The sequence below is a fragment of the Hymenobacter sp. BT491 genome, from assembly GCF_014349165.1.
GTDB classification, from domain to species: domain Bacteria; phylum Bacteroidota; class Bacteroidia; order Cytophagales; family Hymenobacteraceae; genus Hymenobacter; species Hymenobacter jejuensis.
In genome coordinates this window covers 1-57,146 of record NZ_JACSJJ010000008.1, presented here as the reverse complement: position 1 = coordinate 57,146, position 57,146 = coordinate 1, and the positions used below count along the sequence as shown (strand labels likewise).

General features: G+C 50.5%; 55 protein-coding genes, 1 tRNA gene and 1 pseudogene (1 of these 57 running past the window's edge). 30 read left to right on the top strand and 27 right to left on the bottom strand.

The window, feature by feature from the left end:
• From H9I52_RS21670 to H9I52_RS21655, 4 genes are all read left to right on the top strand, one after another.
• Positions 1-2,458, top strand: the final stretch of a protein-coding gene (locus H9I52_RS21670; RefSeq protein WP_187455599.1) for a hypothetical protein. The gene continues 2,717 nt to the left of window position 1, outside the view; the window shows 2,458 of its 5,175 coding nt (coding positions 2,718-5,175); its start codon lies beyond the left edge, outside the window; it ends in the stop codon at positions 2,456-2,458.
• A gap of 139 nt (positions 2,459-2,597) precedes the next feature.
• Entirely contained in the window at positions 2,598-3,236 is a 639-nt protein-coding gene (gene plsY / locus H9I52_RS21665) for a glycerol-3-phosphate 1-O-acyltransferase PlsY (protein WP_187455598.1), read from the top strand.
• A gap of 37 nt (positions 3,237-3,273) precedes the next feature.
• The gene (locus H9I52_RS21660) at positions 3,274-3,786 is read left to right on the top strand and encodes a DUF2199 domain-containing protein (RefSeq protein ID WP_262386181.1); all 513 of its coding nucleotides are present in this window, start codon (positions 3,274-3,276) and stop codon (positions 3,784-3,786) included.
• A gap of 59 nt (positions 3,787-3,845) precedes the next feature.
• Entirely contained in the window at positions 3,846-5,213 is a 1,368-nt protein-coding gene (locus H9I52_RS21655) for a dipeptidase (RefSeq protein WP_187455596.1), read from the top strand.
• A 43-nt stretch (positions 5,214-5,256) separates the two neighbouring features.
• Here H9I52_RS21655 and H9I52_RS21650 read toward each other — a convergent pair whose 3' ends face one another.
• The 5 genes from H9I52_RS21650 to H9I52_RS21630 form a co-directional block, all read right to left on the bottom strand.
• Positions 5,257-5,901, bottom strand: a complete 645-nt coding sequence (locus tag H9I52_RS21650; protein ID WP_139514842.1) for a porin family protein — start codon at positions 5,899-5,901, stop codon at positions 5,257-5,259.
• Between the two features lie 190 nt (positions 5,902-6,091).
• Positions 6,092-6,793 (bottom strand): porin family protein, encoded by a 702-nt coding sequence (locus tag H9I52_RS21645; protein WP_139514841.1) that lies wholly within the window; start codon positions 6,791-6,793, stop codon positions 6,092-6,094.
• 144 nt (positions 6,794-6,937) lie between these two features.
• Positions 6,938-7,609, bottom strand: a complete 672-nt coding sequence (locus H9I52_RS21640; RefSeq protein WP_187455595.1) for a porin family protein — start codon at positions 7,607-7,609, stop codon at positions 6,938-6,940.
• A 160-nt stretch (positions 7,610-7,769) separates the two neighbouring features.
• Positions 7,770-8,552, bottom strand: a complete 783-nt coding sequence (locus tag H9I52_RS21635) for a porin family protein (RefSeq protein WP_165699314.1) — start codon at positions 8,550-8,552, stop codon at positions 7,770-7,772.
• A 141-nt stretch (positions 8,553-8,693) separates the two neighbouring features.
• The gene (locus tag H9I52_RS21630; protein WP_139514838.1) at positions 8,694-9,440 is read right to left on the bottom strand and encodes a porin family protein; all 747 of its coding nucleotides are present in this window, start codon (positions 9,438-9,440) and stop codon (positions 8,694-8,696) included.
• A gap of 268 nt (positions 9,441-9,708) precedes the next feature.
• On the opposite strand from H9I52_RS21630, the gene H9I52_RS21625 reads away from it, so the two are divergent.
• A complete protein-coding gene (locus H9I52_RS21625; protein WP_187455594.1) occupies positions 9,709-10,842 on the top strand; it encodes an acyloxyacyl hydrolase in 1,134 nt (377 codons plus the stop codon).
• 132 nt (positions 10,843-10,974) lie between these two features.
• Positions 10,975-11,670 carry a hypothetical protein gene (locus H9I52_RS21620; protein ID WP_187455593.1) on the top strand — a complete coding sequence of 232 codons (696 nt, stop codon included), beginning with the start codon at positions 10,975-10,977 and terminating at the stop codon, positions 11,668-11,670.
• Between the two features lie 40 nt (positions 11,671-11,710).
• On the opposite strand, the gene H9I52_RS21615 is transcribed toward H9I52_RS21620, so the two are convergent.
• The 4 genes from H9I52_RS21615 to H9I52_RS21600 form a co-directional block, all read right to left on the bottom strand.
• Positions 11,711-11,845: a 30S ribosomal protein THX gene (locus H9I52_RS21615; protein WP_139514835.1), complete on the bottom strand. Its 135-nt coding sequence runs from the start codon at positions 11,843-11,845 to the stop codon at positions 11,711-11,713.
• A 62-nt stretch (positions 11,846-11,907) separates the two neighbouring features.
• The gene (locus H9I52_RS21610) at positions 11,908-12,957 is read right to left on the bottom strand and encodes a quinone-dependent dihydroorotate dehydrogenase (protein WP_187455592.1); all 1,050 of its coding nucleotides are present in this window, start codon (positions 12,955-12,957) and stop codon (positions 11,908-11,910) included.
• A gap of 102 nt (positions 12,958-13,059) precedes the next feature.
• Positions 13,060-13,998 carry a YifB family Mg chelatase-like AAA ATPase gene (locus H9I52_RS21605; RefSeq protein WP_316248065.1) on the bottom strand — a complete coding sequence of 313 codons (939 nt, stop codon included), beginning with the start codon at positions 13,996-13,998 and terminating at the stop codon, positions 13,060-13,062.
• Positions 13,999-14,189: 191 nt separating this feature from the next.
• Positions 14,190-15,797, bottom strand: a complete 1,608-nt coding sequence (locus H9I52_RS21600; protein ID WP_187455591.1) for a hypothetical protein — start codon at positions 15,795-15,797, stop codon at positions 14,190-14,192.
• A gap of 350 nt (positions 15,798-16,147) precedes the next feature.
• Here H9I52_RS21600 and H9I52_RS21595 point away from each other — a divergent pair, with 350 nt between their 5' ends.
• On the top strand, positions 16,148-17,740 hold the full coding sequence (locus tag H9I52_RS21595) for an RNA-directed DNA polymerase (RefSeq protein ID WP_187455590.1): 1,593 nt from the start codon (positions 16,148-16,150) through the stop codon (positions 17,738-17,740).
• 145 nt (positions 17,741-17,885) lie between these two features.
• Here the strand turns inward: H9I52_RS21595 and H9I52_RS21590 are convergent, their stop codons facing one another.
• Positions 17,886-18,266: an HIT family protein gene (locus H9I52_RS21590; RefSeq protein WP_187455589.1), complete on the bottom strand. Its 381-nt coding sequence runs from the start codon at positions 18,264-18,266 to the stop codon at positions 17,886-17,888.
• Positions 18,259-19,272, bottom strand: a complete 1,014-nt coding sequence (locus tag H9I52_RS21585) for an HNH endonuclease (protein ID WP_187455588.1) — start codon at positions 19,270-19,272, stop codon at positions 18,259-18,261. The genes H9I52_RS21590 and H9I52_RS21585 overlap by 8 nt, the downstream gene beginning before the upstream one ends.
• 201 nt (positions 19,273-19,473) lie before the next feature.
• Here H9I52_RS21585 and H9I52_RS21580 point away from each other — a divergent pair, with 201 nt between their 5' ends.
• The 4 genes from H9I52_RS21580 to H9I52_RS21565 all read left to right on the top strand — a co-directional run bounded on the left by H9I52_RS21580 (position 19,474) and on the right by H9I52_RS21565 (position 22,811).
• Positions 19,474-19,953 (top strand): hypothetical protein, encoded by a 480-nt coding sequence (locus H9I52_RS21580; protein WP_187455587.1) that lies wholly within the window; start codon positions 19,474-19,476, stop codon positions 19,951-19,953.
• A gap of 30 nt (positions 19,954-19,983) precedes the next feature.
• Positions 19,984-20,487 carry a hypothetical protein gene (locus H9I52_RS21575; RefSeq protein WP_187455586.1) on the top strand — a complete coding sequence of 168 codons (504 nt, stop codon included), beginning with the start codon at positions 19,984-19,986 and terminating at the stop codon, positions 20,485-20,487.
• A gap of 293 nt (positions 20,488-20,780) precedes the next feature.
• Positions 20,781-21,872 carry a hypothetical protein gene (locus H9I52_RS21570; protein ID WP_187455585.1) on the top strand — a complete coding sequence of 364 codons (1,092 nt, stop codon included), beginning with the start codon at positions 20,781-20,783 and terminating at the stop codon, positions 21,870-21,872.
• Positions 21,873-22,112: 240 nt separating this feature from the next.
• Positions 22,113-22,811, top strand: a complete 699-nt coding sequence (locus H9I52_RS21565) for a hypothetical protein (protein ID WP_187455584.1) — start codon at positions 22,113-22,115, stop codon at positions 22,809-22,811.
• Between the two features lie 185 nt (positions 22,812-22,996).
• Here the strand turns inward: H9I52_RS21565 and H9I52_RS21560 are convergent, their stop codons facing one another.
• Positions 22,997-23,377 (bottom strand): hypothetical protein, encoded by a 381-nt coding sequence (locus tag H9I52_RS21560; RefSeq protein ID WP_187455583.1) that lies wholly within the window; start codon positions 23,375-23,377, stop codon positions 22,997-22,999.
• Between the two features lie 92 nt (positions 23,378-23,469).
• Positions 23,470-23,628 carry a hypothetical protein gene (locus H9I52_RS21555; protein ID WP_187455582.1) on the bottom strand — a complete coding sequence of 53 codons (159 nt, stop codon included), beginning with the start codon at positions 23,626-23,628 and terminating at the stop codon, positions 23,470-23,472.
• Positions 23,629-23,952: 324 nt separating this feature from the next.
• Between H9I52_RS21555 and H9I52_RS21550 the strand changes: the two genes are divergently transcribed.
• From H9I52_RS21550 to H9I52_RS21540, 3 genes are all read left to right on the top strand, one after another.
• Entirely contained in the window at positions 23,953-24,210 is a 258-nt protein-coding gene (locus tag H9I52_RS21550; RefSeq protein WP_187455581.1) for a helix-turn-helix domain-containing protein, read from the top strand.
• Positions 24,211-24,818: 608 nt separating this feature from the next.
• Positions 24,819-25,121, top strand: a complete 303-nt coding sequence (locus H9I52_RS21545; protein WP_187455580.1) for a transposase — start codon at positions 24,819-24,821, stop codon at positions 25,119-25,121.
• The gene (locus H9I52_RS21540) at positions 25,118-26,005 is read left to right on the top strand and encodes an IS3 family transposase (RefSeq protein WP_187455608.1); all 888 of its coding nucleotides are present in this window, start codon (positions 25,118-25,120) and stop codon (positions 26,003-26,005) included. The genes H9I52_RS21545 and H9I52_RS21540 overlap by 4 nt, the downstream gene beginning before the upstream one ends.
• A gap of 19 nt (positions 26,006-26,024) precedes the next feature.
• Here H9I52_RS21540 and H9I52_RS21535 read toward each other — a convergent pair whose 3' ends face one another.
• On the bottom strand, positions 26,025-26,882 hold the full coding sequence (locus H9I52_RS21535; protein ID WP_187455579.1) for a DNA/RNA non-specific endonuclease: 858 nt from the start codon (positions 26,880-26,882) through the stop codon (positions 26,025-26,027).
• A 154-nt stretch (positions 26,883-27,036) separates the two neighbouring features.
• On the opposite strand from H9I52_RS21535, the gene H9I52_RS21530 reads away from it, so the two are divergent.
• Both H9I52_RS21530 and H9I52_RS21525 read left to right on the top strand, forming a co-directional pair.
• Entirely contained in the window at positions 27,037-27,510 is a 474-nt protein-coding gene (locus tag H9I52_RS21530) for a LexA family protein (RefSeq protein ID WP_187455578.1), read from the top strand.
• Complete coding sequence (locus H9I52_RS21525) at positions 27,485-28,783, top strand: Y-family DNA polymerase (protein WP_187455577.1); 1,299 nt, start codon at positions 27,485-27,487, stop codon at positions 28,781-28,783. Before H9I52_RS21530 ends, H9I52_RS21525 begins: the two co-directional genes overlap by 26 nt.
• A gap of 218 nt (positions 28,784-29,001) precedes the next feature.
• Here H9I52_RS21525 and H9I52_RS21520 read toward each other — a convergent pair whose 3' ends face one another.
• The 11 genes and pseudogenes from H9I52_RS21520 to H9I52_RS21470 all read right to left on the bottom strand — a co-directional run bounded on the left by H9I52_RS21520 (position 29,002) and on the right by H9I52_RS21470 (position 41,192).
• Positions 29,002-31,167, bottom strand: coding sequence for a DUF3987 domain-containing protein (locus H9I52_RS21520; protein ID WP_187455576.1), 2,166 nt, complete (start codon positions 31,165-31,167; stop codon positions 29,002-29,004).
• A 434-nt stretch (positions 31,168-31,601) separates the two neighbouring features.
• A complete protein-coding gene (locus tag H9I52_RS21515; RefSeq protein ID WP_187455575.1) occupies positions 31,602-31,868 on the bottom strand; it encodes a helix-turn-helix domain-containing protein in 267 nt (88 codons plus the stop codon).
• 356 nt (positions 31,869-32,224) lie between these two features.
• The gene (locus H9I52_RS21510) at positions 32,225-32,866 is read right to left on the bottom strand and encodes a hypothetical protein (RefSeq protein ID WP_187455574.1); all 642 of its coding nucleotides are present in this window, start codon (positions 32,864-32,866) and stop codon (positions 32,225-32,227) included.
• 94 nt (positions 32,867-32,960) lie between these two features.
• Positions 32,961-33,329: a hypothetical protein gene (locus H9I52_RS21505; protein WP_187455573.1), complete on the bottom strand. Its 369-nt coding sequence runs from the start codon at positions 33,327-33,329 to the stop codon at positions 32,961-32,963.
• Positions 33,330-33,538: 209 nt separating this feature from the next.
• A complete protein-coding gene (locus H9I52_RS21500) occupies positions 33,539-34,645 on the bottom strand; it encodes a site-specific integrase (RefSeq protein ID WP_187455572.1) in 1,107 nt (368 codons plus the stop codon).
• A 238-nt stretch (positions 34,646-34,883) separates the two neighbouring features.
• Positions 34,884-35,549 (bottom strand): annotated as a pseudogene (locus H9I52_RS21495) (magnesium chelatase domain-containing protein); the annotation flags it as partial.
• A 138-nt stretch (positions 35,550-35,687) separates the two neighbouring features.
• Positions 35,688-36,278 carry a D-sedoheptulose 7-phosphate isomerase gene (lpcA, locus tag H9I52_RS21490; RefSeq protein WP_139517702.1) on the bottom strand — a complete coding sequence of 197 codons (591 nt, stop codon included), beginning with the start codon at positions 36,276-36,278 and terminating at the stop codon, positions 35,688-35,690.
• A 12-nt stretch (positions 36,279-36,290) separates the two neighbouring features.
• Positions 36,291-36,893: a hypothetical protein gene (locus tag H9I52_RS21485; protein WP_187455571.1), complete on the bottom strand. Its 603-nt coding sequence runs from the start codon at positions 36,891-36,893 to the stop codon at positions 36,291-36,293.
• Between the two features lie 197 nt (positions 36,894-37,090).
• The gene (locus H9I52_RS21480) at positions 37,091-38,935 is read right to left on the bottom strand and encodes an ABC transporter ATP-binding protein (protein WP_187455570.1); all 1,845 of its coding nucleotides are present in this window, start codon (positions 38,933-38,935) and stop codon (positions 37,091-37,093) included.
• 59 nt (positions 38,936-38,994) lie between these two features.
• Positions 38,995-39,351, bottom strand: coding sequence for a hypothetical protein (locus H9I52_RS21475; protein WP_187455569.1), 357 nt, complete (start codon positions 39,349-39,351; stop codon positions 38,995-38,997).
• Between the two features lie 29 nt (positions 39,352-39,380).
• Positions 39,381-41,192, bottom strand: a complete 1,812-nt coding sequence (locus H9I52_RS21470; RefSeq protein WP_187455568.1) for a hypothetical protein — start codon at positions 41,190-41,192, stop codon at positions 39,381-39,383.
• 204 nt (positions 41,193-41,396) lie between these two features.
• On the opposite strand from H9I52_RS21470, the gene H9I52_RS21465 reads away from it, so the two are divergent.
• From H9I52_RS21465 to H9I52_RS21455, 3 genes are all read left to right on the top strand, one after another.
• Entirely contained in the window at positions 41,397-42,344 is a 948-nt protein-coding gene (locus H9I52_RS21465) for a GNAT family N-acetyltransferase (RefSeq protein ID WP_187455567.1), read from the top strand.
• Complete coding sequence (upp, locus tag H9I52_RS21460; protein WP_139514827.1) at positions 42,332-43,006, top strand: uracil phosphoribosyltransferase; 675 nt, start codon at positions 42,332-42,334, stop codon at positions 43,004-43,006. The genes H9I52_RS21465 and upp overlap by 13 nt, the downstream gene beginning before the upstream one ends.
• 307 nt (positions 43,007-43,313) lie before the next feature.
• Entirely contained in the window at positions 43,314-43,721 is a 408-nt protein-coding gene (locus H9I52_RS21455; RefSeq protein WP_262386176.1) for a hypothetical protein, read from the top strand.
• Between the two features lie 114 nt (positions 43,722-43,835).
• On the opposite strand, the gene H9I52_RS21450 is transcribed toward H9I52_RS21455, so the two are convergent.
• A complete protein-coding gene (locus tag H9I52_RS21450; RefSeq protein WP_187455565.1) occupies positions 43,836-45,251 on the bottom strand; it encodes a DEAD/DEAH box helicase in 1,416 nt (471 codons plus the stop codon).
• Positions 45,252-45,510: 259 nt separating this feature from the next.
• Between H9I52_RS21450 and H9I52_RS21445 the strand changes: the two genes are divergently transcribed.
• The 3 genes from H9I52_RS21445 (at position 45,511) to H9I52_RS21435 (ending at position 46,932) form a co-directional block, all read left to right on the top strand.
• Positions 45,511-45,584, top strand: a tRNA-His gene (locus tag H9I52_RS21445).
• Between the two features lie 103 nt (positions 45,585-45,687).
• Positions 45,688-46,623: a PfkB family carbohydrate kinase gene (locus H9I52_RS21440; RefSeq protein WP_139514824.1), complete on the top strand. Its 936-nt coding sequence runs from the start codon at positions 45,688-45,690 to the stop codon at positions 46,621-46,623.
• 90 nt (positions 46,624-46,713) lie between these two features.
• Positions 46,714-46,932, top strand: coding sequence for a hypothetical protein (locus H9I52_RS21435; protein WP_187455564.1), 219 nt, complete (start codon positions 46,714-46,716; stop codon positions 46,930-46,932).
• 80 nt (positions 46,933-47,012) lie between these two features.
• Here the strand turns inward: H9I52_RS21435 and H9I52_RS21430 are convergent, their stop codons facing one another.
• Positions 47,013-48,746 carry a M61 family metallopeptidase gene (locus H9I52_RS21430; protein WP_187455563.1) on the bottom strand — a complete coding sequence of 578 codons (1,734 nt, stop codon included), beginning with the start codon at positions 48,744-48,746 and terminating at the stop codon, positions 47,013-47,015.
• 192 nt (positions 48,747-48,938) lie between these two features.
• Between H9I52_RS21430 and rpmH the strand changes: the two genes are divergently transcribed.
• The 8 genes from rpmH (at position 48,939) to H9I52_RS21390 (ending at position 56,890) form a co-directional block, all read left to right on the top strand.
• On the top strand, positions 48,939-49,097 hold the full coding sequence (gene rpmH / locus H9I52_RS21425; protein ID WP_084444044.1) for a 50S ribosomal protein L34: 159 nt from the start codon (positions 48,939-48,941) through the stop codon (positions 49,095-49,097).
• Positions 49,098-49,119: 22 nt separating this feature from the next.
• Complete coding sequence (locus tag H9I52_RS21420; protein WP_187455562.1) at positions 49,120-49,554, top strand: ribonuclease P protein component; 435 nt, start codon at positions 49,120-49,122, stop codon at positions 49,552-49,554.
• A gap of 27 nt (positions 49,555-49,581) precedes the next feature.
• Entirely contained in the window at positions 49,582-51,282 is a 1,701-nt protein-coding gene (locus H9I52_RS21415; RefSeq protein ID WP_139514820.1) for a S41 family peptidase, read from the top strand.
• A 159-nt stretch (positions 51,283-51,441) separates the two neighbouring features.
• Positions 51,442-52,131, top strand: a complete 690-nt coding sequence (gene tsaB, locus H9I52_RS21410; protein WP_187455561.1) for a tRNA (adenosine(37)-N6)-threonylcarbamoyltransferase complex dimerization subunit type 1 TsaB — start codon at positions 51,442-51,444, stop codon at positions 52,129-52,131.
• Positions 52,132-52,239: 108 nt separating this feature from the next.
• Entirely contained in the window at positions 52,240-52,749 is a 510-nt protein-coding gene (locus tag H9I52_RS21405; protein ID WP_139514818.1) for a DUF2480 family protein, read from the top strand.
• 118 nt (positions 52,750-52,867) lie between these two features.
• The gene (locus H9I52_RS21400; RefSeq protein WP_187455560.1) at positions 52,868-54,184 is read left to right on the top strand and encodes an APC family permease; all 1,317 of its coding nucleotides are present in this window, start codon (positions 52,868-52,870) and stop codon (positions 54,182-54,184) included.
• Positions 54,185-54,278: 94 nt separating this feature from the next.
• On the top strand, positions 54,279-55,493 hold the full coding sequence (locus H9I52_RS21395) for a hypothetical protein (RefSeq protein ID WP_187455559.1): 1,215 nt from the start codon (positions 54,279-54,281) through the stop codon (positions 55,491-55,493).
• A gap of 98 nt (positions 55,494-55,591) precedes the next feature.
• On the top strand, positions 55,592-56,890 hold the full coding sequence (locus H9I52_RS21390) for a serine hydrolase (protein ID WP_187455558.1): 1,299 nt from the start codon (positions 55,592-55,594) through the stop codon (positions 56,888-56,890).
• Positions 56,891-57,146 lie beyond the last annotated feature (256 nt).

The following is a 57,146-nucleotide window of genomic DNA, read 5'->3' as shown; positions in this document are numbered from 1 at the left end:
TGGGGTTGAGTTTGCGAAGGTGTCGTTGCTGCCGGGCTACGGCATGAAGTGGGTGGTGAAAGCCGACTCGATGTATTTGACCACACCGCGCGACGCGGCAGCGATGAAGTTCTATACTGGCGACTACGGCTTTAAAGGCACGGCTATTCTGACCCCTGGTGGCCTGTATGGCGATGGCCGGATGGAGGGCCCGCAGTCGTTTATTCGCTCGCCACAGTTCACCTTTAAACCCACGAATTACCAAGGCAAAAAATCGACGCTGAACATCAAATCGGCAGAGCCAAACAAGCCCGCACTTACGGCTAATGAGGTGGCGTTCAACTACGATTTGAAGCAAGGATACGCCGATTTTACCCGCGAGGAAGGCAGCAAAGCCAGCATCGACCTGCCGTATTCGGATTACAAAACCACGCTGAGTGGCGGCAAATGGGACTTCAAAAAGAAGACGGTGCAGATGCGCGTGGCGCCCGGCGCCGACTCTACGCGATCGTATTTCTACTCTACTAAGCCTGAGCAGCACGGCCTGAAATTCCGTGCCCTTACCGGCCAGTACGACCTAAGCCGCTACCGTTTGGTGGCCGGTGGCGTGCCGCACATTGCCGCTGCCGATGCCTGGATCGAGCCGGACAGCAACAAGGTGTACGTGTTGGCAAATGCCCAGATGCGGTCTTTTCAGAACGCCAATGTAGTGCTGGATACGCTGACCAAGTACCACAGCCTCTACAAGGGTGATATCAAAGTGCTTTCACGTAATGCCTTCACGGGCAATGCGTTATACAAGTACAAAAATGCTTCGGCCGATTCGTTTGCCATTAAGTTTGCCAACTTTATCGTGGACTCGGCCGCGACGAAAGGCGCAGTGGCGCGCAGTGGCAAGGGGCTGGCCAAGAGCCTCTTGCGCGGCAACAAAGACGAGGGGCAGCCGTTTGCGCCACCCACCATTGCCGTGGCTAATATTCAGCCCGCCGATAAATTCCATTTGGCACCGCGTATCGCGTATCGAGGCAACGTAACGCTGAATTCGCAACGCAAAGGCTTTGCGTTTGATGGCCAGTCGCGGTTGGAGTTCAGCAAAAATCCGGCGGCGGCGCAGTGGTTTGCCGTGCAGGACAGCATAGATCCGAAAGGGGTGCGCATCAAGCTCATGGAGTCCAAATCCGATGACGGTGTGCCGATGATGACGGGCCTTTTTGTATCGGATGCGACGCAGAAAGTGTACCCGCTGTTTGTGGCCAACAAGCCCGGCGTAACCGATATGAACCTGTTTCAGGTGGACGGCATGTTGAGCTACGATGCCAAAAAGCGCAATTTCACGATCACGCGCAACGATCTGTCTAACAGTAACTCGTACGAGGGTAGCGTGCTCAATTTTCAGGATTCGACAGCGGCCATGACCTTCCGTGGCAAGCTGAACCTGATCAATTTCAACAAGGATTACGCGCTCACGGCCTCTGGCCTCGGCTATGCCAAGCCCGACAGCAACATTTACCAGCTGGATACTTTCATGGCCTTCGACATCAACATGCCGGAGAAAGCCATCCTGGCGATGGGCGAAGATTTAGCCAAGAACGCGAAAGGCGCCCCCGAAGCCCTCGATAACTCAGAGGCGCAGCTGTATAAAATGGGCGAGTTTGCCGGCAGCAAAGCAGTGCAGGAGTACGCCAACCGCAAAGGAGGCTACATGGCATTGCAAAAAGTGTCGAACAAGTTCCTGCACACCATCGTCCTGAACAAAGTGGACTTAGTGTGGTCGGAAAAGCAACGCTCGTGGCACTCGGTGGGCAAAATTGGCCTTGTCAGCATATTGAAGAAGGACATCAACGCGCTGATCGACGGCTACGTTGAGATCAAGAAAGAATCGACGGGCGACGTGGTGGAACTGTACTTGGAGGCCGAGCCGCAGACGTGGTATTACCTCAAATACACCAACAACGTGCTCCTGACGAAAGCCCAGCACGGCTCTTTCGACGAGATCATCGGGTACAAAGCCAAAGGCGACTACAACACGGCTACCACTTACGGCTTCTACCTCGGCGACGACCAGGAGGTGCAGCTCTTCCTCAACCACTTCCGCAAAGACTACCTAGGCGAAGCCAAACAGCGTAAGATTGCCACGGCCCCACCAAGCACCGGCAACTTCGACAACATGGAAGAAGGCGGTAAAAAGAAGAAAAAGAAGGGTAAAGACGAAATCGTAGACGATGGCAGTCAGCCCACTGCCGATGCGCCGGTAGAGGAAACTAGCAAGAAAAAGAAGAAGTCGAAGGACGAACCTACGGATGCGTTTGGAGCCGCTGCCACGCCGCCGGCTACGGAAGAAACCAGCAAAAAGCAGAAGTCGAAGGAAAAAGCCGTAGAGCCCAAAACCGAAACTACTGCGCCCGCGGAAGAACCGAAGAAGGAAAAAGAGAAGAAGAAAAAGAAAAAAGCGGAAGAGGATCCTTTCGGCGATTCCTAAACTTTGGAAACGAATGCAAAAAGCCCGGCCTACGTGTAGGCCGGGCTTTTTGCTTCCTGCAAGGCAGCCTCAACAATTCATGGCCGCTCGCTGCGGAAGCCTCGTATATTTGACCGTATTGCTCAATCGCTATTTTCCCATGAATTTGCCCCTCGTACTTTGCCTGCTCGCGGCCGCTTACCTCATTGGTTCCATCCCAACGGCGTTGTGGGTGGGCCGCCGGTTTTTCGGCATCGACATTCGCGAACACGGCAGCGGTAATTCGGGGGCGACCAATACGTTTCGGGTGCTAGGCAAAAAGCCCGGTTCGGCCGTAATGGCTTTCGATGTGTTTAAGGGTTGGGCCGCTACCTCGCTGGCATCGGTGATGGTGAGTCAAGGAGCCATTCGGCCCGATCAGTTGCTGTATTTTCAGTTAGCCTGCGGGGTGCTGGCGGTACTAGGCCATATTTTCCCGATTTATGCGGGCTTCCGAGGCGGCAAAGGCGTGGCTACCTTATTGGGCATGATGCTGGCGATTGCGCCCGGCACAGTCGGGATTTGTTTGCTGATATTCTTGCTGGTGCTTTTTATATCGCGCTATGTATCACTGAGTTCTATGACGGCCGGTGTGGCGTTTGCGCTGCTGCAATTGCTGCCTCCTTTTCGGCCTGATAACTCCCTGCTGCTGGTATTTGGCTTTGTGCTGGCTGGCTTGCTGATTTATACTCACCGGGCTAATATCGGTCGCCTGCGTGCCGGGACAGAGAGCCGCGTGCCGTTGTTTGGGCGGAAGTAAGAAGCTTAATTCTTCTATTTAGTTGGGTACATTTTTTATGAGCTTCCACTGCGCTTGTTGCGGACAAATACATGAAGGTTTACCTGACATTGGCTCATCAGCTCCTTGGGCCATGTACACTATTCCGGAGGAAGAACGTGCAACGCGCGTCTGGTTGAAGCAAGATACTTGCGTCATTGATGACCAAGAGTTCTTTATTCGTGGCGTACTGGAAATCCCTGTACATGAGCAGGAGCAAACATTTGGTTTTGGAGTTTGGGTTAGTCAATCACAAGAACATTTCCTCAGTTATCAAGAATACCATAACACTGATGCAATCGGACCATATTTTGGATGGCTTTGCACCGAGATAAGCATGTTTTCTCCTACGCTCAGTCTTAAGACCATGGCTCATTTTCAGGGGAATGGCCAACGGCCCACTATTGAGCTAGAGCCTACAGATCATCCATTGGCAGTAGCACAGCGAGATGGAATAAGCTTAGAACGAGCGTGGGAGATTGTTCACGAATATGTTAAGCCTTCTAACCTTGGGGTTGAAAGCTCAGAATAGATTCCACTTTATTCTACTCTTACCTTTACCCCGCATTTCAACCTAACCCCACCGCCCGCATGGCTTCCTACCTCGAAGAAAACAAAGACCGTTTCCTAAGCGAATTGCTGGACTGGCTGCGTATCCCGTCCGTATCAGCCGACCCTAAGTTTCATGGCGACGTGCTGCGCGCCGCTGATTATTTGAAAGCTCGGCTGGAAGAGCTCGGCGTCGAAAACGTAGAGCTTTGCGAAACTGCCGGCAACCCCATCGTCTACGGCGACAAAATTGTGGACCCGGCGTTACCTACGGTGCTCGTCTACGGCCACTACGACGTACAGCCCGCCGATCCTTATGAGCTGTGGACTTCGCCGCCCTTCGAGCCGGTAATCAAAGACGGTAACATCTACGCGCGCGGTGCCTGCGACGACAAAGGCCAGGTGTACATGCACGTAAAGGCTTTCGAGGTGATGATGAAGGAAGGCGGCGTGCCGTGCAACGTCAAGTTCATGATTGAAGGCGAAGAGGAAATCGGCTCTAACAACCTCAACGTTTTCGTGCGCGAAAACAAGGAAAAGCTCAAGGCCGATGTCATTCTGATTTCTGATACCGGTATCCTGGCCAACGACACCCCCAGCATCGAAGTGGGCTTGCGCGGCCTGAGCTACCACGAGGTAGAAGTTACCGGCCCCAACCGCGACTTGCACTCGGGCCTGTACGGCGGTGCGGTGGCGAATCCTATTAATATTCTGTGCAAGATGATCGCGTCGTTGCACGACGAGAATAACCACATCACCATCCCCGGCTTCTACGACAACGTGCAGGAGCTTTCGGCCGAGGAGCGCGCCGAGATGGCCAAAGCGCCGCACTCCGACGAGGAATTCAAGCAAAGCATTGGCCTGCCTGATGTGTACGGCGAAAAGGGCTACAGCACCATCGAGCGCACCAGCATTCGGCCCACGCTCGACGTGAACGGCATTTGGGGCGGTTACACCGGCGAAGGCGCCAAAACCGTCATTGCCTCAAAGGCTTACGCCAAAATCTCGATGCGCCTAGTGCCCAACCAGACTTCGGAAGAGATCACGGAGAAATTCCAGAAGCACTTCGCAAGCTTGGTTCCTTCGGGGGCAACAGTGGTAGTGCGGCCCCACCACGGCGGTGAGCCTGTCGTAACCCCCACGGATTCAGTGGCTTACCAAGCGGCCTCCAAGGCCCTTGAAACTACCTTTGGCAAGAAGCCCATTCCGACGCGCGGCGGCGGCTCTATTCCGATTGTGGCCATGTTCAAGTCGGAGCTGGGTCTGGACTCGGTGCTGCTCGGCTTTGGCCTCGATTCGGATGCAATTCACTCGCCCAACGAGCACTACGGCGTGTTCAATTTCCTGAAAGGCATCGAGACCATCCCGCATTTTTACCGCAACTACGCGGCGCTAGAGGCTTCTAAGTAACTAATTGACTATCAATTATTTGTAAATAATAAAAAACCGGCGCTTACTTAGGCGCCGGTTTTTTTGTGTCTTCTTCAACCGCCGCCTTTTTACCGCCGAACAAGGCCGGAAAGCGGTAAGCGATGTAGAGTTGAATGGCGTTGTTGCGGCCTTTCGTCGTGACGACGCCATCGCCAAAATCAACGTCGCGGTAGACGTTGGTGAGCCCGCCGTTGTAGCGCCAGCCTACGCTAAAGCCGCCTGGGTCCTGGTAGCCAAAGCCCAGCACGTAGCCATAGTCCAAGGTGCGGAAGGGCGTGGGTGTCTTGGTCGTAAAGCCCGTATTATCTTGATAAGAAAGCAGATAGCCACCCTGCGGGCCCGCCTCAAAAAACACATCGTCTCGGGTGTATTTGAGCACGACGGGCACATCAATGTAGTACAGCCGCGCCCGAATAGACGGTCCGTAGCTGGTGGCTTGGTCGCCTTTCATCGAAAATAAGGCTTCCGGTTGCAGCGAAAAATTCTTGGTAATGCCCACGTTTGCGGTAATGCCGCCGTGGCCACCCACTTGCAGACTGCTCCCGACAATATCGCTACCGACGGCGTTGGTGAGGCTGCCGCCCAGTTTTAACCCCAATCGTACTCCTTGCCCGTACCCCACCGAGGCGAGGGTGGCCAGCAACAGGGTCAGCGTAACTTTCTTCACGTGCGGTTAAAGGTTAAAATGCCCAGGGAGCTATTTGCACAAAGTAACAGACGAGTAACTCTCGATGGGCGATATTATTTTTTTCTGGGCAAGTCCCACTATTAATGTGTTGATTATCAACAACAAACAAAAAGTCCTGACTTCTGCGGACAGAAGCCAGGACTTTGAATTTATGCGTTTCGCTTCGCGACTACTTGCTCGGAATCAGGTAGCCGAGCGAAAGTTGGAACGCCGAGTGCCGGGCGTTTTTCAGGTCGCCGTCGAAATAGGTACCGTTGTCGCTTTTTACGAAATCGCTGAAGGCACCCGTGTAGCGTAGGTTGAGGCTCAGGCCGTTATCGGCTTGGTAACCGATGCCCGCTGCGTAACCCAACTCGCTGCGCTTCAGGCCGCTAACGTCATTTTTGTTCTCTGCTTCCGACACCGAAGGCGTGCCGTTGGGCAAGCGTGTGGTGGTCGTTTTGGTTTCGTTGTTGGAGCTGAGCAAATACGAATACTGCGGGCCCGCTTCAAAAATCAGTCCGCCCGCGTTGATCTTCAGCAACACCGGTACATCGAGGTAGTTGTAGTTGACTTTGCCTTCGCGCTTTTGGGTGTAGCCTACGCCCAGAAGGGTGTTGGTGTACTCGGTAGGCTTATTTTCGAAGCCTTTCTGCGAATACAAGACTTCGGGCTGAATCGAGAGGAAGCCGTCGCCGGAAAGGTCGGCGTTTAGGATCACGCCGCCCATGAAGCCTACTTTGTTGTTGTAAGTATTTTCGTTTTGGATGTTACCGGTGAGGTTGGAGTAGTTAGCGCCGGCTCGCAGGCCCAAACGGACGCCCTGGGCGTGAGCCGAGGAGAAGGCAGCGGCTGAAAATAAGGTGGCTAAAACAACGGTGGTCTTTTTCATGAGTGCAGAAATAGTGTGGGTGAAAAAGGAATGCACAACGCGGCCAAAACGAAAAGTGTGCCAGTGCTGAGCTTACATGCCCCACACAAACGCAAAAAAGCCCTCAATCGATGTGGTTGAGGGCTTTTTTACTATGTAACGGGCTTATTTACTTGGAATTAAAAATCCGACGTAAGCCTGAAACACCTGGTTGCGTGCGTTGCGCAGGTCGTTGTTTTGGTAGCCGTCTTTGCTGAAATCGGTGAAGGCGCCGTTGTAGCGAATGCCGATCATGGGGCCGCTGTCAGCCTGGAAGCCCAAGCCCGCGGCGTAGCCCACTTCGAAGCGGTTTACGTTGTTGAGGTCGCGCTCGGAGGAGGTGTAAGACGTTTGTTGCCCGTTGACGTAGCGCTTCGAATCGTCTTTGACGTTGAGCAGGTAGCTAAATTGCGGCCCTGCCTCGAAGAAAAGCCCGCCCGCATTGATTTTGAGTAAAATGGGTAAATCGAGGTAGTTGTAGTTGGTTTTGCCCGTGAATTTTAGCGTGTTGCCTAGCAGGCTATATTCCTTGTCCTTGTTTTTAAAGCCTTTCTGTGAGTACAGCAGCTCCGGCTGAATTGAGAGGAAGCCATCGCCTACTAAGCCTGCATTGAGCAATAAGCCTCCGTGAAAACCGATTTTGTTTTGGAACCGATCTTCGTTGGTCAGATTGCCGGATAGATTGGAAAGATTAGCTCCCGCTTTAATGCCCAAGCGCAGGCCCTGTGCGTGTGCCGACAGCGAACAGAAGGAAGTGAGAGCCAAAAAAGCAGCTACGATAACAGAGAGTTTTTTCATGGTTTAACTAAGATTTTAATAAAAGAAGGACTTAACTCGTACCACATTGCACACCAGGCTGGTACTACTGCTTAAACGTATAATAGGCTGATAGTGATGTATTTGTATATCAAAAAAGCGGCGGCCAGTTACGGCCGCCGCTTTTTTGATATGCGATTGACTAGTTGCCTAACGGCAGCAGATAGCCTATTTGTAACATAAAGGCTCGGTTAAAGGCTTTGGGCTCGTTGCGGGCACTTACGTCCTTGGTATCGAGCAGCGATTTGAAGCCCTGGTTGTACCGAATGCCTAGGCTCAGCCCATTCGCGGACTGGTAACCAAGCCCAGCAATACCGCCGATGTCGAAGCTGGCCAAGTCCTCCTTCTGGTCACCGGAAGCTTTGTTGACGACTTCGTTGTCCTGCCCGGCGTATTTGTACGTCTGCTTGAAGTCCTGACTTGAGCGCGCCATGTAGCCGATCTGCGGCCCCAGCTCGAAATACAAGCCTGAGCCTCCGGGTGCCGTATTGATGCGCACCGGCAGTGGCAGATCGATATAGGTCAGCACCCGCCGCCGCTCGTACTTATACTTTTCAACGGTATAGCCCGAATCATCGGCCCGCGGGTCGTTTGCGGTTACCTGGGGGTTGGTTGCCAAAGCATTGGCATCGGTAATCACAAACTTGCGCTCGAAGCCTTTGCGGTTGACCAAAATTTCGGGAGCAAATGACCAGAAGCCGTCGCTGCTGATGGGCAGTTGGAGGGCGATGCCAGCGTTGAAGCTGAGCTTGTAATTGACATCGCCCCCGACGTCCACGCCGCCCACCTGCTTGATGTCCTTGCCACCAATGGTAGCATAGGTTGCACCGCCCCGAATGCCGATGCGGGCGCCGCCCGTGTCAGTCTGTGCCAGCGAAGCCTGAGCCGAAACCAGCGCGAGAGAGAGCAGAGCAAGTTTTTTCATAACTAGGTTGTTGTTTATTGCTTGCGTTATAATCGATTCCATAATCCTTTTCTAGCCACCCTTATGCAGGTATACTAGTACGGTTTATGCAAGCAAAAGGTGCCTAGTTGACTGGCAATCAAACAACTACCTTGGTTTTGCTTACTTGCCTAGTGGCAGGAGGTAGCCTAGCTGAAGCGTAAAAGCATTGTTGAAGGCTTTGGGCTCGTTGTCCTGGTTCTTGGTGTCTATCAGTGAGTTAAAGCCTCGGGCATAGCGCAAGCCTAGGCTCAGGCCGCCTTCAGTCTGATAGCCCAAACCAGCTACGCCAGCAATGTCGAACTGCGCGAGGTCGGATTTGTACGACTCGCCTTGCGCGATGCCGCTGTAGTCCTGGAAGCCCGAGCGCGATTCCACTTTGTCTTTGTTGCCGTCGGTGTATTTGGTGGTGGTTTGCTGCTTCGAGCGCGAGCCAAACAGGTAGCTTACCTGCGGACCCAACTCAAAAAACAGGCCCCCCGCATTAATTCGGGCCAACAGCGGCACATCAATGTAGTGCAGCACGCGCTGCTGCTCATATTCTACTTTGCTCACGCCCGCTGCCAAACCCGTGGTTTGTTGCGACTGAATCTCGTAGCCTTTGCGGTTGTAGAGAAGTTCAGGAGCAAAAGCAAAAAATCCGTCGCTGGTCAGCGGAATGGAAGCGGCAACGCCAGCGTTGTAGCCTAATTTGTAGTCGCCTAGTTTGGTGCTGTAGTTTGGCCCCGCGATCTGGTTTACGTTATCGCCCGAAATGTTGGAGTAAGTGCCACCGACTTTCAACCCAAGCCGGAATCCACCGGCATCTTGTGCTTGGGCAACGGAAGCCGTCATTAGGCCAGCAGTGGCCAATAGTGCAATTTTCTTCATGATGTAAGAGGTGTGTTAGACGCGTAAGAACAAGGCTTTCTTCAGTTTCAACCGCAAGCTTGTCCTTGATATTCAGCCCATCATACCGTAAAATGCAAGGAGATAGTTGCGAAAAGACCGATATTTAACTTTCTCGTGACGTTTGAACAACAGCCGAGTTTCCGCCAATCGTTAAAGCTTCAAGCTGTTAGCGTGCGCAAGCCGGACCGTGCGTTTCCATTTACTGTTTGGGTCTCTTCGGGTATTCTCGTAAGCCGTACTTCGCTTTATGCTCACCAACCTTCTGCTGTGTAAGTCGGGTTTTGTGAGAAGAATCGCCGGGCTAGTCGTGCCCCTTGCCAGTGCAATTTTGTCGGCGCACGCACAGCAGAACTCTGAGCGTTGGCCCGTAGTGGTAGGCGCGTACGCGCAGGGCAGCTTTATCATTGCCCATACGCCAGCCGTGAAGCATTTGGCCGTGTCGCATCCCACTGGTTTTGAGGTGAATATGCAGCGTCAAACCAACGGCTCCGCGCCGTGGCATGCGTGGTATCGATACCCGAAGGTGGGGCTGGCGCTGGTGTATTACGATTACCACAATCCGGTGCTGGGGCGCTCTTACGCCGCTACGGTTTACCTCAACAAGACCATCTGGCGCACCGCCCGGCAGGAAATGAATTTCCGGTTGGGCACCGGCCTCGCGTATTTCCCTATGGACTTCGACCAGCGTACCAACCACAAAAACACCATTGTCGGCTCGCATCTCAATGCTACGCTGCAAATGCGAGCCGAATACGATGTGGCTCTTAGCCAGCATGTTGGCTTGCTGATGGGCTTGGGTCTCAACCACTATTCCAACGGCGCGACTACCAAGCCCAATTTCGGTGTCAACCTGCCCACGCTGCTGCTGGGGCTTAACTACCATCAGCAGCGACCCGTGCAGCCGTTGCCCACTGGCCCGAATACGGAGCCCGTAGATATCGGGCATAACTTCCTGAATCTGAGTACCAGTGCGGGCTACAAGCAACGCAGCCAGTCAGACGGGCGCAAGTATTTGGTGCAGTCGGTGTCGGTAATGGCCGGGCGGCGGCTCAACCGCAAAAGCAACCTCGTACTCGGCGCTGAAGGTTTCTACGACCGCTCGTTGCTAGCCCAGCTCCGCGACAGCGCCCGCAGCGGCGAAAAGCTGCCCGATGTGAAAAAAGCTGGCGTTTTTATAGGCCACGAACTGCTTTTCGGCCGGCTGGCTTTCGTGTCACACCTGGGGTTTTACGTGTATAATCCTTACAAATCCAACAAGTTCTACTACGAGCGGCTGGGCCTCAAATACCACTTTGCCAAACACCTTTTCACCGACGTAGATCTGAAGGTTCACCGAGGTTCCGCCGACGTGATCGAGTGGCGCGTGGGCGTAAAGCTATAACAGTCACGTACGCTTCAACCGCCGCTTTCGACAGCTGAGCAGGTAGATGCGGCGTTTCGGTAGAAAGAAGTAGCGCGCCACATGCTTATTGTGCATCTTTCAGTAGATCAATCATTTACACAAGAGTACGTTATGGAAACCTTCTTGCTGGCCAATCGCTGGCTGCACATCACGGCCGGCTTTATCGGATTTTTTGTGGCCCCAGTCGCGCTGCTGGTCCGCAAAGGCGGGCCCGCCCACCGTCTGTGGGGCAAGGTGTTTTTCTGGGCTATGGTGGTAGCGGGTTCGTCGGCTATTGTGGCCGCCAGCCTGAAGGGCATGACGTTTCTGCTGCTGACCGGTGTTTTCAGCTTGTATCTGGCGTGGTTTGGGTATCGGTCGCTGTACCTCAAGCGCTTAGGCGAGGGGCAACAACCCGCTTGGTACGACTGGGCCGTGTTGGCGCTTGGCGGCCTGATCTTCGCCGGTACCGTGAGCTATGGCCTACTCGGGCGCAACGTGGTTTCGCTGCTATTCGGCAGCATTGGGCTTATGTTGGTAGTGCGCCAGCTGCGCGGCTACCTGCGCAAAGGGCCGTGGCCGACGGGCCAATGGTTGCTCAACCACATGTCGGGATTTGTGGGCTCGTACGTGGCCGCCGTATCGGCTTTTTCAGCTACCAGCCTGAAGTTTATTCCCTTCCCGATCAATTTCCTGTGGCCCACTTTCGTGATGATCCCTCTACTGATGTGGGCCCAACGCAGTTACCGGCAAAAGTTTAAGCAAGGCCAGCGCCCCACAGAGGTAGTAGAGGTCCGAATTGGTACCGCAGAGCCAATACTTGGTTGAAAGGCTGCGAAAGCCAACGCCTCACGGCGGCGACGGAAGCTTATTTCTTGTCTTCGGCCGGTTTGGAAGCGGGCGCCGGCGCCGGATTATGCTTTTTGCTTTCGTGCTTGCGGCGGTTGCCGTACGAGCCGTTGCTGAGTTTGCCTTTGCGCGTTTTGATGTCTCCTTTTCCCATGGTCGTAAGTGCTCGTTACAGGATGGATGATATCTTTAAGATACGCAGTAAAGGGCTTATTATCAATGTGCTGTGTGATGGGTTTCTGCGGCCAACGCCTGATTAATTCGCTTCACCAGCGCCGGTCCTTCGTACACAAACCCCGTGTAAAGCTGCACCAGTGATGCGCCGGCAGCCAGCTTTTCCTGCGCGTCACGGGCCGATGCAATGCCACCCACCCCAATAATCGGCAGCGCGCCGTCGGAGTGGCGATGCAGGTACCGAATAACCTCCGTAGCCCTCTCTCGCAGCGGCCGTCCGCTGAGCCCACCGGCCCCAGCCTGCTCGACCGTAGCCGGCGCTGTTTGCAGACCTTCCCGGCCTATGGTGGTATTGGTAGCTACTAGACCGCTTAACTGCGTTTCCTTCGCAATGAGCAGAATATCAGATAGTTGGAAATCGGACAAATCAGGCGCGATCTTGAGCAGCAGGGGCCGTGGTTTGGGTTTGGCAAGGTTGCGTTCCTGCACCTGCTGAAGCAGTTGAATCAGGGGTTCACGTTCCTGCAACTGCCTCAGGTTTGGAGTGTTAGGCGAGCTTACGTTCACCACAAAATAATCCACGACTTCGTGCAGCGCATCCACGCAGGCCATGTAATCGGCGGCAGCTTGCTCGTTGGGTGTGTCTTTGTTCTTGCCAATGTTGCCGCCGATAATCATGGTGCTGCGGCGCCTGCGAAGCCGAGCGGCCGCCGCCGCTGCTCCCTCGTTGTTGAAGCCCATGCGGTTGATCAGCGCTTCGTCGGCGGGCAAGCGAAACAGGCGCGGGGCGGGGTTACCGGGCTGCGGCCGCGGCGTGACGGTGCCAATCTCCACAAACCCAAAGCCCAAGGTCGCCAGTTCGTCGGTGAACTCGGCGTTCTTATCGAGCCCTGCCGCCAAACCTACTGGGTTTCTGAATTTTAGCCCGAATACTTCCCGCTCTAGCACCGGATTAGCGTAGTCGTACAGGCTGCGCATCAGCGCCGTCATGCCCGGCACCTGCCGCATTCGTCTCAAATTGTCGAACACCACATGGTGCGCCTTTTCAGGCTCTAACTGAAACAACAGCGGTTTGAGCAGTGACTTATACACTTCGTGCAAGGAGGAAAGTAGAGTGAAAAACGAAGAATTTTACTTCAATGCAAGTATTTGATTGTCAATATATTGTACTCTTACATCTAATTTCCATTTCGTTTACCCAGCCCAGCCTTCGCGGTCGAGAGAACGGTACTGAATGGCTTCGGCTAGGTGCTCAATGCGGATGTTTTCGCTGCCCGCCAGGTCGGCGATGGTGCGGGACACTTTCAGAATGCGGTCGTAAGCCCGCGCCGACAGCCCCAGCCGCTCCATCGCCGTTTTGAGCAGCGTCCGGCCCGCTTCGGTAATCTGGCAGATGTCTTTCACCATTTGTGAAGGCATCATGGCGTTAGAATGAATATCGGGAAACTCTTGAAAACGAGCGGTTTGCACTTGCCTCGCTTTCTCAACCCTCTGCTGAATGTCGGCGCTGGTTTCGGAGCGGCGCGTTTCGGTCATTTGGTCAAAAGTGACCGGTGTTACCTCCACGTGCAGGTCAATGCGATCAAGCAACGGCCCACTTACTTTGTTTAGGTAGCGCTGCACTACACCGGGCCCGCACACGCATTCCTTCTCCGGGTGGTTGTAATAGCCGCAGGGGCACGGATTCATGGAGGCAATCAGCATGAAATTCGAGGGAAAATCGATGCTCACTTTCGCCCGCGAAATGGTCACGCGGCGTTCTTCCAAGGGCTGCCGCATCACCTCCAATACGGTGCGCTTAAACTCCGGTAGTTCATCCAAAAACAGCACGCCGTTGTGTGCCAGCGAGATTTCGCCCGGCTGCGGATTACCGCCTCCGCCCACCAGTGCCACGTCGGAAATGGTGTGGTGTGGCGAGCGAAACGGGCGCGTGCTCAGCAAAGAAGCGTTGGCGCCCAACTTGCCCGCCACCGAATGAATTTTGGTGGTTTCCAGGGCTTCCTGCATGTTCAGAACGGGCAGAATGCTGGGTAGCCGCTTGGCCAACATGGTTTTGCCAGCGCCGGGAGGGCCGATCATAATTAAAGTAGTCCGTATCACCGAAAATAGGCCTCTACGTGACCGTTTAACCACTTTTGTGTTAACACAGGTTACGTCTGGGTTACTGTTCACGTTTAGTTTAGCTCTATTGTTGAGCAACAACAAGATGACATTCTGATGCAAGTTAGGTGTCTAATCATAGAGATGAGTGCCGTTTAGCTTGCGTTCCTATAAATTAGAACATCAATTAAACTATGTAGTACTTCTTGAATCCTAGCATACCTTTATCTTTTACCTAGCTTTCGGAAAGCTTGGATGAATTGATAAATAAGATACGCAATAAAAATTCTGCTTAATCCTTCCCACCCTCTAGCTAGCGAAAGCCTTTGAGCTGAAAATGCTTCATGCAAGGAGTCTGGTATATAATCAGTTTTATGAACTGGATTTAAATATTCAAAAATGTAAGAAATTAACTTAATAAATAGATGGATATCTACTTCTTTAAAGGGTAGGATAATTGAAAATCCTAAGGTATAGCAATAAATTGAATAGGATATTATGGTGAATAATAGTAAGCTGAATAGACCCCTTTTCCAGCTTTGTCCATGATTAGTTGAATATTTATTTAAAGTTAAATTGAATTTTTCCCACGGATCTTGTTTAAATGATAATGTATTATAATATGCATTCATTTCTTTTGAAAAAAAGAAGTGATATCCTACGCTATCGCCTCTGCTCTCATGAATCTTTTTTATTTGGCTATATCCAAAACGCATTTCTTCGGGTGAAATACTTTCAATATTCTCAGGCAACATTGTACCCGATAAAAAAACATCTGCTATTTTGGAGCTCTCAAACCTAAAATTACTTGGATATATTCGGCAGTTTATAAATGTCAATTTGCCCAAATCGGAGTGAGCTATTGTTAATTGACTTTTGTTATTCATTCTTATATTGTTAAGAGTTGTCATTCCATAATTGATTATATTATTGAATGACAATTTAATTAGATCTAGATTATTTATTCTGATAATAGCATCTTTATTGATGTAAGAATTGCTAAATTCAATTGTTTTAATATTGGTGTCTTTTATAAGTATATTCGCTTTGCCTAATTGTTGAATATTAATATTGTCTATTATCAAAGGTTCGTAATATTTTACTATTCCTCCTTGTGTATAGTGATTTTTTGATCCATCAATAGAAATATCTTTCAAGCCTTCACTAGATAAGAGTATATTTATAAACCTGCCTGAAGACATGTACATCTTTTCTATATTAGATAAACCATAAATCATTAAGTTCGAGAAATTTCCTCCCTGAAAGTATAAACCAGATATTAAGCAATCATTGGGCCCTGCGCCACCTACTATTCTAAAGGTACCATAATTGCCTTCAGCGATAAAAAGGCCATTAACTTTAATGCCTGAAAGATATATTTCCCTGAATGTTCCATTCTTAATTGATAATGACTTTTTGAATTCTGCGTTTGCTACATATAATGAATCAAAATTTCCGCCTGTGATATAGCTATCTTCCTCAATTAGTCCATCTAGATAGAGGCTTTTAAAGTTACCGCCTTTTATATCTATACGTGTAGGCGGCTTTAATTGTATATTTGTTAATGATAGAGTATTAAAACGTCCTGCCGTTATTGTTATCCCATCTATTATTGAGTTGGATATGTATATTGAATACTTGCACTCAAAATCTTCATTTAGAATAATTTTAGGCAATATTGCATCCCTAATGATAATAGCGGCTTGTGGACCTGACTCAGTATACATGGTTTGATAGAAGCTCTTGTAATCGGAATCTTCAATAAGGTCGCCTCGCATTAATTTTATGTAATCAATGCTTGTGAATTCATGTCTTGGTGTTTTATCTATCATTCTTTTAAATTTTATTAGGAAATTTAAATAGTATTAATATTTTTCTAAACTAATTATCATCTTCCTGATTGGTTACAGTTATATGTTGACTTTATTGCTGTAAATAATTTAGCCGTAATAGGAGTTGATTGCTGATAGTTTATATATTGTGTTCGTTTATCTGGGTAGTTGTAAATTTATTGTATCAGATGATAAATTTATTAACATACTCCCTGTTTATAGTGTGATTGAATAATAACATTCCTTAGTGCATTAGTGTAAAGGTTGATTCCAAAGTAAAGAATACTTCATAATTAACGAAACAGGTGGATCTACAAAGACTTCTTTCACATGGGTACTTTCCAAGGGAATTGCCGCCCCTTTTTACTACTGAAAAATTTGCCAAAAAAATTTCTTTAGTAGATAAGGAGTGGGAAGCTGTCAATCGTGCTTGGCCTAAGGATGATAAGAAAAAGCTTCATAAATATTTAGAAACGCGATGCGTAGATTATAATGTCCCTAAGGGCGGTTTGAGATTTAGCAGAAGGAACTTAAGTGTGCCTAATCCTCTTAGCCAGTGGCATTTATCTCAGTGTATATCAGAGTCTTGGCCTGAGCTTAGCATATACTTCTCCTCGGCTGCTTCAGCAAGCCTTCCAATATATACACCAAAAGGTCTTAGAAGTATCAGAACAAAATTGACGTATGGAGAATTCAGACGTTCTGGTATACTTGATTCTTATGGTAAGATTTATGAAATAAAAACAGACATAGCAAAATACTTTGCCTCAATATATACTCATTCTATTGCTTGGGCGCTGCACACTAAATCTATTGCTAAGGAGAAAAGGGAAGATTATAATCTATTAGGTAATAAATTAGATAGATATATAAGGCGGTGCCAATCAGGGCAAACAATGGGTATTCCTATTGGGCCTGATACTTCAGTAATTATATCTGAAATTATTGGTTGCTGGATTGATTCTGAGTTCTCCAAGCGAATATCTGATTACGTTGGTTACAGATATGTAGATGATTTTATTCTCTATTTTTCTAATAAGCAACAAGCCGAAAAGGCTATAAGAGTATTGCAAGAAATATTCACTTCGCTAAGTTTAGAAATGAATGATTCTAAAACTTATATAAAGAGGTCACCTCATTTTATTGATAATGGTTGGGCTTATGCAGTATCTAATTACGTCTTTTCAAAAGAAGACAGGAGACAAAATGCTGATATAGTACAATTTTTTGACTTAGCTTTTAAATATGCCATTAATTTCCCTGTTGATAATGTGATGAAATATGCTGTTAATGTTATTAGTAATTTATCTATCAGTGCTTCTAATTGGCAATTGTATGAATCGTTATTAATGAAAACTGTAATTACTGAACCGACTACAATAAAAGAATTTTCTATCATCATGTTCCGCAATCGGGGTAGGGTGTCAATACATAAATTAAAAGAAGTTATTTATATTATGCTAGAGGAGCACATTTATAAAGGGCATTCATTTGAGGTCGGGTGGGCTCTTTGGCTTACATACATGTTTCAAATAAAAATATCTGATAAGGTTGCAAATTCATTGTTTCTGTTGCAAGACGCAACAGTATTAATACAAAGTTTGTATTTAAAGGAAAAAGGGCTTATTTCCAATTATATTGATATTAGTCCTATTTTGTATTTTTTTGATAGAAATGCATTGAATAATGAATTTTGGTTATTAGTTTATGAAGCTATATTGAATAAATGGGTGCCGTCAGAATACGAAAAAATAGTTAACGACCACCCTTTTTTTTCAATATTGAAAAAAAATGATGTTTCATTTATCAATAAGTCAATTTTACCAGGAAAGAGGTCAATAGAACAATTTGGAGAAGAAGAATATATAGGCATGAAGGAAAATCTATATGCGGATAACGAATTAGATTTATTGGCTCAGATTGAAATAAATAGTTATTTTTGAAAAAAATAAAATCTTCAATATTATATTCAATTAGCAAATAATAGCTGTGGGATTTTAAATTCTTATTAAAATGTTATGTGGATATTTCGTTGTGGTTCATTCAAGGCTAGTTGAATGCACGCCATCACTTTAAATATTTAATTTATTAGAAATTATAATAACCGCTCCCGGCTACGCAATGCCGTACGCCACCACTCGGGTCGTCCATGTCTCCAGTATAGCGTGGAATAACATGACAATGAAAATGAAAAACAGTTTGGCCTGCTGCTGCTCCGCAATTCATTCCCAAATTGTAGCCATGGGGCTGGTACATTTTTTCAATGTGGGATTTGACGAGTTCTATGACCTGCGGTAAGGCAAGCTGTTCATCTTTGGTCAGCTCAAAAAAGTCTTGCCGCAGTTGCTTAGAGATAATCAGAGCATGGCCTAGACTTACCGGGTAGCGGTCCCAAATGACGAAAAATTGTTGTGTTTCCAGCACGTACTCGGCTGGCGAGATACGCTGAAAGACTGTCGGTTCAGCCATTGTTAAGCACAGTGATAAACTTGCGGAAGAACGGATCTGTGGCCGGGTTATAGGCCGCTGTACCACCCCAATAGTTGGGCCCCATAACCATCTTTACGTTGTCATAATGCCTGCGCAGCGTTTTGGCTCGCTGGGTGCCAGTGGTCCCTAGTTCCCGTTCAATGCGCGCCTTCCACGGGTGGTTGCTGCCCATGATGTTTTCGTTGCGCTGAATGAGCTTATGTATGTAATGTTCCCCCACCAGCTTGTCGCTTTTGCTCGTGTTGCAGTAACTGTGGGCCAATACCAAGTTCCAGATCTCGTCGTGGTTTAGCACTTGCCGGGGCAGCACGTGGTCTACGTGCACATCGCCGGTGGGAATGGCTTCCCCGCAGTAAAAGCAGGCATTGCCTTGGTAGCCTTCCAAAAAAGGAATGTTGGTCGTCAAGCTGGTGCGCTGGTAACCGTTGATTAGGTAGATGTCGCGAAGGTCATTCTGCAAGGAAGAGTGATCGTGCACCATTTTAAAAGCCCCCTCCAGCAAATTCCAGCGGCTCTCTAACTGGGTGCGCAGGCTGGTTTGCTGCGCCGACTGCGCCACGGCCAGCAAAGTATCCGTTAAGGTAAGGGAATGACCCTCACGGTACTGGTAGAACTTGCCCCGTGCGAGCTCCTTGTTGTTACCAATGGTCTGGAAGCGCGGAATGACGTCGCTGAAGGCCGTGCGGGCGACTTCTGCTACGGCTTGGCTGTATTCCAGGCTGCCGTGCAGGTAGCGGCGCACAATGCGCTCCATCACCGTCAGGCGGGTAGGGTTGCCTTGCTGGGGCAGCGTCACAGGACCCAACAACCGCGCCACGTAGTTATCAAAGTAGGTCTTCGCCAGTACTTCCCAGGGCACAAAAGCTTCCCCCTGCTGACCTAAGTCTAACAACGTTTTACCCAGAGCCATTTTGTAAGTCGCGCTGTTCAGGCCATACAGCACAATAGCGGCCCAATATTCTTCATCGGTGAATGTAGTAGTCATAATGGCCTGGCCTATAAGTACTGCAAATAAAGCAGATGTTTTGCTGCTGACGCACCAATATCACCTTCTGTTTCTAAGCAGAGTAGGTGGAGTATATTTATATAGCCTGAACTTGGAAAATTTAAATTTTAGTCTCTTTTCTTTCGGCTGACCTCCTTTACCTTTGCCACCCCAATAAGTGATTTATAAAACAAGAGCGCTATGGAGACTACCAGTATAAATGCTTTTGAAAAAGCTAGAACAGGACTGTGGGTAAGTCTGCAGAAGCATTTGAGCGCGGTATATGAAGCAGAGACATCTTGCATGAATGCAGTAGCCTTTGCTGAGACATTTCCCTTTTCAACCGCAACTGTTGACGCTGCCATCTTGGAGGAATACTGGAAGCAGCGGGATACGATGCGTGACCTCTACAGTGACGAAACAGCACAACTTGACACGTTGGTAAAGGCCATTCGGGTAAAAGGTTACTCAGAGGAGGAAAAGAAACAGTTGCACCTGTTGATCCTCGGCTACATGGACATTGCTGCCTCGGTGTTTGAGCTGCTCAGTACGCACGTTCCGGTCAAGCTACCGAAGGACGACGAGCTAGAAGAAACAGCTGCCAAGTTTGAAAGGATCAAACGGTTTGTGCGCTTGAATATCAAAGGGCTTCCAAGTTTATTAATCTCTTTTCCGACTTAAAATGCCGTTTTTCATCCTTCACTTTAGCTTATGAGTAACACCTCTACAAAATCAACATCTGGGCGGGCCTTCGGCGTCACTTTATGTGCCATTATCAGCATTGCCTTAGCGCTTATCTTATATGACTATATTAGGGACTGGGGCTACTCGCACTCTTCTTACGAATCAAGCTACGGAGTAGAAAGTTATAGCCGCCCTAAGACGGCTGCCGAACTACGAGCTGAACTGCTAGAGCGGGAGCGAGAGAACCCCACCGAATATCTAGATACCTCAGGTAAGTATTGGCGTAATTTGATTAACGAATTAGTCGTAGAAGGAGATGTCTTAAATACGGCCACAATGGCCAAATTCAAAGATCCTGAAATTACCGTCAACTGGTATTCCAAAACGGGGACCCAAATAGGAAGTAAGACTTATACCAAGTATGAGTTTCTGCGGCCAAATCATAGCGTGCATTTCAAATACAAGATGTACGCGCCCTCGGAAGTTGTATCCGTCGCTATTGGTGTTACTGACGCTAAAGCCTCACAGTAGCCTTGCTTGGAAAGAAGCTAATTCCTATCAAAAGCCCCAACATTATTTGTTGGGGCTTTTTGTTGTATTAGTTGTGTGTACTTGGGCAAAACTGTTGCATACCGCACTACACAAAGGTTACCACGCTCAATTGCTCTTATGCTGGTAAAAATAACAACTTTAACTCGTAAAGCTGTCGAGTCTTCACATGCCATATAAGTTTACAGAAGATATTTGATATCTTAACGACATTGAGATAGAGCATAAAGTGTTAACTGATAATTTATATGATATTATTTTAATGCAAAGGGAGTATGAATACAATAGAACTGGTATTGCTGCTAGCAGGTGTGGGTTACCTTTTTATAGAGAAATTTTTTAGGACGAATAAAGGAGAAGAATCTCAATTTAATAAGTCAACGCTTATAGGAAAAATATTGTCAATTTTATCTGTCTCTGTAGCAATAGTTTCAGTAATAGTAAGTTATAGTAAAGGGGTTGCAGAAGATATTAATAGAAATAACGAGAGGATTGCAAATAAGCTTAAGTCTCAAAGGGATAGTATTAAAGCAATAAACGATAGTATTATGATTGTAGTGGTGCAAAATAAAAGTGATTCAATAAAACATGAACAAGAATTAGCTAAAAAATATATGCTTAAACAATATAGTTTAGATACAGTGTCTTTCAATAAAATGACAAAAAGTTTTGAAAAGTCATTTTCTAATAATTTGAAATTGATGCATAAGATAGAAGACAACTATAATGAAATGGTTGCTTTTAAGCAAGGTTTAATCAATCCATTAGATACAAGTAATATGTCAATTTCATTTGTAATTAAATTGACAGTAAATAATATTAATCAATTTGATGCTTTGATTGATTCGTGTAAAAAAGCTAATGTAAATGTTTATCTGAATGAAAATATATTAGAACAGCATGAAGACCTGTCCAATATATTTAATAAAATGAGTATTGATATAAAAGATGGCTTTTCATTATTATATGTCAATTTTGAAAAAAAAGGCAAGGAGTTGGGTGGATTCAAATGTGACTTTGCAGACAGGATTGATTCTGCATGTTACTTAAGTAATGTATGGATAGAAAAAAGTGGAAATTTATATATTAGAATAGTTAACCCTTTGAAGCAAGATATCAAATTGCACAACCTATCTTATTATGATTTAAATCAAAGTGTTTGTTTTTTTTGGTTTCAGGGCAATGTAAAATCAAGATTAGATGATTATATAAAAATTAATCAATTTAACATAAAACCAGTATTTGAAAAATTTGAAATTAATAATAACAAAAATAAGGCGCAATCATTTATGACTTATAAGTATTGGTATCAAAACCCTCGTGAAATATATACGACTCTAAAGTATGTTAATTATTTTGACAATTAGGAAGTGTGCTGCTTTTAACTTTTCTATCTTCCTTGGAAGAAATTAAATCTATATAAGTGGTTAATTTAGGTGTATAGTAAAAATATTTATTTTTATAGGTAATACATTGCCTAAACTAACTCGCACGGGTGGAATAATTTAGAAAGGTCGCCTTTGCTGATTCTAAGTCACGGTTAGTAAGCAATAAAGGTGGGATGCGCTGTTCTGAGCCCAGAAACATAGCTATCTCTGCGGAGTTGTGTGAGTTTTACTGCTAAGTGTATATTGTTGCGTTTATTGAAATTAAGAACAGTAATGAGCTATTCCATAGCTAACCGCCGCTATAGGCAAATACAGACGCGCAGTTTTGAAAGGTTACTTGATTTGTTTTTAACGGCTCATTACCTGCGTAATCCTGATCCCTCGCTACCTACGGCGACTGTTGAAAGCTTCAGAGTCTTTGTGCCTACAGACAAGGAGCGTAGTGCTTACTTAAAATCTTGGCAGTCACCAACACTTACTAATCTGGTAGAGGGCAGTGCCATTCGCGAAATAGATGACGCTATAAAAAATTGGCGAAAGCTTCACGCTGCGGAATTGTTGCCTGCTTTCAAAGCCCACGCTAATAAAAGCTATTGTATTGGTGAGGAGGCATTTCAAGCTCTCTACGGGCAGGATTCTGAGAAAAGAGCCTGCTTTTACTGCGGAATAAATGAGGCAGATGTTACGCGGTTGATTGAGAATCGCTTGCTTTATACAAAGCGTCTTGGCACAAGAGGCCGGCGCATGGAAGTTGACTGCAAAGTTCCGCAGTTAGGGTACGTACCTGATAATGTGGCTCTCTGCTGTTACTGGTGCAATAATGCCAAAAGCGACGAGTTTACAGAAGCCGAATTCATGCCCGTAGCGCAAGGATTTAAACAAGTCTGGAAGCAGAGGCTCAGCGAATGCAAAGTGTAGCACTGAGTGCTTATTAGTGCCCGTCACTTATCGTAGCGCTGGCTGCTTGAATGAAGCAAATTTGACGCAACGCTCTAAGTAGCCTTTGGTACGTGCTTGCTTTGCTACCGGTAGCACGGCTACGGCCTCCTCCACTGGCAAAAACGGTTGGTAATACTTATCCCATTGGCCCTTCAATAGGGTAGTTATTCGCGGTAAAAATTTATTATGACATAGCCCATAGCAAAACCTACGCCATTGGAAGTGGGGCTTAGTGTTATACCCTTAATCTGCCGTTGATAAGCTTCTACGTCAACCTTCGGTAGATTTCCTCCTACACACAGGGTGGAATCAATAACGCCCTCAGCATTGATTCGTACTCTAAGTACGGCTCGGCCAATATGAGATCCTTCAGTTGCTATGAGGTGCGGAGTAGCACTAAACGACCAGCCGTTTGCTTCCAATCTAACCGCCCCTATTAAAGGGCTTAATTGGTTAACACTTATGCCTTTGTTGCTCTGTAGTTGTTGAGCCAGTGCAACGTTTGTTGCTAGGCTGACCAGCAATAGGCTAACTAATTGTTTCATATTGGTTTTTGCTGGTGAAAGCAGCTGCCTATGCAAAGTCAGCGGCTTACCATGAATTCCTAGCTACACTAGCAACAGGTATACAATTAGTCTTACCGGACGTAGGTGCCTTCAAACCCCATATTGGAGTCATTGACCAACGTATCTGCACCCATTGTTTTGTAGCGTAGGTTCATTCCCGGCACCCCGATAAACACATAGCCGTCTTCTACCTTGTAATCGTAGGACGCCTCTCCCCAAAAGGTATTCATGGTAGCCTTTGTGGTGGTAAATTCTATCCTTTTTGTGTAATGATAGGGCTGTAGCTTACCTATGAGCTCGTAGGTGCCTTTTACACTAGAGGTTGGTAGGGAATTGCACCCGGCAAAAGCAAGAACCAACACAACGAACGTAACCGTCTTTTTCAAAGGGATAGTCTTTAGGTGAGCCATATAAGCTAGCTAAAGGCCCGTGAACCTTAGGCGAAGAATAAATCCCGAAGATTTGGCTGCGCTTTAGCTTTTGGTTTGGGCCGTTGCAGTAAAGCTAAGCAGTTGGCAGCAAATGTATCTTATACGATACAATCAATCTTGCTCGTGGCCCTGTCCTTCGGGGCAGTGAAAAACCCGGCATTTGTGAAGGCTTTCGGCGAGCGACTTAGGGACTTGCGGCAACGCAAAGGGCTAAGCCAACAGGCCCTTGCTGATGAAGCCGATGTGAGCAGGCCGACGGTTCAGCGCATTGAAACGGGGCACATGTCAGCAACTATTGACGTATTGGCTTCCCTTTCCCGTGCCTTGGGGCTATCACTGACAGAGTTGTTGGACTTCCCAGAAGCGAAGCTGTTGCCATAAAAGCAATCCGCATTTTGCCATTCCCCGAATCTTTGGACCTTATCACCCTTTCGGACTGCGGTTTTGCACAGCAAGATGGCTTTTCAATCAGGAAGCTCTTTTACTTCCTCAACTGTGCCTTCCTACTGCTTTTGCTGACTGGATATCAGGTTCTGCTGGTTAGGTACTAGCTTAGGAGGGTATTCATCAGGAGGTTATCATCAGCACATCATTCACTCCTTCACCCCTTCACCCCCCGCCCCCCTATAGCCCTTATAGGTCGGCACTTTGTAAAGGTTTTGGCGGAAGCCAATAAAATTTGCTGTGTGCATAAGGGTGTCAAAAACAACACTCAGTGGTGTGCACAGTTAAAACTTGGGTACGTACTTGGCCTTAGGGCAGTGCGCACGGCTACGGCCTCGTTTGCTGGGTAAAACGGCATGTATGCCCATAGTTGACTTGCTTTTGGGGCTAGGGTGCGCTTTGGTGGGGGTAGTAAAAGACTACTTGCTGGCTACCCAACGCGTACCGTACCGAAAACGGTACGCGGTACGTGCGCAACCATGTGTTGCCTAAACTGAGGGGGTCTAATCAAGTGAGACAGAAAAGGGCGTTATCTTCCTTCTGTCATGACTCAGAAAACAAACACCGGCGCGCCGCGCAAACGCCGGCAGTATGATGCCGCTTTTCGCACCGAGGCCCTGCGCTTAGCCAGTGAGAGCCGGAGCACGCAAGCCGCCGCTCGCCAGTTGGGCATCAGCCCCAAGCTGCTGTACAAGTGGCAAAAAGCCGCACATCCGGTGCTTGAGGAGGGCAGTGGAGAAGGCGAAAGTGCGGCCATGCGCCAACTGCGCGCCGAGAACCGGCGCTTGCAGCAGGAGCGCGACATCTTAAAAAAAGCCTTGGCCATCTTCATGCCGCCGACCACGTGAGCTGCTACCGCTTTATCCGAGCGCAAATGCTGTACTATCCCGTGCGCCGCCTTTGCCAGGTGCTCGGCGTGGGGGTGGCCAGTTACTACCGGTGGCAGAAAAAGGCCACTTCTCACCCGCTGGTACGCGCTTGGGAACAAGCGCTGTGTCAGACGTTTATCCAGCACCAGCGACGCTATGGTACGCGCCGGTTGCGGGCCGAACTGCAGGCGCAGGGGCACATGGTGGGCCGTCACCGCATCCGGCAAGTACTGCGTCGGCGCGACCTGGTAGCCGTGCAGCCACGGGCGTTTGTGCCCTGTACCACCCGGAGTGAGCAGGGCCCACGCGTGGCGCCTAATCACGTGCTGCATCAGCCGCCACCTACGGCGGCTGACCAGATATGGGTGGGGGATATCACGTATCTGCCGTTGCAAAACGGGCGGTGGGCCTATCTGGCCGCTTTTCAGGATGTCTACTCCAAGCGCGTCGTCGGGTGGCAGGTGCTGGGCAGTATGCCCGAAGAACTGGTGGTTACGGCCTTGCGGCGGGCGCTATTAAGCCGACAGCCTGCCGCTGGCCTGCTGGTTCATTCGGACCGGGGTGGTCAGTATTGCGGTACCGGCTACCGACGTCTGCTCACCGAGCGGCAGCTAGTGCGCAGCATGAGCCGAAAAGGCAACTGCTACGACAACGCCCAAGCCGAGAGTCTCTGGTCCCGGGTAAAAACCGAAGTATTACTTGACCGCTCCAGTTTTACCTCCGTAGCCGAGGCCCAAGCCGACTTGGCCACGTATTTTGACTACTACAATCACCAGCGAAGGCACTCGGCTTTAGGCTATGAGTGCCCGCATACCTTTGAACAACAAGTACTTTCAACCAACGCCCAACTCTGTCTCACCTAACTCGACCACCTCAAACTGCCTACTGAGTAGCGCCTGTGTCTACGCGGCCTTCCACGGCTTGCTGTGCTGACTCTGAAACGGCCGATAGCAAGTCATAACCGGTTGCGGCTTCTATCGCGTCCACCGATGTACGGTAGCTGCCCCACGCCGTGTTTAAGGCGTCGTCGTTGGGCGTGTCTACGGCAATGACGCGGGTGCTGGCAGTGACACGGGTTGCGTCATTCGCGCCTTCAGGCAAGACAACAATTACCTTCCAGATGCGCTTGGGTACTGTCAAACGGCCATTATCAAGGGTAGAGGCTGCGCCGTTAGAGCCTACGCCCCCTTTCCCATACTGACCCATGATGATGTACAGTTCATTCCCCGCTTTGACCAATGTGCGGCAGTAGTCCTCCAAATTGGCCCACGTTTGCTGGTTGTTACGGGGCGCTTGAGGAATCATGTTGGTCATTAAAAAAGTAGCCGAGTTGTCGGCCACCGTAGCAGTGCGGTCGGCGGAAGGGCAATTATGCCCACGGTCAAAGCCGGAGCCCGAGTAACTGCTGCTTGTAACTCGGTACCAGCCCGTAGGCAGCGCGTTATCCGGGGCAAAATTGTCTTGCCGGGCAGCCGTGCCCAGCCAGTCATTGCTCAAATGCCACGATACCCAATTGGGGGTACCCCGGTCGCGGTGATAGGAGAGGGCATACTGAGGCTTCAGCAAAAGGTAGTTAGTAGCATTGCTTACCTCGCCGGTAGCGCCGCTAGGGTTGCCCAAGGCCAAATGCTCGCTGTTAGGCGACGGGGTAGGCTGCGGGTTCTCGTCTTCCGACGAACAAGCGGTGAACAATGCGTTCCCCAATAGGAACACGGCGAGTAGAGCAGGACGTAACTTCATAAGGCGCGGAAAAGCGACTAAAGGTACTAAAAGAGGCATATGTGGGGTGTATACACAAAGTTATCCACACCCTGTTGATAAATTTTTTAGCAATACTTATACTAATATTGTTAGCAAATCGTATTACTTGCTGACCCACTCTTAGTTGCGCGCCATGTGTGAAGTTGTTTTTTTGGCTTTTGACCGCACTCCTTTATGGGTGCCCTTCATTGACTTTCGTATTCCCGCTGGGTTTCCTTCCCCGGCCCAAGACTACGAGGAAACCCTAGTGGATCTGAATGCCTTGCTGTTGCAGCACCCGGCCTCCACGTATTTGGCCCGCGTGTACGGGGATAGCATGGACGGGGCCTGCGGCATCCGCGATGGGTGCCTGATTACTATTGATACCAGCATGAAGCCTAAGCCGGGGCAGGTAGTAGTGGCAATGCTGGAAGGGGAATACACAGTCAAGCGCCTCGTACAGCGCGGTCCTACATGGTGGTTAGAACCCGACAACCCCAAGTACGAAGCCACAGAGATCATTGATAGGGAAAACTTCTTTGTCCGAGGTGTCGTCACGCACGTGTTAACAGAACTCGTGCAGGGCAACCTCACCAGCAGCCATGTTCGCGCTCGTAGATTGCAATAATTTTTACGTTAGCTGCGAGCGGGCCTTCCAGCCCCACTTGCAGGGTGTGCCGGTGGTAGTACTGAGCAACAACGACGGGAACGTGATCTCCCGTTCGGCCGAAGCCAAGGCGCTGGGCATCCCTATGGGTGAACCGTATTTCAAAGTAAAGCCTTTGATGCAGCAGCACGGCGTACGTGTGTTTTCCAGTAATTACGCCTTGTATGGAGATCTTTCGCGGCGCGTCATGCATTACTTGGGAGAAGCCGCCCCCGAGCTAGAAATTTACTCTATTGACGAAGCTTTCTTGGGCTTGCATGGCATGAGCCGCTGGCAAGGCGACTTAGTCCGTTACGCGGCCCGCATACGGGCGGAGGTGTTACGGCGTACGCGCATTCCCACCTGTGTAGGCGTGGCCCCGACTAAAACGCTGGCTAAACTTGCTAACCGTGTAGCCAAGAAAACGCCGGACTTAGAAGGTGTCTGCTACCTGGACTGTGATGAAAAGCGTCAGTGGGCTTTGGAGCAAATAAGCGTGGATGACGTCTGGGGAATCGGACACCAATACGCTACCAAACTACACGCTCAAGGGCTGCCCACCGCTGCGCACCTCTCGCGGGTGTCGGAAGCCTGGGCACGCAAGCACTTAGGAGGTGTCGTTGGGGCGCGGTTAGTGCGTGAACTGCAAGGGTATCCTTGTCATCAGTTGGCACCTAGTGAAGACGGTACCTTAGCCCGCCAATCCATCTGCTGCTCTCGTACCTTCGGCATCCCCCTCAGCGCTTACCAAGACGTGTTAGGCGCAGTAGGTGCATTTACCTCGCGAACGGCCGAAAAGCTACGTAGGCAGGGTTCGGCGGCGCATGTGCTCACCGTATTTCTGAGCAAAGACCGCTTCGGGCTGGAGCCTCCACCGTATTCAGCTTCCACAGTGCTCACCTTGCCAATGGCCACCAACGACACCAGCGAGCTGCTGCGCTATGCTCGTGCTGGATTAAAGCGCATCTGGCAGCCTGACACCGTGTACAAAAAGGCAGGTGTAGTGCTGGATGGCTTGGAGCGGGCTGGTCAGCCTCAACTTGCTTTGTTCAGTGGGCAAGTGCACAACGAGAAGCGGACTGCCTTGATGGCTGAATTAGATCAACTGAACAAACGCTTTGGCATGGATACGGTGCGGTTTGCAACGGCCTTATTACCAACAGGTCAGCACGTGGCGCCATGGGTGGGCAAGGCTACTTGGCGTAGCCACGCCTATACGACACGCTGGGATGAGCTATGGTCTCTACGGATTTGAAGGTGGTAAAAAGTGACACTTAGGCACGATAGCAGATCAAGAGTTGAGTACTTACTTGGGTTAAGTACCTCACGCACCGCTGTGGACCCCTTTACTGTGTAAAAAGCACTACCTAATAAATGCATGCTACATCATATTAATCCTAATCATGCTTTGTTTACAATCAAGTAATAGATGCTGGGTCTACCTGAACAGCGTACCGTTTTCGGTACGGTACGCTAGTTGTTCTGGGTCCACCTGACTATAGTCTGCCTAGGAATGCCGAGCTTTTTAGATATTGTCGTGCTACCCAAGCCCTGTTCTTTTAGATCAATAGCTTGAGCCCTTAATGCCACTCTTTGTTCCTGTTGCAGAAGCTTAGTATTTGAGTTGCCTTGCACAGGCATACTTTCAAACAACACGTAGGCATGCTCTCGTAGCAAGCTGGAAATAGATAAGGCTGTGGCAAAATCCTGCTCATTGCAGCGAATTGTTTCTGGCAGTTCTGACTTTTTCGTTAAACCGCGTATCAAGGTTAATAGCATTGCTAGGCGGAATGTCATCAGCCCCCAGCGTTTAACAACACTTGCTACGTCATCTCCTAATTCGGCAATGGCGGAGGCTAAAGCTATTTCTCCTTCAGTATTGAGGGTTTGCCATTGATCCTCGCTTAGGCTGATAATGGTTTTCTTATTGGCCTTAGCTGCAAATAAGCTAACCTGTGCTGCTAGCTTATCAAAGTACGCGCTTAAATCGCCTAGGCCGTTCTTGGGACCAACATCACGCCAACGAGGTGGTGCGTTAAATGTGTAGTATAAGAATCGGCTAAACAAGCCATCTTCCGCACTTAGAATTAAGCTCGTCACCTGACCAGGTGTACCCGTGAGAACAATACTGAGCTTAGGGTTCGCTAAATCATAATACTCTCCAGTTTTGCGCTGATAGGTATAAGGCTCGTGGTGGAAGGCTTTGCGGAGTAAATCCGAAAAATTACCCCAATCTTGTTTTAGCGTAGCACTTAACGTATCCGCCTCAGTTTCGCAAACAATGCCGCGTCCTTCATTGTCGGCTAATGCTTTAATTAACCCTGCAGCACTATTATTAGCAGGTAGGTAAAGCTGATGCAGCAGGCAAGGTGTCTCCTCTTCTGTACCCTTATCGGCCTGTATTCTCTCCTTAACTAAAGCTGTGTGTAGGGGGTATGCCAGCTGGTAAGCCCATTTCATGGCACTCTTGCCACTGGCAGCTGGTGCAACAATAAAGCTATAGAGATTAGTGCCCACCCAAGATCCGTCATAGAGTCCAATGACTGTCGGAAAGCATCCAGACAAGATTCCTAGCGTTGAGGTAAGCATCACATCCCGTTCTCTGCCTTCTGCAAAAGGTTGGCAGCATGATTGGAGAAACTTTGGCAAAGCGCCATAAACTTGATTGGGAATAATAGGGGTTTCAGTAAGTAAGTGCTGAGCTGAAGGCAGGATACCGGCTTTCTTACACAAACCAAAAAACGAACCTATGTCAGTGCGTCCGTCATAATCTTTTAAAAGTCCAGAAAACTTTTTTTCGCATTCCCGCCGGTTATACTTGGGGCTAACTCTGCTCACCCGATGAAAATACTCTCTTCCTATTTCTCCTAGAGAGGCGAAGGCGAAGCCAATTTGTACCCAGCTTGCATAACGGTCAGGGAAACCGCCAGCTAATTCAACAGCTTTTACCCAGGCTTCAGTGTCAGCTAGAGCCTTCTTTCCAGAATGAGGCCGAGAGGATGTACCCGCAACGTTTGCATTTTGCTCGTCCAAGTGCTTGTGATCGGTTGGGAAAGCAGGGGTGAGTTCCTCGTTTTGATTTAGGTAAACGTCTGGATCGTGAGGTATGAAGCACGCACGAGCGATGTCGCAGGCTTGCGTGTCTAAGTATTTAATCCACTTTGGATGATAAGCTGTTAGATGCTGTACAAGTATTTTGAAATTAAGTTCATGCTCTAAGGTCGTGTCAGTTACCACGAATACTTTTAGCCCATCACCGCTTGGGCTTTTAAACAGCAAAGCTATACTAGGGCCGAGTATAGGATCAGCCAACATGACTTTACGCAGTGCGCGTAGGTTAGGCACATGGTCAAAGTCTAGCACTATGATACCAGAGCGGCTTACCAAGTATTGCGCAGCACGCTTAGTAAATATTCCGCCAGGAGTAATGTAGTCTAGCGAATGCTTGACCTTGTTACGTGCTGGGCTGTGAATAGGGAGGGCTCTTAATTCTTCTGTCTTCCTTATTCCGCGTTTCTTTATGATGTAGTACAGAAAATGCGGTGCAATAGGTTGGTGTAGAGGATAAATATTCTGAATTCCGCCTGTGAAGTAGCTGAAATACATTTGGTAGGACATGACAAGGTTAGGCGGCTTCATAGAAGCCACAAGTTGTTAGTTGTGAAGAGATGAGTAAAAACCGACTGAAGGCCTGATCGGGAGGCTTCCAATTAAAAGATCAACTTGCTGGTTTGAGCAAAGCGTGTTGAGCCGTCAACATGGGGCTGTGTGTCTACATGCGTGGCGACGAAGCTTACGCCAGGCGTGTTTCTCCAACGGTTCATTGGCAGAGAATACACCACTTCAGATTGAAAATAACCTAGCTAGTATTTAAGCTAGTGGTACGTTGTAGTATGCCGCACGCTTCATGATGGTGAACAGTCCACCTGGTTTCAATTAAGTTGTATTTAAGGCTGAAGTAGTAAGCAACGCTGCAAAGTGTGAAAGTTTTTGAGCCAGTGGCGAAAGCGCCGCTGCTGGGAGTCAGCACATGTGTGAACCCCCAGTCAAGTGGCCGCACATCAGTAGAAAACCTACTCGTTGGCTTCGCGGCGCTTTTGGTCTAGTTCATCATTGATTCTGTCATGTGAGCGCTTAATATGCTTTGCCATGAAGGCATCCAAGTCTGATTGCCTATAAAGCACCTTTTTGCCAGGCCGGTAGCTGGTTATCTTGCGTTCAGCAGTATATTGACGAAGTGTAGATGCTGGTAGGTCACCCAGGTATTCTCTCGTTTGTTCAAAATTGAGATACGGATCTGGGAAGCCCTGTACTTTGGTGTTTATGGAAGAATTTGTCATGATCGTTTATTGACAGAAGAAGCTATTTCATTCAGATTTAAAAATACAGAGGTACTCTGCTCACAGCGGGCGGGAAAAGCCACGGATGCAATGCAAGAAAAGTAGAGCTACATGGTGTATGCCTTGAGTGAAGCATTTTGATTGAAACTAAAAGGGCACAAGAGGGCCTACCACCATCAGTTGGAGGCAGACCCGTGGGGGGGACTATATTAGCACCCCCTGATTTCTTAGGTTTTTTCATTGACACGTTCGCTCTGGAGAAGGTTAGCCAGTAGCGTTGTGACAAAGGTGTACTAAGAACAATGCGGCTCCTTGCGTCACGCATTGATGCGCATCAATGCGCACTCACTAGGTGATTAAATCAATTCTTTTATAGTTTCCAAGGTCTTATTATAAAATGATTCTGCCTCACTACCATTCGTCCCTAATCCGTGCTGCATAGTCCTGTCTTTGATCTTTGCTCCAAAGGCTTCCCTTAATGCTTTTGCCGCCGCTGCGGCATTAATTTTAAAATATCCTTTTTTTCGTAGGGCATAAATTACACCAGCCCAAGCACCTGGAGTGGCACTTAAACTGGCTTGTCCCGCTTCATTGAGTAAGCCTAAGCTTGTTAATAGTTCAATGAATTTAGATGGTGTAAGGGGCGAGAATAGTAGGTGTTCATATGGCGCCACTGTGGGCAAGGACTCTATCTCTGTTGCTCTCACTGCCTGGCTTGCAGGCACCATTTTGTAGGAGTACCACTTCGCCTCATTATAAATTATTCCTTGAAGTTCACCTTCAAGCTTTACAGTTAATAGTAGATCTGGGAGTATATCAAGAAAGCTTTCTAACTGCTGGTTGCCAGCTGTGTACTTTGTTTCTAAAACCTCCCGAAGCTTAAAAACGGCTTCGTCCAATGAAAGCCGACTTAGTTCCAACAGAAGTTGAAAAGCTTCTACCTGCAAGCGTTGATCTTCAGGAGAAGGAACGGCTATACCGCTGAGGTTTTCGGGCATAAGGCTAATTGTATAAGTCAATACCAATATAAATGAAAAGACAACCCTCAAGGGAGGATCGTCTTAGTTTTAATCAAGAGGTTTAAGATAAGTTCTAATGAATAAGATTATTAGAAAGCTGGCTTAACTGATTTTCGTAAATCTCAAGTATATCTCTACTAGAAGGGGTGAAAATATATTTCGTAGTGGTATCCACGTAGCCCTGTCTTAGTAATTCTCTTATGATATTAGTTGCTTGGTTTTTTAACGTAACAAGTGAAAGTTGATCTAAATCATGGCCTGCTTGCGCAATGATTATAACTTGTTTTCTAGCCTGGGTAGTCATGATTAATTCGCTCCATAATAGGCTTCGGATAGCAGATACAGCTATCCCGGACAGGTGGCTAAGCAGCACAATGTCCAGCAGCCAAGAAGGTAGGTTGTTACCGATCAGAACCATCTCATTTAATTGGTCAAGTTTCAAACTTTGAAAAGGGCTTGTCATGTGTCTGGTCTCTTTTAGATGTGAAGGATTTGTCGTTATGTTAGGCATCCCTGTATTATTAGCATTAATAAGTCATATTCCGATGTATTTTACTAGCTGCGGTAAATTCCGAAGTATTGGCTTGTACATACAAAAAAACCACGTTAACGATGGTATTAATGTGGTGTAATGGATAGTTGCAGCGCTTATCAGCGTTGCCGGCGGCGGTAGCTGTTTAACTTAGTTATTGCCTCTTCGCGTGCGCGGTTCACCACCTTAGCATACCGGAGCGTCATTTCTAAACTCTTGTGGCCCATAAGTTTACTAGTGGTATTAATGTCCACACCTGAACTTTGTAGCATAGTACCAAAGGTGTGCCGGGACGAGTGGTATGTAAAGTGAAAGCCGGTGAGCTTACGCCAACGCTCAATATACCGCTTGGTTGTGGTGCGGCTTTTTAAGTTAAAAACGCGCTCTTGAGCCAGCCCAATCTGACTTCTTCCTAGCGCTTGCCGATTCAAAATTTCCTCTGCTTCCTCGCTCAATGGAACACGTACCATTTCTTGAGTTTTGACTTGCATCTTGCTAATGCTTACTAAGGAATTGCCGTGGGTGTCAGTAGTGTATTCAATATCATTCCAAGTAAGGGTCTCCACGTCTGAAAGACGCAAGCCCGTGTAGCAACTGAAAAAGAAAGCATCCGTGAACCATCCTGGTAATTCACTGCTCATAGCCTCTAGGACAGCTAATTTCTCATCGGGCAGGTATTTGGGTGGTAATTCCTTTCCGCGCACCTTTTTGATGTTGTTACTGGGGTTGATGGCAATAATTTTGTCTCGTAAGGCGTGGTTTAGGCAAGTCGTGATGACCCCTATGTACGAGCAGACAGTTACGTCTTTAATGTGCTCCTGTAGGTAATCTTGAAAGCGGCTAAGCCATTCCTCATTAATGTTACCGAAGGCTAAGCGCCCATTGCTGAAGGCAATTAGGTGCTTGCGCACGCTTTGCCAGTTATGGTTGCGTTTGGTAGCCAGCTTATCAAAGTACTCTATAAAGGAGGCTTTTTTGTCTACTTTGAGCGGCAAATCATGCTCGTCCGTAATGAGTTGTTGTTCTTTCTTATTGCGCAAGTACTCAGCATTGATGTAGACCTCCTCGTAAGTGCGACGTTTCAATTGGTCTCTGCTTTTTTTGTCAGCAGGTGTTATGTACAAGTTGAGGGTTTCAATCCTTCGCTCGCCATGCAAGTAATAGTCAAGGCGTAGAGAGACCTTGCCGTCTTTCAGTTTTTTCTCACGGATATAAACGCGTGCCATAGGTCTTTGAATTGTTTTTAGGTTGATGTACGTGTACAATAACCTTGTTCAATTCAGGCAAAAGCCGGGTTACCGTACGGTTACTATTTAGCCGTATCCAACCGTAACTAACTGGCAAATAAAGACCGAAATATTGGGTGAAAATAAATGCAAAAACCGCATTAGCGACTATGCTAGTGCGGTTTATAAGTATGGGTAGTGCTGGTTGTATACGGGTGTAAAAACGGCCTTTTTAATGCGGACTAATCATAATTACATTGTGCCCGCCGGCCGCCGCAATTTCTAGCGCCCGTTTGATGTTTTCTTGGCCCTGCACATCGGCAAAATCGGCAGCGTATTGGTTGACAGCGTGTTGGAATATGTCGCGCGTATCAACCTTGAGCGGTGCGATTTCTAGGCGACCTTCGAAGAAGTCGATGGCTTCCTGCATCGTGTCCACTGGAATTACATCCAAATTATTGACGATGGCTGCTTCCTGCGCGTTCTGGCGCGGCAACACAAAGCCTTTGAAGCCTTCCTTGCGCGCTTGAATGGCAATGGGCAGCACCCCGCGAATAGGCCGCAACTGGCCATCGAGTGCTAGCTCACCCATGATGATGTATTCGCCAAGTGTCTCGGTAGTAAGCTGTTGCGAAGCATGCAAAATGCCCAATGCAATGGGCAAATCATATGATGAGCCTTCTTTGCGAATATCGGCCGGAGCCATATTCACCACCACTTTAGTGCGGGGCATGCGGTAGCCCTTAAACTTGAGCGCTGCCTCGATGCGCTGCTGGCTTTCCTTAATAGCGTTGTCGGCTAATCCGACAACATAAAAGTTAGTGCCCTGAGATACAACAACTTCTATTGTAATGGTATTGGCATTGACACCCTGCACGGCCGAGCCGTAGGTTTTGGTAAGCATTGGGATAAATAAAAAGCGGGAAACAGGAGTATTGAAACAGCGGCGCTTCAAACCGTTTCAAATTTAGCATAAAACCAGCGGCGGAAGCATTAGGCAATAGGTGCCGAATGCTTCCGCCGCTGGTTTTTATTTCATGGGTTATTGCTCGGTCGCCACTAGCTGCTCAATCAACAGTATCAGGATGTGAATCACTTTGATGTGAATTTCCTGAATGCGATCGGCGAATCCGAAATGGGGAGCGCGAATCTCGAGGTCGCTGATGCCGGCTAAGCTGCCGCCATCTTTGCCGGTCAGGCTAACCACCTGCATACCAAGTGCTTGGGCGGCCTCGGCTGCCCGCATGATATTAGGCGAATTGCCGCTGGTACTGATGGCCAACAGCACATCGCCGGGGCGTCCAAGGGCCTGCACAAAACGGCTGAATACGAACTCATAGCCGTAATCATTGGCTACGCAGCTCATGTGCGAAGCATCCGTAAGCGCAATGGCCGCTAGTGCGGGCCGATCATGTCGGTAGCGGCCGCTCAGTTCTTCGGCGAAATGCTGCGCGTCGCAGAGCGAGCCGCCGTTGCCGCAGGTCAGGATTTTGCCGCCGCCCCGTAGCGAATCGGCCATGAGGCGGGCGGTTTGTTCGATGACAGAAAGCGTGGCCGGATCAGCCAAAAACCGGTCGAGCACGGTGCGGGCCTCCGTCAGTTCGGCCCGGATAAGATCAGATAGCGAGTCAATCACCCAACAAAGTTACGCGATCGGGCGATTCTCGGGGTCAGGCGACGGAGTGATGATCGAATTTGGCTTGTCGAGCGGGGTGTTAATCAGACTGGGATCTGACTGCGGAAACACAGGCCGGTGCGGCTCAGTAGTAATCGTAACAGGCGCGTTGGGCGCCGGAGTTGCATAAGCCGGATCGGCTGAGCCGTAGGTAACCGTGCTAGGCGGAGTATTGACCACCGTCGGCGGCACGATAGGGGTGGGCTGCACAACCGTTGTGGTGGGCGGAACTACGGTAGTAGAAGCAGCCGTAGCAGCCGAGCGCTGCTGAATGTCGCGCTCGCGTTGTTCCATTTGCTGGTCGTAGAGGCGGGCTTTCAGCTCATTTACTTTCCCTTGGTGTGCAGCAATTTCGCGGCGAAGCATTACACTATCAATGTTTTCCGTGATGAGTTGCAAACCCAGTAACACGGCTCCGATGACAAATAGCGTGTTGTAGAACGTGGCCAGGTCGCCGTTGAGTCCGAAGGTGGAAACGAACGTATCGCGGACAGGCGGGCTCAGAATCAGGAGCAGCGCCAGCAGCAAATACACCATGACCAGAATTGTAACGAGGCGTTTTAAAGCAAGCATAGGAAGAGGCTTTAGAGGTCTAGAAAACCAAGCGGCAAGGCCGCACAGCTGCGGATTGGCCACTAAATATAGGGTTTTGCCAATGCATTACTGTGGAGCTTGCTCCGACTGTGCTATAGTAAACGCAGAAAAGTGCATTACAGTTAAGGCGCAGCCTGCAATCGAACGGCTTAAACCTAACTATAAGCCTATCAGGACTATACTAATGCGCCGTTGGTTTGCATCTGATTCAGACGCTGATATAGGCCGCCTGACTGCCGCAACAACTCGTCGTGGGTGCCGCGCTCTACAATGCGGCCGTGCTGCAACACCACAATTTCGTCGGCGTACTGAATGGTGCTGAGGCGATGCGCAATAACCAACGACGTGCGGCTTTTCATGAGCCGCGTAAGGGCCTCTTGCACAAGCTTTTCCGACTCGGTGTCGAGCGCGGATGTAGCCTCATCCAGAATAAGAATTGGGGGGTTGCGCAAGATGGCGCGCGCGATGCTCAGGCGCTGGCGCTGGCCGCCCGACAAGCGCGAGCCGCGGTCGCCGATCATGGTCTGGTAGCCCTCGGGCGAAGCGGCGATAAACTCGTGCGCATTGGCAATTTTGGCCGCTTCAATTACTTCTGCCTCTGTGGCTTGAGTATTGAAGCGGATGTTGTTAAAAATGGTGTCGTTGAACAGGATGCTTTCCTGCGTTACAATGCCCATTTGGTCGCGGACCGAATGAATGGTGCAGTCACGAACGTCGTGGCCGTCGATTAAAATTTGGCCGCCGGTGGGGTCGTAGAAGCGCGGCAGTAAGTCGGCCAGCGTCGATTTGCCGCCGCCCGATGGGCCTACCAACGCGACGGTTTTGCCTTTTTCGATAGTCAGATTAATGTCCGTGAGCACAGCCGCGTCGCCGTAGCTGAATTGCAGGTTGCGCAGCTCGATTTGGTGCTGGAAAGGCGGCAGTAATTGCGCATGGGGCTTGTCGCGGATAACTGGTTCTGTATCAATTATTTGCAAAACCCGCTCGCCCGCCACCAAACCGCGCTGAATGTTGCCAAACGACGACGACAGCGCCTTGGCCGGCGTAAGCACCTGCGAAAACAAAATGACGTAGCCGATAAAGCTTTCGCCCGTCAGGTCGGAGTGGCCGCCCAGGATCAGCGTGCCGCCGAAGTACAGCAGCCCCGCCACCACCGACACGCCCGCAAACTCCGAAAACGGCGAGGCCAGGTCGCGGGTGTTGTCGATGGCCCGGGAGGTGCGGGCGTACTGGTCGTTTTGGGCTTCAAATTTTTCCTTGATGTAATCCTGCGCGTTGAACGCCTTGATCACGCGGATGCCGCCCAGCGTTTCATCGATCACCGACAGCATCGAGCCCAACGTACCTTGGCTTTGCTTGGCCTGCGTGCGCAAGCGCTTGGCAATGCTAGCGATGATACCGCCCGAAATCGGGAGCAGGACCAGCGTAAACAGGGTCAGGGGTACCGAAAAATAAAACAGCAGCCCGAAGTACGCCACAATCGTCAGCGGCTCTTTGATGACGGCCGTCATGGTGTTCACCACCGAGGTTTCGACCTCCTGCACGTCGTTGGTGAAGCGCGACATCAGGTCGCCCTTTTGCTCGTTGGCAAAGAAACCGAGCTGGAGTTGGATGATGCGGTGGTAAAGGTCGCGGCGCAGGTTGCGGATGACGCGGGCCCGCACCTTAGCCAGCAGCCGCAAGCTCAGGTAGCGAAACACGTTGCTCAGCAGCACCGATGCCACCACTACGCCGCACACAAACGCCAGCGCGCCCAGTTTGCCCTGCGCGGCCAGCACGTCGGCAAAGAAATAGTTGAACGTATCCTTCGCCCAATCAAAGCTTGGCCGAAACGCCGGCAGATGATCGGGGGCTTGCAGTGGCACTTGGTCGGTTTTGTCAAACAGCACCTTCAGCATCGGGATGATGAGGGTGAAGTTGGCAAGGCTGAACACAATCGTGAGGATGGTGTACAGCAGGTACTGCGGCAAAAAAACCGCCCACGGCCGAGCGTATTGCAGAATGCGGAGGTACGTCTTCATAGAAGCTGCAAAGGTAGCCCGAACCAAGCATTGCGCAGCCCGTGGCCAGCAGGCGGTAGCTAGCTCTGAAAAATGCTCACCACCTCAATCTGGCCGACGATGTGCTGGTTGAACTCCGCCAGTTCTTCGGCAGGCACCCACAACTCATCGTGCGCCTGATCGCCAGCGTTTTGCACCGGAAACTGGGCCACATAGTCGGCGTCCACGGCAAAGCGCGTCACGTAGCCGATGCCGTAGTACGGTACGTTCCAGTCGCGCGCAATTTGGATCGCATAGGCTTCATTCAGCACCGGGTAGAATATGGATTGTTCTTCCAACTCCAACGGAAATTCCAGCCATCCGGAGTCCGCAATCAAATCCAGTTCTTTCTGGCTCACCGGACGATAGAGCAGAATGGTAGCTGGATCGTGACGCATTACGTAAGTATATGATTATTAATTAGTTATTAAAACTCATGTACTCGTTGGGCAATGTTCCAGCGCACGCCCAGCGACGGAAATACATCGCTGTTGGTGAGGTTGCCCACATTGGGGTCGGTGCCCGTAACGCGGCGCATAATCAGCTTGGCATCAACCCAAACGTTGTGGCGGGCTTGGTAAGTAGCCGTGAGGTCGGCGTGAATAAGGTGCGTCTTGACGCCGTCGCCGGTAAAGAAGCCGGCTTCCAGAATGTTGCCGTTGGCGTCGCGCGGACGGTTGGTGTACGGCAGCAGCACGTTGGAGCCAAAGTTGGTCAACGGCACGCCGTTCAGGCTCGTGATATCGTTGCCCTGCGTCGACAGAAAGCCCTTGGCCACCAAGTTTAGGCGCGGGATTGGCTGGTAACTGACAATGCCGAGCAACTCGTACAGATTGGCGCCCATAGGGTGGGCGAGGGGCTGGCCGTAGTGCTGGTAATTGCGGTAGCTATCCGCGTGTTGGTAAGTGTAAGGTCGGATGTAGTTGAACTCACCCTGTATATCGAGGTTCTTGATGCCGGCCACGTCTATGTACTTGGCGCCCAGCTGAAACGCCTGCTTGTTGCGCCACGAGCCCAAGCCCGCGCGCACTTCACTGATCACAAATTCGTCGAGCACCAGTTGGCCATAGAGCTGCACGCGCTTCTTGATGTTCCACTTGAAATCGAGGCCCAGCAGGGCGTTGTCGTTGGACCCAACTGCCTGTTCGATAGAGCGATAGAATATGATTGGATTGAGGTATTGCAGCTCAAACCGCCCTTTGCCACGCCCAAACACAATGGACTCGAACACACCGATGTTGAAATTCGGCGTGACGTCGAGGCTGAGGTGGTGGAACGCGAAATATTTCTTCTGATAAATCGTGTCGCGGTTGGCCTTTTCGGCGGTCATTTCCGCAAACAGGTTCTGGTAATTGAATTTCCAGATGCGCGTATTGATTTTCAGAAACAGGTACGGCGCCGCGTAGTCCGACAGGATGAGCGAGCGGTAACCGTTGCCGATGAAATTGCGGTCGTAGCCAAACTGCAAGTTGATGTGCTTGCTGGCCGCGTAAGTCAGGTAGCCGCGCCCCGACAGGAAATCGTATTGGTCGGGCTTGTCTTTGTAGTACTTCCAAAAAGCCTCGTGCGGCACAATGTTGTCGCGCTGCACGCGTCGCTGCACATACAGCGGCACGGCTATCTGGTTGTCAGCCAAGAAGGTATAAAAGCCCAGCTTCTTGTCGATGGTGCCTTCTACCTGCACGCCGCGAGTATTGACGTAGCGCAGGCCGCTGATGTCGCTGTCTTTGCCGACTTGCAGCCCCAGCACCGGATTGACGCGCAGGGTAAAGTCGGGATTGTCGACGTGGAACAGATCCGACTGATTGCGGTAAAAATGCTTCAGGAACGGCCGCTTGCTGGCATTGACTGCCGAATCTTCGCTGGCGTAATTCCAATTGTCGCGCACCAAGTATTCCGCGTTGAAGCGATCGGAGGGCGACAAGTCGGCAGTGCTGTCTTGCAAAATGCGCTCGGCCAGCCGCGCCACGCTGGCGCGCGTATAGGGCTTCACCGATGTATGCGGATCGCTCAGAGAATCAGGGCCGTACTTAATTGCGTAGCGATCAATCAGCCGGTAAATATCGGCATCGAGCGGCACGTATGTGGGGCCTTGGTTGGGATGCGGCGGCCGCGCGGGCTTCTTGGCCGTAACATCAAAACGCAAATAAACGGGGCCTTCCGGGGTGGTTTGGGCAACAACCTGGCTCGTCGGCAACAGCAAGGCGAAGGTAGCAAGGAGCAGTAGCGGCTTTCTCATAAGCTTATAGTATGCCGCGCCCCGAAATGGTACCCGGCGGCGCAAACCTACGTAGTTGCGCGATGGGAGTTGAGCAGTTCGAAAAGAGAAGTATGCTTTAACGCATTTGGGAAAAAGATATTTCCCGTGCACGTTCGTAATCAAATGCCCCTTATCACGTTCAAAATGCCTTTTCGGTCTTAAGTATACCTAATTCTTGGTCTTGTGTCGCTGCGCTATTTTCGTCATGCCGAACTCGATTTCACCGCTTGGGACGAATGCGTACAAGCGGCCAGTGCGGCCGTGCCGTATGCGTATTCGTGGTGGCTGCGCGAGGCGTGCGGCCGCTGGGACGCGGTCATTGAAGTCGAGGAAGCCACCGGGGCTTACAAATCGCTGTTGCCCTTGCCGCTGAAGCGCCGTCCTTGGGGCTACGAAGTGTTTCAGCCCGCCTTTACGCAGCAATTGGGCTTGCTGCTGACCGGGACAAGTCGGTTTAGGTATATTATTGATTATCTGAAGGTTATAGATAAGCGCTTTGCGCGCTTCTATTTGCAATTGCACACAGGCAACGAGTTAGTGGCCGCTCCGCCCAGCTTTGCCCTGACGGAGCGGCGCACCTTCCACCTGAACTTAGCGGCCAGCTACGCGACGCTCGCGGCGGGATACGCCCCCGATTACCGGAGGCGCCTGCGGCACAACCAACAACTGCCCACGCCGCTCCAGGTAACGGAGGCTGCCTCGGCGAAGAACTTGATGCAGCTGTTCAAAAACCAGGAAATTGCGGCCGCTTCGGGGTTGAAGGCCAAAGCGTATTACTGCCTGGAGCGCTTGGTGGCCACTTTGCAGACGCGCAAGCAAGTGTATATTCTGGAAGTGAGAATGCCCGAATCGGGAGAGCTGCTGGCGGGGGCCTTGTTTGTGCGGCAGCCCAGCGTGGTAGTGTACCTGTTTGCAGCGGCCTCGGCGGCGGGTAAGAAGGCGGGGGCTCCGCTCTTGCTGCTCGACCACGTTATTCAGCGGCACGCGGGCACGCCAGGCCTCACGCTCGACTTTGAAGGCAGCATGATTCCTTCGATTGCGCGTTTTTTTGCCAACTTCGGCGCCGCGCCCGTACCATACGGAGTGCTTACCCAAACCCGCCAACCCTGGTATTTGCAATGGATACGCTGAAGCCCGCCGAACCCAATGAGCGCGTACATATCGTGTGCGCCGAACCCTCCGTGGCCAATCATTTTCTGGCTGAGCTACGCGACGTAGATGTGCAGCGCGACAGCCTACGCTTTCGCCGCAACTTGCAGCGCCTCGGCGAAATCATCGCGTATCGCATCAGCTCGCAGCTCAGCTACACTGACAAAACCGTGCGTACGCCCCTGGGTGAGTCGCGCAGCAAGCACCTGCACGACTTTCCGGTGCTGGCTACAGTATTGCGCGCGGGCTTGCCGTTTCATCAGGGCTTCCTCAACTATTTCGACCAGTCGCCGAGCGCTTTTGCGGCTGCTTACCGCATCGAAGGCACGGCGCAGGTGCAGGTACAGCTCGACTACCTGACCGCACCCAGCCTCGACGAGCGCGTACTCATCCTCGCCGACCCGATGCTGGCGTCGGGCAAATCGTTGGTGCAGACGTATCGCGCCATGCTGCGCTTTGGTACGCCCCGGCAGGTGCACATCGCTGCCGTCATTGCCAGCCCGGAAGGAGTGGAGTACGTAACGCGTGAGGTGCCAGAAGCTACGCTTTGGGTTGCGGCCGTCGATGAAGGCCTGAATGCGCAAGCCTACATTGTGCCCGGCCTCGGCGACGCCGGCGACTTGTCGTACGGCAGCAAGCTGTAAGGTCTCCGCGGCTTGTCATCACCGCTTTAGAGCTGAAGGTCGTATGGCCTTCAGCTCTATTTGTTTGATAGCTAATACTTTGTGTTTTGGCGGTTTGTTTTCTGAAAGCCCATCGTCGGCTGCCGGAAAGCTCAACGGGCGGGCATGCTTGATAATTCTGTAACTTATCAAAACGAAACCCGCCGCCGTATACCTTGTATCTTTACCTAATTCCGCCGCTCTGGTTTCCCCGTATCACCCACACCTAAGTCCGAAAACGCCCGTGTTGTCCCCAACTGTCAAATACGCTTCCGTTTTCTTGCTCAGCATGGTCAAGTTTTTTGGCGGGCCCATTGCCGGCACCGCCGCCGGTATGCCCTTCTGCCTGATCTGGGGGCTGACGGTAGCCGGGATGATGACCACTGTGCTGGTTGTTTCGGGCGTGGGCCGGGCATGGGCGCTACACCAACGCAAGCGCCGGTTGCTGCGCGGTAAGCCTTTGTTCAGCCGACGCAGCCGCATCGTGGTGCGGATCTATCGGCGTTTCGGCATCGCCGGTATTGCTTTCCTGACGCCCATTCTGTTCAGCCCCATCGGCGGTACCGTCATTGCTACGCAACTGCACGTGCCCCGGCTAAATATTATGCTGCACATGTTGTGGAGCGCGGTCTTTTGGGGCGGGGCGCTTACGTTTATTAGCTTGAAATTCAGCCATTTGGCCATCTTTCAACACTAATTGGTAGAGCATAACAGCAAAGGCCGCTCCGTAGCACGGAGCGGCCTTTGCTGTTATGCTCTCATCCCACTGTTTTATAAGTATATGATAATCAAATACTTGTAAAAAAGGAGATTATTTACGGCGTTGTGGTCCGCGGGCCTTTGCGGCTGCTTTGGCTGCCGGCGACTGCATTTTGCCCGGCGAAGCGCGTTTCTTCTTGCCTTTCTGGCTCCGGTTGGGGCCCTCAACGTAGGGTAGGCCCGTCCGCTTATCGATGCCTTTCTGTAAAGGCGTCTTCTTCTCATGGAAAGCCCCTTTAAACTCCGGATCGAGGCGTTTGCGGCGCTCGTCGATTTCGCGGTCGATGCCCTGCTGCTCGTCAAATTTGGTGGGCATTACCTTCACCTCTTCGGGCAACGGCAGCAGCGGAATCGTCTGGTTGATAAGCGCTTCAATGCGGCCCATGTGGTGCATCTCCGCTTCGTTGGCAAAGGTGATGGCCGCGCCCGTATGCTGCGCCCGACCTGTGCGCCCGATGCGGTGCACATAGTCGTCGTAAATCAGCGGCACGTCGAAATTGATGACGTGGCTTACCTGTGGCACATCGATGCCGCGGGCGGCTACGTCGGTGGCTACCAAAAACCGCAACTCACCGTTGCGAAACGCTTCCATGGCGTTGATGCGCACGTTTTGCCCTTTGTTGCCATGAATAACCCGGGTTTCAGCCGAGACTTTCCGGATCAGGAAGCTCGACACGTTGTCGGCGTGCTCTTTGGTCCGGCAGAAAATCATTACGCGGTTGAACTCCTGCTCATCGCGGACCAAATAGCCTAGTAAGTTGATCTTAGTCAGGAGGTTAGGCACTTCGTAAAGCGCCTGGCTCACGTTCTGAGCCGAAGTAGCTGCGGGCGTTACTTCTACGCGCACCGGGAACTCCAGAAACTCTTCGCTCAGCGTGGCCACCTTATCGGGCATGGTGGCGGAGAACAGCACGTTCTGCCGTTTGCGCGGAATCACCTCCAGAATGCGCCGGATCTGGGGCATAAAGCCCATGTCCATCATCTTGTCGGCTTCGTCCAGCACTAACGTTTTAAGCTCCTTCAGTACCAAGTCGCCCTTGAGGTAAAGCTCCAGCAAGCGGCCCGGCGTAGCAATCAGAATGTCAACGCCTTGCGCCAACGTTTCGATCTGGGTTTTAGGACCTAAACCACCATAAATAGCAAAGATGCGCAGGTCGGTGTAGACGGCCAGCCGCTTCAGATGCGTTTCGAGCTGCATGGCTAGCTCACGCGTTGGAGCCATCACCAAAGCCCGCGGATGGATGCCTTGGGCGTACTTTATTTTCATCAACAGTGGCAAGCCGAAAGCCGCCGTTTTGCCGGTTCCCGTTTGAGCGATGCCCAACACATCGTGGCCGGCCAGCAACAACGGAATGGTTTGCTCCTGTACCGGAGTAGGTTGCTCAAAACCCGCTTCGGCGACGGCAGTAAGCAGTTGTTTGTTGAGCTTGAAATCGGCAAACGTAAGAGGAGCAGGCGTGTCGGACATGACGAAAAAAGATAGTGCAAGCCACAAAGGTACGGGTAATACGCAGGGCAACGGCTAGTTGCCCCTCCAACCGGCGCCAGCAGAATGCCTTTACTACCAGCCATCTGCGGTGGCGTTTCGGCATCCTATTTACGGCGTAAAGTTCAGCAATGCCCTCCGGCACGGTGCCCGCTGAGAAAGTCGAATTGAGAAAAAATCTCCTCTAAACTTTTGAAAAAGCCATTCTACACGCTACTTTTGTCGCTCCATTCCCAACATGGTAGGTATAGCTCAGCCGGTTAGAGCGTCGGATTGTGATTCCGAAGGTCGTGGGTTCGAGCCCCATTACTTACCCTTTGAAAAGTCCCCGAAAAGAAATTTTCGGGGACTTTTTTGTTGATTGTACCGTTGCAAGGGTAATACTCCTTTGCATGAATCACCACATACCCCTCTGATTATGAGTCTTCTTGTTATCGGTTCCGTCGCTTTCGACGCTTTGGAAACGCCTTTTGGCAAAACCGACAAGATCATCGGTGGCGCTGCCACCTACATTTCGCTGTCGGCTTCGTATTCCGTGAAGCCCGTGAAACTGGTAGCCGTCGTAGGCGACGATTTTCCGCAATCTGACATCCTGTTGTTGGAAGAACACGGCGCCGACACCGAAGGCTTGCAGATCAAGCAGGGTGAGAAGTCGTTTTTCTGGTCGGGCAAATATTCCAACGACCTCAACTCGCGCGAAACGCTTCAGACAGAGCTCAACGTGTTGGCTGATTTCGATCCGATCATTCCGGATTCGTATCAAGACTGCAAGTATCTGATGCTGGGGAACTTAACACCTCAGATACAACGCCTTGTCATTCAGCGGCTTGTAAACCGTCCGAAACTCATTGTGATGGACACGATGAACTTCTGGATGGATGTCGCACTGGAAGATTTGCTCACAACCATCGAAATGGTGGATGTGCTCAGCATCAACGACGAAGAGGCGCGGCAGCTTAGCGGACAGCATTCGTTGGTGAAGGCTGCCAAGAAAATCATGGCCCTCGGGCCTAAGTATTTGATTATCAAGAAAGGCGAACACGGTGCACTGTTGTTCCACAAGAACAAAGTGTTTTATGCGCCGGCGTTGCCGCTGGAAGAAGTATTCGACCCCACCGGCGCTGGCGATACCTTCGCGGGCGGTTTCATCGGTCACTTGGCCGCCACCGACGACATCAGCTTCGAGAACATGAAGCGGGCCGTTATTCACGGCTCCGCGATGGCTTCGTTCTGCGTGGAGAAGTTTGGCACGGAGCGGCTGGTGAATCTGACGCAAGAGGAAATCGAGGCCCGCGAGCAGCAATTTGCCGACCTGGTAAGCGTAGTTCCGGCGTCGGCTGTGCAAAACGCATAGGCGCGGGGCGCAAAATCAGGCACGTTTTCAACAACCATTTCGGCGGTGTGGTGGTAAAAGAACTAGCAGTTCACTTAAACCACCCGCGTTATGGACAAGAAAGAAAAAGATCTCGCCAACGATAAAACGTCGGTAAATCCGGCTGCGAATACGAAGAAAAAGAGCACGCAAGTGCAAAACCCTAACCAAAGCAACGTTTCGCAGCACGGCAACACGACCGATGGCAACAGCCGGGGCAAAGATCCGGGCAAGACCACGCCCATCCGCAACAACCCCCAGGACAACCGCCCGATGTCGCAGGACGTGTAGCACAAGCCGACTGTATATACAAAAAGCCCCGTTGCATCTGCAACGGGGCTTTTTGTATATATTTGATAATCAGATGTTTATTAAAATTCTTGTTGGAGCCATTTCTGGAAGCTGGCCTTTTGCTCTGGTGTTGCGTCGGGTAGTTTTGCAACGGTGTATTTCTGCCAGAAACGTTTGGCTGGGTCGGTGACGAGCGGCACGGTAAGCAGCCGGTTCTGTCGGAAAACACTGACTTCGTACTGATCGGCTCCGTCGACCATCAGCGTTTGCAGGTTCATAGTAACACGTCGGCCATTGATGGCAACAATCTCGTCGTCAACGGTTAGGGATTGCGCCGCTGGCGAGTCGGGTAAAATGCCGGTTACTTCCGTTCGCTCATTCTTGACTACCGTGCGGAAACCGAAAGTGCCCTCGGCGGCTGATGGGTTTTCCTCAATCAGGAGCGTGCAGCCCACAAAGTGAAGCACTTTGTTGAGCGGATCTTCCAGCGCCGCCGTACCGTAGACGAACTGGTCGAAGTAGCGCTGCATGGGCTGGCCGGCCACTTCATTCACCAAGCGTATGTAGTCTTCTTCGGTGTAGCCAATACCGGGTTTGCCAAATTCCAGCCACAGCCGGCGCATCACGTCGTCGAGGCTGCGCTCGTGGTGGGAAAGGCGCCGAATGGTCAGGTCAAGCAACAGCGCTACCAAAGCCCCTTTATGGTACACCGACACTTTGCGATCGGGCACGCCGGATTTGTAACCATCCAGCCACAGATCCATGGAAGCGTCCGCTAAGGAAAGGTTGAAGCGCCCGTGGTCGTCGTAATGCTTGCGCAATACGGTATTAAGCTCAGCAAAATACTGCTCGGCGGTGCGCACATTGCTACGGGCCAACAGGTACTCGCCGTAATAAGTGGTAATGCCTTCGGCGATGTAGCAAGTGCGGAAATAGTTTTCCTGCGTGTAATCGTAGGGCAGCATCTCGGCCGGCCTGATCTGCTTGATGTTCCAGGTATGGAACAGCTCGTGGCAGCTCACGCCCAACAGCTCTTTGTACAGCCCTTCCGTCATCAGAAGCTCAGCCGGACCGAGCGTGATCACGGTAGAGTTGGTATGCTCCACTCCGTGGTAATATGGATAAGGCAGAATCTGGTTCAGAAAGTGATAATCCTGCACCGGAAAGCTGCCAAAAAGTGCCAGTTGCTCTTCCGTAAACGCCTTAAAATCACGCAGAATTACTTCCCAGTTGGGAGTGCATTCGCCCTGTATCCAGACGTAGAATGGCAGCCCTTGCACCTCATATGTGCGATGCTGCAGAGTAGGACTCGCAATCAGCGGCGATTCAACCAATTGATCAAAGCTCTGAGCATCAAGCGTATAGGGTGCGCTCTGCGGCATTCCGCTCGCTATCTGCCAGCCATTGGGTAATGCCAGCGTAAGTTGGCAAGCTTCCGCACGCCGCCCCTCTATATACATAAAACATTGAATACCATTCAGATACACCTGTGTCTCGTCGAGCCATGAGCCGCCGGCATCCATTTGGTGCGCGTAAAAGTTGTAATGCACCTTTACGGTGTGTCCGGCGGCTTCAAGCAGTTGCCAGCGGTCTTTGGTGAGCTTGCGTAAGCGAAGCGATTCGCCGGAAGCGGCGTCTTGCGCTGTCACGCGCTGAATCTTCTGCGCAAAATTCTGGATCTCATAGCGGCCAGGGCGCCACGTCGGAAGCTGAAGCTCAATGGGTTGTGCCGTTTCTGAAGCCACCTCGAAGGTCATGCTGACCTGCACATAGAACGTAAGTGGATTATCGAACGCGACGTGGTAATGAATCATGGGCGTAGTGGAGTTAGATAGGCTAGATACAAATGCTATGGCAATACGACAAAAGCCGATTCTGAGTAACTGTAAGCGATGAAAGAGAGTTGAGCCCCGAACATTTGAACAAAAGCAGGGTTGGGCTTTGGCATTTCCAACTCAACCTGTTACCTTTGCCGGCCTTACCTGTAACTGAGTCCTGGACATACCATGAAACGTACTTTTCAGCCTTCGCAGCGCAAGCGCCGCAATAAGCACGGCTTCCGCTCCCGCATGGAAACCGCAAACGGCCGCCGCGTGCTGGCCTCTCGTCGCGCCAAAGGCCGCAAGCGCCTGACCGTATCTGACGAAGGTCGTCATAAGCGCTAAACCGCTGACGGTTACCGCCATAATGCTCGGGTCGGATAGAACGCCCGGTGCGCGCTCTTATTCGTTCCCGAAAGAAGAACACTTGTGTCGCAAAAAGCTTATTGAAGAGCTTTTCGGCCGGGGTTCTTCTTTTGGTTTATACCCTTTGCGGTTGATATGGCTCCCGACGATGGCTCCCACTTCTGCGCCGCCGCAAGTATTGGTCAGCGTTTCAAAGCGCAGCTTTAAGCGTGCTGTCGATCGAAATTATTTGAAGCGCCTGCTGCGCGAAGCCTATCGCCTCAATAAACATCGCCTCATAGAAGCGCCCGGCGGGCACACTGTCGCTTCGTTGGCTATTATCTACAGCGGGAAGGAAAAAAAGCCTTTCGTGCTGGTTGAAAAAAAATTAATTTCAGGGCTGGAGCGTTTGCTGATCAACGCAACTTCTACCACAGGAGAAGCGTCCGTATCCTAGCAGTATTCCTCGCTTCCAGCCTTTTATATGCGTAAAAAGTCTATTATCGCTGGCCTCGCTCTGGGCGGTGCCGCGTTGTTGGTATCTTTTCGGTCGGCTTCGGACAACGAGCGGTATTTCGAGATCGCCAAGAACCTCGACATTTTTGCTACGCTCTTCAAAGAGGTCAATACCTATTACGTCGACGAAATAACGCCGGCAAAGCTGGTAAAGACGGGCATCGACGCGATGCTTAAATCGCTGGATCCCTATACCAACTACATTCCGGAAGACGACATCGAGGATTTCCGCACCTTGATGACGGGCCAATACGGCGGCATTGGCGCAATAGTAGTAAAGCGCAGCGGTAAAACAGTGGTGCAAACCGCCTACGAAGGATATCCGGCGCAGAAAGCGGGACTTTTGCCCGGTGATGAAATTCTGACAATCAACGGTATCAACGTTGAAAAAAAGAACAATTCTGACATCAGCAAGCTGCTGAAAGGGCAGGCGAACTCCGTAGTGAAACTCGAAGTAACGCGCTACGGTCAAGAGAAGCCAATCGATATCAACATCACCCGCGATAAGATTCAGGTTGAAAACGTGCCTTATTACGGCATGCTGACGCCTGAGATCGGGTATTTTCAGCTGTCGACCTTTACCTCCGATGCCAGCAAGGAAGTGCGGATGGCGGTAACGAAACTGAAGGAGCAAGGCGCCAAAAAATTGGTGCTCGACATCCGCGACAACCCTGGCGGTTTGCTGAATGAAGCTGTTAATATCTCTAACTTGTTTGTTAACAAGGGGTTAGATATTGTAAGTACCAAAGGTAAAGTCACCGAGTGGAACAAAACATACAAGGCCCTCGATGCGCCGCTGGATACGCAGGTGCCGATTGTGGTGATCACGAGCAACCGCTCAGCGTCGGCATCGGAAATCGTATCGGGGGTGTTGCAGGACTATGACCGAGCAGTATTGGTAGGTGAGCGAACTTTTGGAAAAGGCTTGGTGCAGGCTACGCGGCCTTTGAGCTACAATTCGCAACTGAAGGTGACTACTGCGAAATACTATATTCCGAGCGGTCGCTGCATTCAGGAAATCGACTATTCGCACCGCGCCGACGACGGCACATTGGGGAAAGTGCCTGATTCGCTGCGCACTGCCTTCAAAACCCAAAGCGGGCGTCCCGTATACGACGGGGGCGGGGTTGCGCCCGACGTGGCTGTGGAAGACCGCCCCATTGCCGACATCACGCGTGTGCTGATTCAGAAAAATTACCTTTTTGACTATGCCACGCGTTACCGCGCCGAGCACGCCACTATTGCTCCGGCGCGGGAGTTTAAGCTCTCAGATGCTGACTACCAGAAGTTTGTGCAGTTTTTGAGTGGCAAAAACATCAGCTATTCCACCGATGCTGAAAAGTCACTTACCGACCTAACCAAGCGGGTGAAGGAGGAGAAGCATTACGACGACGTAAAAAACGAGTTGGAAGCCATTCGTCGCAAAGTTTCGACTAATAAGAGCAACGACCTGACGCGCTTCAAACCTGAAATCCGGGAATTATTGGAGCAGGAAATCGTGTCGCGCTATTATTTTCAGAAAGGGCAGGTTGAAGCTAGTTTCGACGACGACCCCAATATTTTGATGGCCATCAACGTGCTGAAAGACCAAACTCGTTACGCGGCTTTGCTTAAGCCGGGCACTGCTGAAGCCAAAACGCGTCCCGAGGTGAAAAAAGGCGGCAAATAACGCGGGTCTTTACGAGGCATATAACAAAAAAGCAGGCCCATGTGAGGCCTGCTTTTTTGTGCCTACTTGCTTGTAAAAGCTTGGCAGGGAGATGGGGTGACAGCGAAGTAACCTGCTCACAACATGCTGGAGTAGAATTTCTGCTCCTACCTTTGCAGTATGTCCACGCTTATCCTTTCTCTGGAAACTTCTTCGCCTATCTGCTCCGTAGCGCTCCACCGCGCTGGAAAATTGGTGGGGCAATCGGAGTTGCGTCTCGAAAAATCGCATTCCTCACATTTGAGCGTAATGGTGAGCCAATTGCTGGAAAACACAAACCACACGCTTGCCGACGTGGCTGCCGTGGCCGTCTCCGACGGGCCGGGCTCGTATACGGGCTTGCGCATCGGGGCCGCCGCTGCAAAGGGTTTCTGCTATGCATCTGATATTCAATTGCTTGCGATAAGTACGTTGCGGGCTCTGGCGCATCAGGTGGCGACCACTACGGCCCATGCCCACGAGTACTTGTACTGCCCCATGCTCGACGCGCGGCGTATGGAGGTATACAGCGCCTTATACACGCACACGGGCGAGGAAGTAGTAGCACCCGCTCCGCTTGTTCTCGACTCCGCAACGCTTTCCGAACAATTGACCCGTCGTCGGGTGTTATTCTTTGGAAGTGGCGCAGCTAAATTTCAGCCGCTCGTCGCGGAGCAACCGCACGCTGCTTTTTTGCTGGGCATTGAGCCCTCGGCTATCGCGATAGGGGAGTTGGCGTATGAGGCGTATCAGCGACAGGAATTTCAGGATGTGGCTTATTATGAGCCATTTTACTTGAAGGAAGTATACACTACTACGCCGAAAGCGTAACTTAAAATCAGCGGCAAGCTTTGCAAATAGCGAATCAGAATGCGGGTTTTGTTGTTTCAAAGGTGAACCGACTTACGTGCTGAGCTTTCACACTTTAGGCTCTGAAAAATGGAAGAAATAATCAACCGCGTGGCGCAAAGCGCGCTCACCACCTTCAACTTGGAGGAACTAATTCATCCGGGCGAGCGGGTCGTTTACGATATCAAAGACAATCTTTTTCACGGCCTGATCCTGCGCGAAAAGGATTTTCGGGAGTTTATCAAAACCCACGACTGGAGCCAATACGACGGTAAGAACGTCGCCATTACGTGCTCTGCCGATGCTATTGTGCCTACTTGGGCTTATATGTTGCTGGCCACCAAGCTGCAAGGCCATGCGTACCGGTACGTTTTTGGCTCGCTGGAAGCCTTGGAGCAGGAGCTTTTCTGCGAAGCCATCGCGGCCGTCAACCCCGAAGAATACCGCGACGCCAAAGTAGTAGTAAAAGGTTGTGGCAACGTGCCCGTACCTACTTATGCATACGTCGCCATCATGCAAAAGCTGTTGCCAGTGGCCGCAAGCCTTATGTATGGTGAGCCATGCAGCACCGTGCCCCTTTACAAGCGGCCTAAAGTTTAGCGCACGCTCTTAGTTTATTTGGGCTCCCCTCGACTTCGCACTTGAGGGGAGCTTTGCTTTTTTAAGTGGCTCCGCTACACCAGCCGGGCTACGCACCTTTGTACTTTACGCCCCTTGCATGTCCCATTCTTCGGCGCCCATCTATAAAATAGGTTTTTACACGGGTGCGGCCATTGTGGTGGCCAACATGGTAGGGACGGGCGTATTTACGAGCTTGGGTTTTCAGGTGCTGGGCATCCAGAGTGGTTTCGCGCTGCTGATGTTATGGGCGGTAGGCGGCCTGATTGCTTTGTGTGGGGCGCTCAGCTACGGTGAGTTAGCGGCGGCCATGCCGCGTTCGGGCGGCGAATACCATTATCTGTCTCAGATTTATCATCCGGCCGTAGGCTTCCTGTCTGGATGGGTCTCGGCTACGGTTGGGTTTGCGGCCCCAACGGCGCTGGCCTCCATTGCTTTGGGGCACTATGCCGCTAGCGTGTGGCCTGCTCTTGATCCGCAGACCTTATCTATTGTAGTGGTGTTGGGGCTCACGGCGATTCATGCGATGAGCAGCAAAGCCGGCAGTCAGTTCCAGGTTGTCATCACGGCTATCAAGGTAGTAGTATTGGTCTTTTTTATCGGTGCCGGCTTAGTGATGGCACAACCACAGCCGCTTGCCTTTTTGCCAGTTGCCACCGACTGGCGACAGCTTTTGAGTCCGGCGTTTGCCGTGTCGCTGGTGTATGTTTCCTATGCTTATTCGGGCTGGAATGCGGCCGTATACTTGACAGGCGAAGTAGACCAGCCCCAACGAAATTTGCCCCGCATTCTGCTTAGCGGCACGGCGGTCGTGCTCTGCTTATACATAGGCTTGAACTTCGCCTTTCTGTATTCTACGCCCATCAGCAAACTAGCCGGACAATTGGAAGTTGGGTATGTAGTTGCTAATCAAATATTTGGGCATTCTGTCGGACGGCTGATGGGCGCTGTTATTGCCGTGTTGCTAATTTCTACGGTCAGCTCCATGATTTTTGCCGGTCCGCGCATCGTACAAGTGATGGGGGAGGACCTAACAGCCTTGCGCTTTTTGGCGCCGCGGAGCAGCCGTGGCATCCCATTGCGGGCGATGCTCCTGCAAACGGCTCTGACACTGATCTTTATCCTGACTTCTACTTTCGAACAAGTATTGCTCTACGCGGGCTTTGTGCTCAGTTTGTTTACCTTCCTGACCGTGTTGGGGCTGTTTGTATTGCGGATTCGCCATCCTAATTTGCCAAGGCCTTATCGTACGTGGGGGTACCCCGTCACGCCGTTGCTTTTTCTGGCTCTCAGCGGCTGGACCCTTATTTTTATCCTGCGCGACAAGCCTACCGAATCATTATATGGTCTTGCAACGGTGATGGTAGGACTTGTAATTTATTTTCTAGGCCGAAACAGTCGCCCCGTTGCTGCTTAGTTGGCCCAAGGTTAGGGCTGCTTGCGAGTGTACTACTGCCAAAGCCGGTATCTTGCCGCGTGTTTCCTGCTTTTCGCTAAAACTGATTGCCTAAATGCGTTTTTCTGCCTTCCAGCTAGTCATACCAGCCTTTTTCGCCCTCCTGACTTCTTGTTCCGAACGCCAAAATACTGAGCTAAAGCATTCTCCTGCAGTATCTTCTGCTCCGGAAGCTCCTCAGCCCGAAGCCACTGTCCAGCCCGATAAGCTAGTTGCCGACACATCTTCTGTGCAAGATGTAGCCGCTTACATAGCAGGCATCCGGCCGAGCCAGCACAGCCCATTGCGAACCCTCACGGCTCAACCCGCTTGGCAAGCATTTGCCGCCGACGCCGACAAAAGCTGGGCCAGTTACCACCAAACGCGCACCGACAAAGTGCAGCAGTGGGCCACCACAGAGCTTGACTCGGTTCTGCAAAGCAGCCCAACCATTTTTTATCCCTTCAGCGGTCCTGATCTGTTGAATGCGGTTACCATGTTCCCGACGAGCCAGACATATGTATTGGTTGGGTTAGAGCCTGTAGGCTCAGTGCCGCGCCAAAGCACGTTGGAAAACCCGAAGCTCTTTAATGCTATCAAAGCGTCGCTTTGGTCAGTGCTCAACTTCAGTTTTTTCCGCACCAACGATATGGCCGTGGATCTGAAGTCGCTGGAGCTCGACGGTGCTCTGCCGCTCATGATGCTCTTCGCCGCTCGCACCGATCACCAAGTCGCCGCTGTGCGCTACGTCCAACTGGATGCGGAAGGCCAATTGACGGACGCCGATACGGCCACCATTCGCAAGCCAGGGCCAAAGATTATTCCTGGGGTCGAGATGAAAATGCGCGATAAGAATGGAAAGGAACAGCAAGTGTACTACTTCTCCGCCGACCTCAACGATTGGAAGCTTGGGTTTACTAAGGAAGCAGCCCTAAAATATGTGCGCAGCCTTGGCCCTATGACAACGTACGTCAAATCAGCCACTTATCTTATGCATAAGCCGTACTTCTCCAAAGTTCGGAACCTGATTCTGGAGCAGAGCCGCTATGTGCTGCAAGATGACTCGGGTATTGCGATGAAGTATTTTCAGCCGGCCGACTGGAAATTCACTTATTACGGTGTGTACAAGCGCCCTATAAATCTGTTTGTCAAGCATTATCAGCCCGAACTCACGGCTGCATACAGCGATTCGCTGCACAAGCCGCGCCCGCTGCCGTTCGGGACCGGCTACAACTGGCGCCAAAAAGATTCCAATCTGCTGCTGGCTCGTCGTCGGGAGCCGGCGAGCTAGCTGCCGGCATATACCAGTGGGTAAAATGGGGCCGATCGTACGCGATTTGGCCTCATTTGCGTTAGCAGGGGAGGGGAGAACAAGCTTAAATCTTGAAGATGATAAAGGTATACGTATCACGAAAATCAGCCTTCCGCTGCACGGTCTTCGCAGTTCTCCTGATGGGAATAGCGCCTTTGTTATTTGGTCGCAAAACACAAGTAATTGATAATCAATTGCTTGTGAAAAGTCAAGATTCCGCTCTTCTGGATAGCCTGTTGCATAGCGACGTGCGGCTGTTGCCGATCGTGGAGAACGCAGCCAAATATGAACTACAAGTTATTTACACCCAGATTGATCGGGATGAGCAGGACCGGCCTCATTTCACTCAGCACAGTTATCGACTCGACGCCCGGCAGTACTTTAATCCGGCTAGCCTTGTTAAACTGCCCGTAGCCGCTTTGGCGCTGGAAAAGCTGCATCAACTCAACAAGCCCGGCCTGACACGGACTAGCCCAATGGCCTTTGGCGCCGCTTTTCGCTGCCAAACAGCTGTTCCTTACAAAGCTTCCGCCGATTCCGATCAAATCAACTCCGTTGGCAATTACATCAAGCGCATGTTGCTGGTCAGCGACAACAGCGCTTATAACCGCATGTATGAATTCCTCGGCCAGCGTCCGCTCAACGAACGGTTGTGGCAATTAGGTTACCCCTCCGTTCGCATCGTAAGGCGTTTTGCGCCCTGCGATACAGCCGCCAACCGCCATACCAACCCTGTCGAATTCTACGATGCTCAAGGAAAAACAATCTACCAACAACCCGCAGTCATGAATTCCCAGCCGTTAGGCTTTCCTCTTGGCCCTATTGAAAAGGGGCAAGGCTATTACAAGGCAGGGAAACTGATTCGGGAGCCCTACGATTTTACTACAGCCAATTACCTGCCTTTGCAGGATGTAACGGATGTTTTGAAAGCAATCATTTTTCCCGCCGCTGTCCCTGAGAACCAACGGTTCGACTTAACGGCCAGCGATTATGCTTTCTTGAGGCGCTATCTGCGCAGTACTCCGCACGAGTCAGGGTTCAGTGCTTATAAGGATGACCGCTATTTTGACGCATATAAGAAGTACCTCTTTTATGGTCGTAGCTCCAAAAGCCATGCTCAATCATCACTGCATATATACAACGTTGTAGGGATGTCGCATGGATATCTGGCGGACGTCGCCTATTTCTCCGATGCTACCCAAAGGGTAGAGTTTATGCTGAGTGCTGTCGTATATGTAAACGAAGACAAAATACTAAACGACGGAGCTTACGAGTATACCTCGCTAGGGCTACCATTCCTTGGCTATCTAGGCCAAGTGATTCACAATTTTGAGGGCAAACGCCCCCGGGGCTACCGCCCTGCATCTAGTGAATGAGCTCAAACTGATCTCAAGCACCACTAAGCATTAATTATTTTTCAAATAGTTAACGAACTAAAATGCGCATACAACAGGTTCTTGCTCAGCTAACTGCCAGAACGGTCAGGAAAGTAGCTTTGTCAGACAAGCGAGCCTTAAACGACAAATGTTAGATGTAGGGTTGCACAGTAAAAAGTAGTCGTGCATCTTTGCAGGCCCAACCGGGAAGCGGGCGGGGCTCTTTTGGGCAGATGCGGCCCGGGTTTGTGGGGCA

What these genes read in the sequence shown, in the direction of transcription:
- plsY (WP_187455598.1), top strand. Translation starts at nt 2,598, where the DNA reads ATGAATTTGCCCCTCGTACTTTGCCTGCTCGCGGCCGCTTACCTCATT.
- H9I52_RS21660 (WP_262386181.1), top strand. Translation starts at nt 3,274, where the DNA reads ATGAGCTTCCACTGCGCTTGTTGCGGACAAATACATGAAGGTTTACCT.
- H9I52_RS21655 (WP_187455596.1), top strand. Translation starts at nt 3,846, where the DNA reads ATGGCTTCCTACCTCGAAGAAAACAAAGACCGTTTCCTAAGCGAATTG.
- H9I52_RS21645 (WP_139514841.1), bottom strand. Translation starts at nt 6,793, where the DNA reads ATGAAAAAGACCACCGTTGTTTTAGCCACCTTATTTTCAGCCGCTGCC.
- H9I52_RS21640 (WP_187455595.1), bottom strand. Translation starts at nt 7,609, where the DNA reads ATGAAAAAACTCTCTGTTATCGTAGCTGCTTTTTTGGCTCTCACTTCC.
- H9I52_RS21635 (WP_165699314.1), bottom strand. Translation starts at nt 8,552, where the DNA reads ATGAAAAAACTTGCTCTGCTCTCTCTCGCGCTGGTTTCGGCTCAGGCT.
- H9I52_RS21630 (WP_139514838.1), bottom strand. Translation starts at nt 9,440, where the DNA reads ATGAAGAAAATTGCACTATTGGCCACTGCTGGCCTAATGACGGCTTCC.
- H9I52_RS21625 (WP_187455594.1), top strand. Translation starts at nt 9,709, where the DNA reads ATGCTCACCAACCTTCTGCTGTGTAAGTCGGGTTTTGTGAGAAGAATC.
- H9I52_RS21620 (WP_187455593.1), top strand. Translation starts at nt 10,975, where the DNA reads ATGGAAACCTTCTTGCTGGCCAATCGCTGGCTGCACATCACGGCCGGC.
- H9I52_RS21615 (WP_139514835.1), bottom strand. Translation starts at nt 11,845, where the DNA reads ATGGGAAAAGGAGACATCAAAACGCGCAAAGGCAAACTCAGCAACGGC.
- H9I52_RS21600 (WP_187455591.1), bottom strand. Translation starts at nt 15,797, where the DNA reads ATGATAGATAAAACACCAAGACATGAATTCACAAGCATTGATTACATA.
- H9I52_RS21590 (WP_187455589.1), bottom strand. Translation starts at nt 18,266, where the DNA reads ATGGCTGAACCGACAGTCTTTCAGCGTATCTCGCCAGCCGAGTACGTG.
- H9I52_RS21585 (WP_187455588.1), bottom strand. Translation starts at nt 19,272, where the DNA reads ATGACTACTACATTCACCGATGAAGAATATTGGGCCGCTATTGTGCTG.
- H9I52_RS21580 (WP_187455587.1), top strand. Translation starts at nt 19,474, where the DNA reads ATGGAGACTACCAGTATAAATGCTTTTGAAAAAGCTAGAACAGGACTG.
- H9I52_RS21575 (WP_187455586.1), top strand. Translation starts at nt 19,984, where the DNA reads ATGAGTAACACCTCTACAAAATCAACATCTGGGCGGGCCTTCGGCGTC.
- H9I52_RS21570 (WP_187455585.1), top strand. Translation starts at nt 20,781, where the DNA reads ATGAATACAATAGAACTGGTATTGCTGCTAGCAGGTGTGGGTTACCTT.
- H9I52_RS21560 (WP_187455583.1), bottom strand. Translation starts at nt 23,377, where the DNA reads ATGAAACAATTAGTTAGCCTATTGCTGGTCAGCCTAGCAACAAACGTT.
- H9I52_RS21555 (WP_187455582.1), bottom strand. Translation starts at nt 23,628, where the DNA reads ATGAATACCTTTTGGGGAGAGGCGTCCTACGATTACAAGGTAGAAGAC.
- H9I52_RS21545 (WP_187455580.1), top strand. Translation starts at nt 24,819, where the DNA reads ATGACTCAGAAAACAAACACCGGCGCGCCGCGCAAACGCCGGCAGTAT.
- H9I52_RS21535 (WP_187455579.1), bottom strand. Translation starts at nt 26,882, where the DNA reads ATGAAGTTACGTCCTGCTCTACTCGCCGTGTTCCTATTGGGGAACGCA.
- H9I52_RS21530 (WP_187455578.1), top strand. Translation starts at nt 27,037, where the DNA reads ATGTGTGAAGTTGTTTTTTTGGCTTTTGACCGCACTCCTTTATGGGTG.
- H9I52_RS21525 (WP_187455577.1), top strand. Translation starts at nt 27,485, where the DNA reads ATGTTCGCGCTCGTAGATTGCAATAATTTTTACGTTAGCTGCGAGCGG.
- H9I52_RS21520 (WP_187455576.1), bottom strand. Translation starts at nt 31,167, where the DNA reads ATGAAGCCGCCTAACCTTGTCATGTCCTACCAAATGTATTTCAGCTAC.
- H9I52_RS21515 (WP_187455575.1), bottom strand. Translation starts at nt 31,868, where the DNA reads ATGACAAATTCTTCCATAAACACCAAAGTACAGGGCTTCCCAGATCCG.
- H9I52_RS21510 (WP_187455574.1), bottom strand. Translation starts at nt 32,866, where the DNA reads ATGCCCGAAAACCTCAGCGGTATAGCCGTTCCTTCTCCTGAAGATCAA.
- H9I52_RS21500 (WP_187455572.1), bottom strand. Translation starts at nt 34,645, where the DNA reads ATGGCACGCGTTTATATCCGTGAGAAAAAACTGAAAGACGGCAAGGTC.
- H9I52_RS21485 (WP_187455571.1), bottom strand. Translation starts at nt 36,893, where the DNA reads ATGCTTGCTTTAAAACGCCTCGTTACAATTCTGGTCATGGTGTATTTG.
- H9I52_RS21480 (WP_187455570.1), bottom strand. Translation starts at nt 38,935, where the DNA reads ATGAAGACGTACCTCCGCATTCTGCAATACGCTCGGCCGTGGGCGGTT.
- H9I52_RS21475 (WP_187455569.1), bottom strand. Translation starts at nt 39,351, where the DNA reads ATGCGTCACGATCCAGCTACCATTCTGCTCTATCGTCCGGTGAGCCAG.
- H9I52_RS21470 (WP_187455568.1), bottom strand. Translation starts at nt 41,192, where the DNA reads ATGAGAAAGCCGCTACTGCTCCTTGCTACCTTCGCCTTGCTGTTGCCG.
- upp (WP_139514827.1), top strand. Translation starts at nt 42,332, where the DNA reads ATGGATACGCTGAAGCCCGCCGAACCCAATGAGCGCGTACATATCGTG.
- H9I52_RS21455 (WP_262386176.1), top strand. Translation starts at nt 43,314, where the DNA reads ATGGTCAAGTTTTTTGGCGGGCCCATTGCCGGCACCGCCGCCGGTATG.
- H9I52_RS21450 (WP_187455565.1), bottom strand. Translation starts at nt 45,251, where the DNA reads ATGTCCGACACGCCTGCTCCTCTTACGTTTGCCGATTTCAAGCTCAAC.
- H9I52_RS21440 (WP_139514824.1), top strand. Translation starts at nt 45,688, where the DNA reads ATGAGTCTTCTTGTTATCGGTTCCGTCGCTTTCGACGCTTTGGAAACG.
- H9I52_RS21435 (WP_187455564.1), top strand. Translation starts at nt 46,714, where the DNA reads ATGGACAAGAAAGAAAAAGATCTCGCCAACGATAAAACGTCGGTAAAT.
- H9I52_RS21430 (WP_187455563.1), bottom strand. Translation starts at nt 48,746, where the DNA reads ATGATTCATTACCACGTCGCGTTCGATAATCCACTTACGTTCTATGTG.
- rpmH (WP_084444044.1), top strand. Translation starts at nt 48,939, where the DNA reads ATGAAACGTACTTTTCAGCCTTCGCAGCGCAAGCGCCGCAATAAGCAC.
- H9I52_RS21420 (WP_187455562.1), top strand. Translation starts at nt 49,120, where the DNA reads ATGCTCGGGTCGGATAGAACGCCCGGTGCGCGCTCTTATTCGTTCCCG.
- H9I52_RS21415 (WP_139514820.1), top strand. Translation starts at nt 49,582, where the DNA reads ATGCGTAAAAAGTCTATTATCGCTGGCCTCGCTCTGGGCGGTGCCGCG.
- tsaB (WP_187455561.1), top strand. Translation starts at nt 51,442, where the DNA reads ATGTCCACGCTTATCCTTTCTCTGGAAACTTCTTCGCCTATCTGCTCC.
- H9I52_RS21405 (WP_139514818.1), top strand. Translation starts at nt 52,240, where the DNA reads ATGGAAGAAATAATCAACCGCGTGGCGCAAAGCGCGCTCACCACCTTC.
- H9I52_RS21400 (WP_187455560.1), top strand. Translation starts at nt 52,868, where the DNA reads ATGTCCCATTCTTCGGCGCCCATCTATAAAATAGGTTTTTACACGGGT.
- H9I52_RS21395 (WP_187455559.1), top strand. Translation starts at nt 54,279, where the DNA reads ATGCGTTTTTCTGCCTTCCAGCTAGTCATACCAGCCTTTTTCGCCCTC.
- H9I52_RS21390 (WP_187455558.1), top strand. Translation starts at nt 55,592, where the DNA reads ATGATAAAGGTATACGTATCACGAAAATCAGCCTTCCGCTGCACGGTC.